This is a genomic window from Streptomyces sp. NPDC007157, assembly GCF_040634235.1.
Taxonomy (GTDB): domain Bacteria; phylum Actinomycetota; class Actinomycetes; order Streptomycetales; family Streptomycetaceae; genus Streptomyces.
This window is the reverse complement of record NZ_JBEYFE010000001.1, coordinates 402137-458007: the sequence shown is the minus strand read 5'-3', so window position 1 is coordinate 458007 and position 55871 is coordinate 402137. Positions and strand designations below refer to the sequence as shown.

Genomic DNA, 55871 nt, shown 5'->3' with positions numbered 1-55871 from the left:
ATCCCGGTGTTCCTGACGGTCGTGCTGATGCCCTTCACCTACACCATCACCACCGGTGTGGCCGCCGGCGTCATCTCCTACACCGCCATCAAGGCGGCTCAGGGCAAGGCCCGGGAAGTCGGGGCATTCATGTGGGGCCTGACAGTGATCTTCCTGGTCTATTTCGCCCTCCATCCCATAGAGAGTTGGCTCGGCGTCCATTAGCCCGGCTGCTCGCCAAGACCCTCTGCACCATCGCTGTCGTGTAAGGAGACCGAGAGATGCTGGACATCGCCGAGGAGCTGAACCGGTGGGTCGCGGAAGGCCGTGACTTCGCCGTGGCCACGGTGGTGGCGGTCGGCGGCAGCGCCCCGCGCCAGCCCGGCGCCGCCCTCGCGGTGGCCGCCGACGGCACCGCCGTGGGCTCGGTCTCCGGCGGCTGTGTGGAGGGTGCCGTGTACGAGCTGTGCCGGCAGGCGCTGGAGGACGGCGACACCGTCCTGGAACGCTTCGGCTACAGCGACGAGGACGCCTTCGCCGTCGGCCTGACCTGTGGCGGCGTCATCGACATCCTCGTCACCCCGGTACGGGCGGACGACCCCGCCCGGCCGGTGGTCGAGGCCGCGCTGGCCGCCGCCGTGCGGGGGGAGGCGGCGGCCGTCGCGCGGATCGTCACCGGACCGGCCGAACTCCTCGGCCGTGCCCTGCTCGTGGACGCCGACGGCGGCTACCGGGGCGGCTTCGGCGCCCACCCCGAGCTGGACCGCACGGTGGCCGCCGAGGCCGGTGCCTTCCTGGACGCGGGCCGCACCGGCACCCTGGAGATCGGAGAGCAGGGCTCCCGCTGCGGAGCGCCGCTCACCGTGCTGGTCGAGTCCTCGGTCCCGGCGCCCCGGATGATCGTCTTCGGGGCGATCGACTTCGCGTCGGCGCTGGTCCGCGTCGGCAAGTTCCTCGGCCACCACGTGACGGTGTGCGACGCGCGGCCCGTCTTCGCCACCAAGGCCCGCTTCCCGGAGGCCGACGAGATCGTCGTCGAGTGGCCGCACACGTACCTGGAGCGCACGCGGGTGGACGGCCGTACCGTCCTGTGCGTCCTCACCCACGACGCCAAGTTCGACATCCCGCTGCTCCGGCTCGCCCTGCGCCTGCCGGTGGCGTACGTCGGCGCGATGGGCTCCCGCCGCACCCACCTGGACCGCAACCAGCGGCTGCGCGAGGTCGGCGTCACCGAGCTGGAGCTGGCCCGCCTCAGGTCCCCGATCGGCCTGGACCTCGGCGCCCGTACGCCCGAGGAGACCGCCCTGTCGATCGCGGCCGAGATCGTCGCCAACCGCCGCGGCGGCAGCGGAATCTCCCTGACCGGCGCCCACACCCCGATCCACCACGACACGACGTCGACACCGGCGCGGCGGATCGGGTCGGTGGCCTGACTCCCCCCGGGCCAGGCCACCCCGCAGGGAGCGGAGCGCCCGGTCCGTTCCCCCGATCGCCGTACCGGTCCGGGCGCCAGGGGTCGATGGAAGCGCCTTCGGGGGCGTGGTACAGCGTCAAATGACGCATTCGGCGGGGGGAGTTCCGTTCCGATGCGTTCGCGGTGCACGTCTTCCGGCTTCGTGGCGCGAGCGGAGCGGATCACTCCGCTGCCCAGCGCCGTAACCCCGCCAGATCGAGTACGACGGTGCGGCCCCGCCGGGTGGCCACCAGGCCCTCCTGCTGCATCGCCCGCAGGCAGCGCACCACCGACTCCCTGGACGCCCCGGTGGCGGCGGCCAGTTCACGTTGGTTGACCTGGACGGAGACGGCGCCCGGCAGGGTCTCCGGCGCGGCCGAGCCGTACTGCACGGCGAGCTTCACCAGCAGCCCGGCGACCCGGGCCCGGGTGGTGCGGGCGCCCTGTTCGGCGCGCAGCCCGTCGGAGTCCCGTAACCGGCCCACGACGCTGCGCAGGACGGACAGACACAGTCCCGGGTCCCGTTCCAGCAGCCGCAGGAAGGCGTCCGCGGTGACCACCACCCCCTCCGAGCGGCGCATCGCGGTGACGGTCGCGCCCCGCGGGCCGCCGTCGACACAGGCGAGTTCGCCGAGGAGTTCACCGGGGCCGCGCAGGGCGAGCAGGCTGGTGTAGCCGTTGGCCGAGTCGACCGTCGCCTTCACCAGACCGGCCGTCAGCAGGACGACGAAGTCGGCCGCCTCGCCCTCCCGCATCAGCACCTCGCCGCGGATCCACCCGCGCGGGTGCCCGGCCTCCCGCAACAGCTTGATCTCCCCGGGTGAGAAGTACGCCACCTCCGACCTCCCGGCCGCATCGACCCACGGTGACCGTTCGGCACCGGAGGGCCACTGTCCATCGTGCGGCCCGGATCTGCCAAGGGGCAGCCACCGGGGCGGCGCCTACGCCTTCCTGAGCAGCGCGTTGACCGCCCGCCCGAACACCGCCCGGGAGGCCCCGCGCACCAGCGGGTCGAAGGCCGACGGCAGCCCCCGCACCCGCAGCTCCTCGTGCCAGACCACCCGGGTACGGCCGCCCGGCCCCGGGTGCACCTCCAGTTCGGCCCAGCCGAGCACCACCCGGCCGCGCTTGACCAGGCGGCAACGGCCGGCGCCGCCGTCCTCGGGGGGCTCCCAGACGGTCACCTCCATGGGGTCCTCGAAGGACAGCGGCCCGAGCCCGGAACGGGCCACGAAGACGGTGCCCTGGTGGGTCGGGGGATCGGTGAGCACGGTGACGCGGGTCAGGGGGACCGCGTCGGCGTGCGCTGACCACTCCGTGAGCCGGCGCCACGCCTCGTCGATCGGCAGCGGAGCCGTGCGGTGGAGAAGGAAGGTGACCACGGAACGATCGTAGGGAATCGGTCAGGCTCCGCGGAATGCGCACCGTCTGTTCACAGGACCGACAGAAGCGTCAAAGGCGGGCCGGAACCGGCCCCGGGCCCGTACGATTCCCGCCGTGGGCGGGCAAACCGCCCGCCCCCACGGGGAGTTGGCCGACACGCCGTTGAAGACCTGGGATGTGCCGATCCCCGGCCGTCGACGACCCCCGCGCCCGGCTGTACCTCTTCGGCGAGCGCCGGGGGCCCGGGATCGATCGTCAAGGACAAGATCCTCGGCTTCCCGACCGGATCTTCCTGGCCTTCCGGAAACCAGGTCCGGCCCACCGACGGCGTCACCGGCCGAAGCTTCTGGCCGGAGGCTTGCTCCGAAGTGGCACGTCGGGACTACGCGCGCAGTCGATAGAATGCGTGTGCGAATTCTCCGGGCGGACTCGGTCCTCGGCGCCTTCGGGTGTGACCATGGAGGAAGGGGGTCGACCCCGACCGGAGAGGACGAGCCGTGCGCTACCGGGACCGCGCCCAGGCCGGTCGCGAACTCGCCGCCGTACTACAGAAGTTGAGCGACGAGGGCGAGCTGCCGGACCCGATCGTGCTGGCGCTGCCGCGGGGCGGTGCGGCCGTCGCCGCGGAGGTCGCGCGGGAGCTGTCGGCCCCGCTCGACGTGCTCGTCGTACGCAAGATCGGAGCCCCGCACCACGAGGAGTTCGGCGTCGGCGCGATCGCCGGGGACGACCCGCCGCTCCTCGACCGGGCGACCCTGGCGCACCTGGGCATGAGTGAGGACACCCTGGCCCCCGTGGTGGAACGGGAGCGGCGGGAACTGCGCCGCCGCGAGCGCCGCTACCGGCACGGGCGGCCGGCGCCCGAACTGCGCGGCCGTACCGTGATCGTCGTCGACGACGGCCTGGCCACCGGCTCCACCGCCCGCGCCGCGCTGCGCCACGTACGGGGCCGGGGTCCCGCCCGGACCGTGCTCGCCGTCCCCGTCGGCGCGCCCGACTCCCTGGACACGCTCGCCGCCGAGGCCGACCTCGTCGTCTGCCCGTACCGTCCTGAGGTGTTCAACGCGGTCGGCCAGTGGTACGACGACTTCGCGCAACTGACCGACGCCGACGTGCTGGACGCGTTGGGCGACGCCTGACGGGGAGGCGACGCCGTGCCGGAACTGGTCGAGGGTGAGGCGCGGCGGCGGTTCGCCGGGGCGCGCGTGGCACGGCTCGCCACCGTCGACGAGAGCGGCCGTCCCCATCTGGTGCCGGTCGTCTTCGCGCGGTACGGGGCCGAGGGGATCGTCACCGCCGTGGACCACAAGCCCAAGACCACGCCCCGCCTCAAGCGGCTGCGCAATATCGCCGCACAGCCGGCCGTGAGCCTGCTCGTGGACGACTACGACGAGAACTGGGACCACTTGTGGTGGGTCCGGGCGGACGGTGTCGCGCGGGTGGTTCCCGCCGACGCGGCGGTCATCGAGCCGCTCCGGGAGAAATACCCGCAGTACCGGGAACGCCCGCCGGGCGGTCCGGTCATTCTCGTGACCGTGTCGCACTGGACCGGCTGGCAGGCGGCCGCTGCTTAGGACCGCCGGGGGTTCCCATGGCAAGTCCCGAGAGGACCGGGGTTTCCCGTGGCAAGTCCCGAGCTGTCGGAACGTGACCCCGCCGCGCGCGGCGGGCCTACTGGAAGGGGTGGACGGAGGTCTTCTCGGCCGGCGCCCACCGCCCATTCGCGTGCGTACCGCCGCCCAGGCGGGACGCCGCACCGCTGGTTTACGATTTGGACAGGTTTGACACGCTACGGGGTGGACATGCCATGGCGACGCGCATCGCGGGTTACGAGGTCGAGGGCGAGATCGGGCGAGGCGGGATGGCCGTCGTCTACCGTGCCACGGACCTGCGTCTGGACCGCACCGTCGCCCTGAAGCTGCTCGCCCCGGAGATGGCCCGCAACGACACCTTCCGGCGCCGCTTCACCTACGAGTCGCGGGTGGCGGCCGCCCTCGACCACCCTCACATCGTGCCGATCTTCGAGGCCGGCGAGACGGACGGCGTGCTGTACATCGCGATGCGCTACGTGTCGGGCCCGGATCTGCGCGCGCTGCTGGACAAGGAGGGCGTGCTGCCGGTGGCCGCGGCCCTGCGGATCGCCGCCCAGGTCGCCTCGGCGCTCGACGCGGCCCACGAGCACGATCTGGTGCACCGGGATGTGAAGCCCGGCAACGTGCTGGTGGCGGCGGGCACCGACAGCGACCACCCGGAGCACGTCTATCTCACGGATTTCGGGCTCACCAAGAAGTCGCTGTCGCTGACGGGGTTCACGACGGTCGGCGAGTTCGTCGGCACGCTGGACTACGTGGCGCCGGAACAGATCTCGGGTCGCCCGGTGGACGGCCGGTGCGATCTCTACAGCCTGGCCTGCGTGGTCTTCGAGATGCTCGCCGGTGGTCCGCCGTTCGTCCGGGACGAGGACATCGCCCTGCTCTGGGCGCACCAGTACGACCGGCCGCCCGCGCTGAGCGAGGTGCGGACCGGGCTGCCGCCCGGGCTGGACGAGGTGTTCGCCAAGGCGCTGGCCAAGGTCCCGGAGGACCGTTACGACTCCTGCCTGGAGTTCGTGGGCGCGCTGCGGCTCGCCGCGTACGGCGTCGTACTGGGGGAGCCGGCCCCGCCGGAGCGCCCCGCCGACCGGACCCCCACGGTCCGCCGGGGCACCGGACCGACCCCCGGCCCGCCCGCCTGGGCCCGCCCGATGTTCGGCCCCTAGCCCCTCCCGGTCCGCCGGAACGCTCAGCCCTCCGAATCCGCCGGAACGCTCAGTCCTCCGTGAGGAACTGTTCCGCCCAGACGGTCTTGCCGGTGGTGGCGTGGCGGGTGCCCCAGCGCTGGGTGAGCTGGCCGACGAGGAGCAGGCCGCGGCCGCCCTCGTCGTAGGTGTGGGCCCGCCGCATGTGCGGGGCCGTGTTGCTGGAGTCGAAGACCTCGCAGGTCAGGGTGTGGTCGTCGTGGATGAGCCGGAGCCGGACGGGCGGCCGGCCGTACCGGAACGCGTTGGTGACCATCTCGCTGACGATCAGCTCGGTGATGAACGCGGCCTCCTCCAGGTGCCAGGTGACCAGCTGGTCGGTGGCGTGTTTGCGGGCGTCGGCGACGGCGGCCAGGTCGAAGGGCAGCTCCCAGGAGGCGACCCGGTCGGCGTGCAGGGCCCGGGTGCGGGCGACCAGCAGGGCGATGTCGTCGTCGGGGCGGTGGGTGAGCATGGTCGTCAGGACCCGGTCGCAGACGGTGTCCAGGTTCTGCGCGGGGCGGGCGAGCGCGCCGAACATCTTGTCGAGGGCCTCGTCGATGTCATGGTCGCGGGGTTCGAGCAGACCGTTGGTGTAGAGGGCGATCAGGCTGCCCTCGGGCAGTTCCGTCTCGAAGGACTCGAAGGGCAGCCCGCCCAGGCCCAGCGGGGGTCCGGCCGGCACGTCGAGGAAGTGGACCGTGCCCGAGGTGACCACGGCGGGCGGCGGGTGTCCGGCCCGGGCGACGGCGAGCCGGCGGGTGACCGGGTCGTACACGCCGTACAGGCAGGTGGTGCCGACGCCGCCGGCGGTCTCCTCGGCGTTGTCGGCGCCGGCCTCCTCGGCGGAGAGGTGGACGACCAGGTCGTCCAGGTGGCTGAGGAGTTCGTCGGGCGGCAGGTCGACGTCGGCCAGGGTGCGGACGGCGGTGCGGACCCGGCCCATGGTGGCGGCGGCCCGCATGCCGTGGCCGACCACGTCGCCCACGACGAGCGCGACCCGGGTCCCGGACAGCGGGATCACGTCGAACCAGTCGCCGCCCACCCCGGCCTGGCTGACCGAGGGCAGATAGCGGGTGGCGATGTCCAGCGCCGCCTGTTCGGGCAGCGTCTGCGGGAGTAGGCTGCGCTGCAGGGTCATCGTGGTGGTGTGCTGGCGCTGGGTTCGTTCGGCGCCGTTGATGCTGGTGGCGGTGCGGGCCGCCAGCTGCTCGGCCACCCACAGATCCTCCGGGTCGAACGGCTCGCTGCGCAGGTTCCGCCCGAACAGGGCCACGCCGAACGTGGTGCCGGCCGCCCGGAGCGGCACCGCCATCAGCGAGTGCGCCCCGCTCTCCCGGATCCATGAGGCCGCCAGCGGATCCTCCCGCGTCCAGCGGGTCACGATCTCGTCGTCGCTCGCGTACACCGTGCCCCGCCCCTCCGCCAGGCACCGGCCCGACGGCGACCAGGGCGGGCAGCGCAGCACGTCGCCGGAGGGATGGGGGAGCGGTGGGCTCTGGGGCGCCGCTCGTACCGCCGCCCGTCGTAGCGCCTGGCCGTCGGCGGCCGGTGCGCCGGGCTTGGCCGCGTCCAGCAGGTCCACGGCGCAGGCGTCGGCGAAGGTGGGGACGACGACGTCGGCCAGCTCCCGCGCGGTGCGCTGCACGTCGGAGCTGGTGCCGATCCGCACCCCGGCGTCGCTCAGCAGCAGCATCCGCCGCCACACCAACTGCTCGGACGGATCGGCGTGGGCCGTCAGGGTCACCGCCCGCACCTGCCCGTCCAGGTCCGTCAGCGGGGCGAGCCGTCCGTGCCAGTCGTGGTCGGGGTCGGCCGGGTCCGGACGCAGGTGGACGTCCTCGGGGCCGCCGCCGGCCAGGATCCGCCGCATGGCGGCCTCGGCCTCGGCACCGCCCTCGTACGGCGCGATGTCGGTCAGCCGCAGCCCGCGCATCATGCCCTCGGCGAGGGACAGGCTGCGCTGCATCCCGACGCTGGCCAGCACCAGCCGCAGCCCCTCGTCGAAGACGGCGGCGACGCACGGGGACTGGCCGAACGCCCATTCCCCGAGCGTCCGGTCGGCAGTGGCCACCGGCGGTCCGGCGACGGCGGACACCACCCGCCACTCCGTGCCGCCCGGCCGGTCGCCGGAGGGCCGGCGGTGCACGAGCACGTCCCGGTCCAGCCGGTGCCCGTCCCGGTGGCGCAGGGCCGCGGTCCCGCTCCACCGCGGGCCGGCGGCCGCCTCGCGCCAGGTGACCCCGTCCGGCTCGGCGAGCAGCCGGGCGGCGTCCTGTCCCAGGATCTCGGCGGGCGGGTAGCCCAGCAGCAGCCTGGCCCCGTCGCTCCAGCCGGTCACGGCACCCCGCTCGTCCACCGTGACCGCGGCGGTGTAGGTCCCCTGCGGTACGGCGTGGGTCTGCGCCCGGTTGCTGGGAGGGGTGGGACGTCGTTCCATCGCCGCTCATCCTTCGCGGAACCTGCACGGCCGGCTCTTCTCCCAGGATGATCCCGGCCGACACGGAGCACCAGTCCGCGCCATTACCACCCGGCCGCTGCGGACATGCGCACCCGGGGTCCCTGTGACACGCCTGTGACGGACGGCGGACAGCGTCATGACGTCGGCTTGTCAGGGTTTTGTAAACGGACAAATCGCCACTATCGGTCAATCCGGCAAGGGAATCCTCATGAGCTTCACCGTTGTCACCCAGCACACCGAGACCGCCGCCGTCGCGCTGGCCCCGCGTGAGCGCGAGACGCTGAAGCACATCGCGGCGGGCTGCACATACCTGCAGGCCGCACGCCTGATGGGGCTCTCCCGGCACACCGTCGACGCCTACCTCCGCCGGATCCGGGCCAAGCTCGACATCAACACCACGGCCGAGCTCACCCGGCTGGCCATCTCTCTTGGCCTGTGAGATCCGCCCGGCCGTGACAGCGTGGGGGACAACGGCTGAGCACGGTGTCCTGGAGGCGGAGATGACGGTGAAGGGGCTCGGACTGGTGGTGCACGGGGGCCGGGCGGAGGCGGTGGACGCCGCCCGAAGCGTACGGGCGTGGGCGGCGGAGCACGACGTGCGGTGCACGGACATCGACGTCTGGCACGACGGTGGACGGCACAGTTCCGGGGAGGAGGTCGCGGCCGCGGGCGATCCCGACCTGATCGTCACCCTCGGCGGCGACGGCACGTTCCTGCGCGGCGCCCGGCTCGCCGCGCATCACGACGCCCTGGTCCTCGGTGTCGACCTGGGCCGGGTCGGCTTCCTGACCGAGGTGGCGGCCTGCTCGGTGCGGGAGGCGCTGGACGCGATCCGGGAGGACCGGTTCGCCGTCGACAGCCGGATGCTGCTCACCATGCGGGCGTCCCGCCGGCTGGAGGTGCCCTCCGACATGGAGGAGCTGATGCGCTACGGCCGCGGGCCGCTGCTGCCGGCCCCCGAGGTGCGCACCGACTGCGAGGAGGACGCCGACTGGGGTGTGCCCCTGCACATCACCGCGGTCAACGACGTCGTACTGGAGAAACTGTCCCGGGACCGCCAGGTCTCCGTCGGCGTATACGTCTCCGGGCGGCTGCTCGCCTCCTACTCCGCCGACGCGCTGCTGGTGGCGACCCCGACCGGCTCGACCGCCTACAGCTTCGCGGCCGGCGGCCCCGTCGTCTCACCCTGTGCGGACGCGCTCGTCTTCACGCCGGTCGCTCCGCACATGACGTTCAACCGGTCGGTCGTCACCGCCCCGGACGAGCCCGTCGGCCTGCGTGTCCTGGAACGCTCGGGGCAGGCCGCGGTCAGCGTCGACGGGCAGGTGCGGGGCGTCCTGGGACCGGGGGACTGGATCGGGGTGTACGCCGCCCCGGCCCGGCTGCGGGTGGTCCGGCTCGCGCCGATGGACTTCTACGGCCGGCTGCGCGAGCGCATGAACCTCACCGACGCCCCGGCCGCGGTCGCCGACGGCACCCCCGCGCCCCTGTGGTCGACGCGGACGCCCCCGCCCGGCGACATGGCCCACCTCTCCCTGCTGCCCGCCAGCCTGCAGGGCGCCGAGCCGGAAGAGCCGTGCGTCGAGGTGGAGGAGAAAGACGCCGCCCCGACACCCGGGCGCGGCTGACCTCCCCGGCCCTCGCGCCCCCCGCGGCTGACCTCCGCGGGTCCCGCGTCGCCCGCGGCTGACCCTCGCGCCGCCTCCCCCCGGCGCCTCGACCGTCGCCCGCTGTCCGGCGGGCGCCGTGTCGGTGCCGCCCTCCGGGGTCAGGCACACCAGGCCGTCCGATGCCGCCGAGGCGGCGGCACGCGTCGGCTAGAGGGATCGGGTCTGCCGGCGGGTGCTCGTCACGAAGCCCGTCACCGCCCGGGCGAAGGCCTCCGGTTCCTCGATGTGGCCGAAGTGCCCGCTGTTCTCCAGGATCAGCAGGTCCGAGCCGGGGATCAGCTCGTGCAGTTCCTCCGCCCACCGCACTCCGCAGATGAAGTCGTGGCGGCCGGCCAGCACCAGGGCGGGCACGGAGAGCCGGCCGAGGTCGGCGCGGTCGTCGACCACGATCGGGGAGAGGTCCTCGTCCAGGCCGGAGAGGTAGGTGGACGTCACGGCCGCCCGGAGCGGGGCGAACTCCGCCTCCCGGCCCCAGTAGTCGGCGAAGTACGCGGGGAACAGCCCCCGGGCGACCGCGGTGTGCGCGGTGTCGCCGTCGACGGACGCAATGGCCTGGAACGCCGCCAGCACCTCGGGGAGCCCGGGGTGGTCGGCGTTCCGGGCGGCGAACGCCTCCAACTGGCTCACGGTCTCCGCGACGTGCTCGGGGCCGGTCACCGGCAGGCTGTCGTAGAGGATCACCCCGGCGACTTGCTCGGGGCGGCGCAGGGCGTGGTACTGGGCGACGAAACCGCCGTGCGAGTGGCCCAGCAGGTGCACCTCGGTGACGCCGAGATGCTCGATCAGCGCGCCGAGGAACCGGCTGTAGCGGGCCCGGCTGTAGCCGTGCGGGTGGGAGGGCAGGCGGTCGGAGCCGCCGCTGCCGACCGGCTCCGGGTAGACGACCGTGAGATGCCGCTCCAGTTCGGGCATCCGCAGGTACTCCCAGGCGATGCCCGGCCCGCCGGAGTGCGCGACACACACCGGCCCGGTGCCGTGCACGTGATAGCGCTGCACGAGGCCGTCGATCTCGACCGTGTGCGTTCCGGTGGTGAGGGGATCGGTCAGGGGCTTGGTCATGGCTTCTTCTCCGTGTCCGGCGGTTCGTGGTGACAACGGCAGGACGCCGGGGACCAGGAGAAGTTCGAACCGCACGATGTGAGGGCGCTCACAGGCCGCCCCGGCCCCCGACCGGCGCCCGCGCACCGGACGGGTGGCTTCGCGCCGGTCAAGGATGGCGTCGCACCGGTCGGCGGTGGCTTCGCACCGGCCAAGGATGGCGTCGCACCGGCCAAGGATGGCGTCGCGCCGGTCAAGGATGGCGTCGCACCGGTCGGGGGTGGCTTCGTGTCGGTCGGGGCGGGCGCGGTGGCTCAGTAGCGGTCGCCCACCGTCTGTGCGGCCAGCCCGTCCAGCGTGGCGATCTCCTCGGCGGTCAGCTCGATGCCCGCGGCGGCCACGTTCTGCTCCAGCCACTTCACCCGCTTCGTCCCCGGGATCGGCACCACGGGCACGCCGAGCCGCGCGCCGCGCGCGTGCACCCAGGCCAGCGCCAGCTGCGCCGGGGCGACGTCCCGCGCCCGGGCCAGCGCGCGGACGGCGTCCGCGATCGCCTCGTTGGCCACCGTCTGGAAGCGCGGCAGCCGCCTTCGCGCGTCGCCCGCCGGCAGGGCGGTGACGTCGACCGTGCCGGTCAGGAAGCCCCGGCCCAGCGGCGAGTACGCCACCAGCGCCACGCCCAGCTCACGCAGGGCGTCCCCGACGGTGGCCTCCAGGTCACGGGACCAGATCGAGTACTCGCTCTGCACGGCCGCGATGGGGTGGACGGCACTGGCGCGGCGCAGCAGTTCGCCGTTCACCTCGGAGAGGCCGATGTGCCCGATCTTGCCCTCCTTCACCAGCTCCGCCATGGCGCCGACGGACTCCTCGATCTCGGCGGTCCGCGGCGGCCGGTGCAGGTAGTAGAGGTCGATATGGTCGACGCCCAGCCGCAGCAGGGAGGCGTCGCAGGCGCGCTTGATGTAGCTCGCCTCGCCGCGCAGCACCCAGGTGTCGCTGCCCATGCGGTCGATGCCGGTCTTCGTGGCGAGCCGGACCTGGTCCCGCCGGCCGGCGATGGCCCGGCCCACCAGCACCTCGTTGTGTCCGAAGGCGTAGGCGTCGGCGGTGTCGATGAGGGTGACGCCCAGGTCTAGGGCCCGGCGGAGGGTGGCGGTCGCGTCGTCCCAGCTGGTCGGGCCGTATCCCTCGCTCATGCCCATGCAGCCGAGTCCCTGGGCGGAGGTGGTGAGGCCACCGAGAGAAACCGTGTCCACGGCATGTCTCCGTTCGATGTTCGCGGTACGTACGATGACAGTTACCGGAGGATCCTCCGGTAATAATGACGCTAACGGAGGATCCTCCGGTAAGCAAGTGGGAAGAATGCCGGGTACGGTGACCGGCCTGGAGGGGAGCACCGCATGAACGGACAAGGACCCGCACGGCCCGTGCGCGCCCACGCCCGCCGCAACCGGGAGAAGCTCGTGGCGGCGGCCCTGGAGGAGTTCACGCGCACCGGCAAGGACGCGCCGCTCGACAGCATCGCCCGGGCGGCCGGGGTCGGCATCGGCACCCTCTACCGGCACTTCCCGACCCGGGAGTCCCTCGTCCTCGCCGCCTACGAGCACGAGGTGGACCAGCTGTGCGCCGTGGGGGACGAGCTGCTCGCGGCGCTGCCGCCGGACCGGGCGCTGCGCGAGTTCATGGGCCGGCTGGCGAGCCTGCTGGTGACGAAGCAGCACATGTCCGAGGCGCTGCGCAGCGCCGGACCCGACGGCGGGGAGTCGTACGCCAAGGTCTACGACACGATCGGCACCCTGTTCACGGCGGGCGTCGCCGCGGGGACGCTCCGGTCCGACATGGACACCGGTGACGTGGTGCGGGCCATGGGCGGCCTGCTGCGCCTGGACGTGGACGGGGACTGGAAGGGGCAGGCCGAGCGCCAGATCCGGCTCCTCATGGACGGCCTGCACACCGGCGCTCCGGCCCGCGCCGAGGGGCACGAGCCGGAGCGGTGAGGGGCGAGGGGGCCGGTCAGTCCGCGGAGCGTACCGCCGGCATGGCGAGCGCGACCGGCCCGCTCTTGCAGGAGTCGTGGCAGTCCTTCTCCAGGCTGCAGCACAGCGAGCAGATCGCCCCGGCGTGGAACGGGCAGTTGGCCACGTCCGGCCGCTCGAACTCGGTCGTGCACACCGTGCAGGTCAGCACGGCCGCCGACGGCAGCCCGTCCGCGCCCAGCAGCGGCTGTGCCAGGTCGTCGACGCGGGCGATGTAGTACTTCCCCTTGGTCAGCACCGCGAACAGCGGCGAGAGCACCATCGCCAGGAACAGCGCGATGAACGGCGAGTACGCCTTGCCGTACGCCCCGAAGGCGTTGAAGTAGGCGGAGATCGAGACCGCCGACGCGATCAGCATCGAACCGAAGCCGACCGGGTTGAAGTTGTGCAGATGGGCGCGCTTGAACTCGATGTACGACGGGCTCAGCCCGAGCGGCTTGTTGATGACCAGGTCGGCGACGACCGCGCCGATCCAGGCGATCGCCACGTTCGAGTAGAAGCCGAGCACGGTGTTCAGGAAGCCGAACACCCCGCCCTCCATCAGGGCCAGCGCGATGCCGACGTTGAGGAAGATGTAGACGACCCGGCCCGGGTGACGGTGGGTCAGCCGGGAGAAGAAGTTCGACCAGGACAGCGAACCGGAGTACGCGTTCGTCGAGTTGATCTTTATCTGGGAGAGGATCACGAAGAACGTGGCCAGGCCGAGCGCTACCGGCGCGGCGAACGTCCTGAACCCGTGCACGTACTGCTGGATCGGCTCGTTGGCCTTGGCCAGACCCACGCTGCCGGCGATGTAGAAGGCGAGGAAGGCGCCGCCGATCTGCTTGGCCGCGCCGAGCACCACCCAGCCCGGACCTGCGGAGAGCACGGCCGCCCACCATTTCCTGCCGTTCTCCGGCGTCTTGTCCGGCATGAACCGCAGATAGTCCACCTGCTCACCGATCTGCGCGATCAGCGACAGCGCGACGCCCGCACCCGCGCCGACCCCGAGCATGCTGATGCCGGACCCCGTCGGCGAGTTGCCCGCGAAGTGGGTGAACTCCGAGAACTTGCCCGGCTCCTGGATCGCGATCGACACGAACGGCGCGACCATCAGCACCAGCCACACCGGTTGCGTCCACACCTGCATCTTCGACAGCGCGGTCATGCCGTAGACGACCAGCGGCAGGATGATGACCGAGCAGATCAGATAGCCGACGGCGAGCGGGATGTGCAGGCCCAGCTCCAGGGCCTGCGCCATGATCGAGCCTTCGAGGGCGAAGAAGATGAAGGTGAAGCTGGCGTAGATGACCGAGGTGAGCGTCGAGCCGAGGTAGCCGAAGCCGGCGCCCCGGGTCAGCAGGTCCATGTCGATCGAGTACTTGGCCGAGTAGTACGAGATCGGGATGCCGGTGAGGAAGATGACCACCGCCGCGGTCAGGATCGCCACCATCGCGCTGGAGAACCCGTTGGAGATGGCGATCGAACCGCCGATGGCGAAGTCCGCGAGATAGGCGATACCGCCGAGCGCCGTGGTGGCCACCACATAGGGCGTCCAGCGGCGGAAGGACTTCGGCGCGTAGCGCAGCGAGTAGTCCTCCAGCGTGTCGTTCTTCGCCCAGTCGTTGTAGGTCCGTTTGCCGTCCGTGCCGTCGTCCGTGCCGCCGTCCACCACGGCCGGTGGCGCCTCTTTGCCGACGATTTCCGTCACGACTCTGCCCTCTCTCGTCCCCGGTCGTTTGCACGGAAGAGTCGCGGCGTGCTGTTTCCCGAACGTTTCACCTGCTTTAAAAGACAAAGCTTGATACTTCCTGCGGGAAGTATTGGGCGAGGTTGGGGAGTTGGGCTCGGAGTCGGGCTCAGAGCTGGGCCACGATATGGAAGTCGAAGACGTCCGCCCGCGCCAGGTACAGCCGTTGCGCGAGATGGTTGCCGCGCAGCCGTACGGCACCGCGCGGGCCCTCGTACGACACCGAGTCCCGCACCGCGCACATCGTCCGCACGTCCAGCGACCGGGCTCGTTCGGCTAGCGCCGCCAGCAGCCGTACCCCTTCGAAGCACGACTCGCCGAGGCTCCCCACGACGGGTGCGTGCACACCGAACCGGGCCGCGTACCGGGCACTGAAGTCGAGGCTCTCCGCGGTCGCGAGGGTCTCGAAGAAACCGGCCGTCGCCCACAGCCCCTCGGTGGCCTCCGCGCCCGTGGCCAGCAGGATGTTCTCGTCCATGTGGGTACTCAGTCTGAGACACCGCTGGTGCAGCCCGTAGTCGGCGAACGCCCGGTTGAAGCGGGCCGCGTCCGCCCCGACCAGCAGCATCAGCACGGCGTCCGCCTCGCACCGCTCGACCCGGCGCAGCACCGGCCCGAACTCGTCCGTGCCGAGCGGCACGAACACCTCGTCCCGCACCCGGCCGCCGCACTCCCGCGCGTACGCCCGGGCCGCGCGGGCGGTCACCCGGGGCCAGACGTAGTCGTTGCCCACCGTGCACCAGCGCCGTACCCCGGCGGCCTCTGTCAACAGTCGCATCGCCGGGAGCAGTTGGGCTGAGTCGGTCTCACCGGTCAGGAAGACGCCCGGAGTCCGCTCGCCGCCCTCGTACTGGGCGGTGTAGACGTACGGCACCCGGCCCGCGATCCGGGGCAGCAACGCCTGCCGTACCGCCGAGGTGTGCCAGCCGACCACCCCGTCCACGGCGCCCAGCGCGACCAGGGACCCGACCTCGGCCGCCACCCACCGGGGTGGCGCCCCGCCGTCCACCGTGAGCAGCCGGACCTCCCGGCCCAACACACCGCCCGAGGCGTTGAGTTCCTCCGCGGCGAGGTGCGCGGCCGCCTCGCACGACGGCCCGAAGACCCCCGCCGGTCCCTGTAACGGCACCACCAGGGCGACGACCAGGGGCGCACCCGAGGGGTCGCTCGGCGGCGCCCTGTGCATCAGGCCACCTCCGTGCGGGCATGGGGAGCGTGGATTTTGGTCCCGGGCCCCGGCGCCCTCGCGGAGGCTCGTATTCTGCGCGCACAGTAGACCTACCGGAAGGACACCGGCAATGTCGTCCGTACCCTCCTCGCCGGACCTCGCCCACCTCCTCAGCCATGCCGAGCGACGCATCGTGCAGCGGCTGGCCGCGGTGCTGGCCGAGGAGGACTGCGCGGTCGAGGAATGGCGTGTCCTTTCGATCGTCGGGGACGGCCAGGGGCATCCGATGTCCGAGATCGCCGAGTACGCGCTGATGCCGGCGCCGAGCCTGACCAAGCTCGTGGACCGCATGGTCGCCGGCACCCTGGTGTACCGCCGCCCCGATCCGCACGACCGCCGCCGCGTCCTGCTCCACCTCACTCCGCGCGGCGACGACCTGTACCGGCGCGCCGCCCGCCGGGTCCGTGCCGACCAGGCCCGGTTGCTCGCCGAGACAGCCGACGGGGGAGCGCTCGCCCGGCTGCTGCCCCGGCTCACGGCGGCGGCCGACGCGCGGACAGCCGACGCGCCGAGAGCCGACTCGCCGAGAGCCGACGCGCGGACAGCCGACGCTCCGACAGCCGATGCGCGGACGGTCGACGCGCTGACGGCCGAGGCCCTGACGGCGGCCGGCGCCCGGGCGTCAGGCGTACCGAGCGCGGCCCGGCCCGCCTGACGCCCGCGCGCGGGCTGTTCGGTCCTCGCGGACGTGTTTCGCCGCGGCGGGGCACAGCGCCGCCGCCTCCCGGACGGCCGGGCGGTGCACGGCGGTGTCCGGACGACGGCGATCGGCGGGAGACCGCCGGATTCTTCGGCGAAGGGTCACCACCCGGTGAACAGCAGATGGTTGAGCAGCAGCGCGAGCAGCGCCTGTGCCGCCAGCCAGGCGCGCGGCCGGGGCAGGAACGCACACGCCGGGAGCAGCCACATCGCGAACGGCAGCCAGATGCGCTCCGTCTCCGCCTTGCTCATCCCCGACAGATCGGCAACGAGCAGCGCGAGCAGCGCGACCGCCACCAGGAAGGCTAGGCGGACCGGTGCGGAGCCCGTCGTACGGCGGTGGACCAGGGCGGCACCCGCCCGCCGCAGCCCCGCCACCGTCGCCGGACCGGTGATGACGACCGTGCAGGCCAGGTTGGCCCACACCCAGTAGCCGTACGGGCGGGTGCCGCCGATGCCCTGGTAGTAGCGGGTGACCAGCAGCCGGTACCCCTCCCACCAGTCGAACCCGGCGAGCGTGAACACCACCGGGACCACCGCCGTCCCCGCCACCAGCAGCACGAGGACCACCGGCCGGGCCCGGACCCGGCGCCGGCCGAGCAGCAGCACCGCCGCCCCGATGAGCGCGAAGAGCGTCAGGCCGTACGACAGGTAGCAGGTCAGGCCGTACAGCAGTCCCGCGCCCGCCGCCCACCCCACGGACCGTCCGGTCACCGCCAGCGCCAGCAGGGCCACCGCCCAGGCGGCGACCGCCGCGAAGTACCCGTCGGCCGACGCGCCCACCCACACCGCGGCCGGGGCCATGACCAGGAAGGGCGCGGCCCGCCGGGCGAGCCGCTCGGCGGCCAGTGCCCGCACCGCGACCAGCACGGCGACACCGGCCGTGGACCCGACGGTGATGCACCAGGCGCCCGCCCAGCCCCCGCCGTGCAGCCCGACCCGGTCGAGGAGGACGAAGGTCAGGGTGGCCGCCGGCGGATGCCCGGCGATGTGGGCGGGCCAGGGGGACGGGGTGCCGCTCACGATGTGGTGGGTGAAGTCGCGCAGCGTCGCCGGGATGTCGTGGAAGCGGCCGATGACCGTGAGGTACTCGTTCGGGCTGGTGAGCCGGCCGGCCACGCCCCGCTGCCAGCCGTCGACCAGCGCCAGCGACCACGTCCAGGCCAGGCAGGTGCCCCAGGCCGCGGCGAGCAGACCGCGCCAGGGCAGCCGTACGGCGAGGTTCGGCCCGTACGCCACCACGGCGGCCGCGACCAGTACGGCGGCCGGGGTGCCCGGGCCCACGTGCGGGTCCCAGTCGGCGAACAGCGGCGGCCAGTGCACGAACAGGGTGCGGTAGGTGTCCTGGAGGTGCCGGCCGACCAGGACGGCGACGAGCACCAGCAGGGCGGCGGCGAGGACGGCGTACAGATCGGCGGGGCGATCACGGTGGGGAGCACGGGTCACACCGGAACGCTAGGTCGGCGACCGGGCGAAGGAGTGGATCAGGCGGCTGACGTCAGACTTTCGTCATGGGTCGCGCACCCGTTCCGGGGGTTTGCCCGGCCTACGGTCGGACCATGCGACACGACGACCCCCGGCTTCCCACCTCGCCCGGCTTCTGGCGCAGCCCGCTGCGCGGCACCTGGTTCACCTCCGTGCTCGGCCTCGTGCTGCTCGTCGGTATCACCGTGCTGTTCGTGACCGGTCTGGTGTCGTACGCCGCCTACAACCCGAACCTGGCCCCGGTGAACGACCAGACCCCGGACAAGGGCATCCTCGGCTTCTACCTCTTCCCGTGGCCGACGAACCCGTCCTGGCTCTACCGGGCCACCCAGGGCCTGCACGTCACCCTCGGCGTCACCCTGATCCCGGTGCTGCTCGCCAAGCTGTGGTCGGTGGTGCCGAAGCTGTTCACGCTGCCCCCGGCCCGCTCGCTCGCCCACGCGCTGGAGCGGATCTCCCTGCTGCTGCTGGTCGGCGGCGGCCTCTTCGAGTTCACCACCGGCGTCCTCAACGTCCAGCTCGACTACGTCTTCCCCGGCTCCTTCTACCCCCTGCACTTCTACGGCGCCTGGGTGTTCTTCGCCGCCTTCGTGGCCCACGCGGCACTCAAGACACCGGTGGCGCTCCGGGCGGTCCGGCAACGGCGCCGGGACGAGGGCGAGTTGGCGGCCGCCCGGCCGGACGCGCCGACCGTGTCCCGGCGCGGGGCGCTCTGGTTCGTCGGGGGCGCGTCCCTGCTGCTGCTCGTCACCACGGCCGGACAGAGCATCGGGGGCGCGCTGCGGCGCACCGCCCTGCTCGCCCCGCACGGCGGAGCCGACCCCGGCAGCGGGCCGAACGGCTTCCAGATCAACAAGACGGCCGCATACGCCGGGATCGACGCCAGGACGACCGGCGGCGAGGCCTGGCGGCTGGTCGTCACCGGACGCGACGGCCGGACGGTCCGTCTCAGCCGCACCGAACTGCTCCGACTGCCCCTGCACAGCGCCGCGTTGCCCATCGCCTGCGTCGAGGGCTGGTCCACCGCCGACCAGTGGTGGCGCGGGGTGCGGCTGCGCGACCTCGCGGCACTCGTCGGCTACGACGGCGACCCGCCGGACGTGCTCGTGGAGTCGATCCAGTTGCACGGCGCCTTCCGCCGCGCGGCCCTGCGTGCCAACCAGGTCGCCGACCCGCGCTCCCTGCTCGCCCTCCAGGTGAACGGCGAGGACCTGTCCCCCGACCACGGCTACCCGGCACGCGTGATCGTGCCCGCCGCGCCCGGTGTGCTCAACACCAAGTGGGTGGCCCGGATGACCTTCGGAGACCTGTGATGCGCTCGCCCCGGCCCGTCCGCGCCCTGCTGCGGCGGCTGCGCCTCCCGCTCGGCAGTCCTCTGCAACTCCTCCTGTTGGCCTGCTCGTTCGCGCTCGCCGCCTATGCCGGCGTACGGCTGCTGTCCGGCGACTGGCTCGGTGTGGTGCTGTGGGTGGTGGGCGCGGCCCTGCTGCACGACCTCGTGCTGCTGCCGCTGTACTCGCTGGCCGACCGGGCGGTGGTCCGCGGGCTGGGCGCCGCCGGGCGCCAGGTGGGGGCACCGCCCACGCCTTCGGGGCAGTGGGGCAAGACGATGTACATCCGGGTCCCGGCCGCGCTCTCCGCGCTGCTCCTGCTGGTGTGGTTCCCGCTGATCAGCGGGATGGTGGCCGGGCACTACCGGTCGGCCACCGGCCAGTCCTCGGACGGCTACCCGGCCCGCTGGCTGCTGATCACCGCCGTGCTCTTCGGCGGCTCGGCGCTGCTGCTGGCGTTCCGGCTGCGCAGGGCGACGAAGCGGCGCCCGCCGGCCGCCCACTGACCGCAGCGCTCCCAGTCCCCCGCGTACCGCAGCAGGGCCGCGGTGCCGAGCCGCGCCCAGAGGAAGGGGGCGCCGACCGCCTCCTGGGCGTCGGTGAGGTGGACGCGGGCGCGTTCGTCGACGTCCAGTGGGGCGGTCTCGGCGATCAACAGACCGCCGGGGGCGAGGAGTTGGGCCGCCCGGTCGAGCAGGTCGCGCGGGTCGCCGCCGATCCCGACGTTGCCGTCCATGAGCAGGACGGTGCCCCAGCGGCCCTCGCCGGGCAGCGGCTCGAAGACCGAGCGGCGCAGCGCCTGGCCGCCGAGCCGCACGGTGTGCTCGACGGCGGCCGTACTGACGTCGATACCGAGGACGGTACGGCCCCGGGCGGCGAGTTCGGCGACGAGCCGCCCGGGACCGCAGCCGACATCCAGGACGGCACCTTCGCAGCGGTCCAGGACCTCCCGGTCGACCGGATCGGCCCGCGCGCACCAGCGCTCGACGTCCAGGGGCAGCAGCCATCCGTCGGTGCGGCGCAGGAACAGCGGGCCGCGGCCGGTGCGCAGGGCGGTGGCGTAGGGGTCGGCGCCGGTCCAGGCGAGAGGCGGCGAGGTGGTCATCGGCGGCCGGTCCCGCTGTGCGCCGCGTACCGGGCCAGGCGGGCGGCGAAGCGGCCGTGCGGGGCGAGGGCGGCGACGGCGGCGGCGTCCGCGGCGGTGTCCACGTCCCGCAGTCGTGGGAGGTCCTCGACCCGCAGCCCGGCGGCGACGAGCCGCCGCCGCTGCACCGCGCCGGTCTCCGCCGTGGACATCGGCACCCCGCGCAGCAGCCCGGGGTCCGGGTCGGCCAGCCCCAGCGCCCAGAACCCGCCGTCCTCGGCGGGACCGAAGTACGCGTCGCGGTCCGCGAAGTCCACGGTGAGCAGGGCCGGGGTGACCTGGGGGGTGTCCATGCCGATGAGGAGGGCCGGGCCGGAGCAGCGGGCGAAGGCGTCGGCGAGACGTGCGTCGAGGCCGCCCGCGCACTGCGGTACGACGTCGAAGCCGGGTGGCAGCCAGGGGCCGGGGTTTCCGTCGAGTACCAGGACGCGGCGGGTGGCGGGGGTCCGGGCCACGGCGTGCAGGGTGTCGGCGAGGGACGCCTCGGCGAGCGCGGCGGCCTGCTCGGGCGAGAAGGGCGGGGTGAGCCGCGTCTTCACCTTGCCGGGCAGGGGTTCTTTCGCGATCACGAGAAGGGTGGTCATGTGGGGCTTCCTTGGCTGCTGCGGATGAGTGAGGGGCGGGGGATTCTGGAGGAACGACTGCCCGCGGCCGGGGAGCTGCGGCGTCCCCCGCGGCTGGTGGGACGCGGAGGGCGAAGCGCCCCGTAAGGGGCGCGGGGCCGTATCGAGGTGCGGCTCCGCCGCGTGGGCGCGCTCAGCTCCCGCCGACTCGCACCCGGGGCCGCTCCTTCAGCACCCGGCTCATGTCCCGCACCGCCTGCCACGTGCCGCGCCAGGTTCCGGTGACCTTGGACGTACCGGTACGCGGCAGGTACGGCACACCGTGCTCGGCGATCCGCCAGCCCGCGTCCGCCGCCCGCACCACCATCTGCAGCGGATAGCCGCTCCGCCGGTCGTCGAGGTCCAGCCCGAGCAGGGCCTCCCGACGCGCCGCCCGCAGCGGACCGAGGTCGTGCAGCCGCAGCCCGGTACGGCGCCGCAGCATCCGCGCCAGCGCCAGGTTCCCGGCCCGGGCATGCGCCGGCCAGGCCCCCCGGCCCTGCGGCCGCCGTCGGCCGAGCACCAAGTCCGCCTCGCCGTCGAGGACTTCCCGGACGAAGGGCACGAGGAGCCCCGGATCCAGCGAGGCGTCACAGTCGCAGAAGCAGACGATGTCGGCGGTCGCGGCGGTCAGCCCCGCGTGGCACGCCGCGCCGAAGCCGCGCCGCGCCTCGTGGACGACGGTCGCGCCGAGCGCCCGGGCGATGTCCGCCGAGCCGTCCGTGGAGCCGTTGTCCACCACGAGGGCCCGCCAGCCCGCCGGGATCCGGCCGAGCACCCAGGGAAGGGCCTCGGCCTCGTTCAGACAGGGGAGGACGACGTCCACGTCCGTTGTCGGGGAGGTTGGTGAGGTGGTCACGGTGTCACCCTACGAACGCGAACCTGACATAACGGGCGTCGGCTCCTTACGAAACGCGGACGTCGGAACCGGCGGCCCGGCTCCCCGGTTTCTTACGGAACGCGGACGTCGCGCCCCGTCCCCACCCTCGGGCGCGACACCCGCGACGGCCCGGTGCGAGGGTGGAGGCATGCAGCAGCCGTACGAGCTCACCGAGGACCGGGCCGCCCCCGCCGCCACCCGGGTCCTGGTCGTCGACGACGATCCGACCGTCGCCGAGGTCGTCACCGGGTATCTCGACCGTGCCGGGTACCTGGTCGACCACGCCGAGGACGGCCCCACCGCCCTGACCCGGGCCGCCGCCCACTGGCCGGACCTGGTGGTGCTGGACCTGATGCTGCCCGGCATGGACGGCCTGGAGGTCTGCCGGCGGCTGCGCGGCCACGCCCCCGTCCCGGTCATCATGCTCACCGCACGCGGCGACGAGGACGACCGGATCCTGGGCCTGGAGGTCGGTGCCGACGACTACGTCACCAAGCCGTTCAGCCCCCGCGAACTGGTCCTGCGGGTGGAGTCGGTGCTGCGCCGCGCCCGCCCCGCGCCCGCCGCGCACTCCTTCTCCACCGCCGGCGTCACCCTCGATCCGGGCGCCCGCCGCGCCACCCGGAACGGCGTCGAACTCGCCCTCACCCTGCGCGAGTTCGACCTCCTCGCCTTCTTCCTGCGGCACCCGGGGCGGGCATTCGGCAGGGAGGACCTGATGCGCGCGGTGTGGGGCTGGGACTTCGGTGACCTGTCCACCGTGACCGTCCATGTCCGCCGGCTGCGCGCCAAGGTCGAGGACGACCCGGCCCGCCCACGCCTGATCCAGACGGTGTGGGGCGTCGGCTACCGCTTCGATCCCGAGGCCGTCGAGCAGGAGGTGGACTGACATGCGCGACACCCTGCTGATCGCCCTGTACGCCCTGGCCGGCGCCGCCCTCACCGGGCTCGCCGGAGCGGCCGCGCTGCGCCTGCTCCGGCGCCGCTCGCTCACCGCGTCCATCGCCGTGGTCGCCGCCGTCGGCGTGGTCGCGATGCTCGCCGGCACCCTGGCCGTGGCCTGGGCGATGTTCCTGTCCTCGCACGACCTGTCGGTGGTGACGACGGTGGTCGCGATGGCGGCCGTGGTCTCGCTCGTCAGCGCGCTGATACTGGGCCGCTGGGTCGGCGCCCGCAGCCGTGAACTCGCCCTCGCAGCACGCTCGTTCGGCGAGGACGGCGACTTTGCCGCGCCCGCCGTCCCGGCCACCGCGGAACTGGCCGAGGTGAGCCGCGAGCTGGCGGCCACCAGCGCCAGGCTCGCCGAGTCCCGGGAGCGGGAACGCGCGTTGGAGACCTCGCGCCGGGAGCTGGTCGCCTGGATCTCGCACGACCTGCGCACCCCGCTGGCCGGCCTGCGCGCCATGTCGGAGGCGCTGGAGGACGGGGTCGCCACCGAACCGGACCGATATCTGAAGCAGATCCGCACCGAGGTCGAGCGCCTCAACGACATGGTCGGCGACCTCTTCGAACTCTCCCGCATCCACGCCGGGACGCTGGCGCTGAGCCCGAGCCGGATGTCGCTGTACGACCTCGTCGGCGACGCCCTCGCGGGCGCCGACCCGCTGGCGCGCGAGCAGGGCGTACGGCTGGTCGGCGGCCGGGTGGAGCCGGTGCCCGTCGAGGTGGACGGCAAGGAGATGAGCCGGGTGCTGGGCAATCTGCTGGTGAACGCCATCCGCCGGACGCCGCCCGACGGCACGGTCGCGGTCGCCGCCGAGCGCGGTCCCGAGGGTGTTGTGCTGTCCGTCACGGACGGCTGCGGCGGCATCCCCGAAGAGGACCTGCCGCGCGTCTTCGACACCGGCTGGCGCGGCAGCCACGCCCGGACGCCCCCTGCCGGAGCGGGACTCGGTCTCGCCATCGTGCGCGGGATCGTGGAGGCGCACCAGGGGCGGACCACCGTGCACAACATCCCCGGCGGCTGCTGCTTCGAGGTGGTGCTGCCCACCGCCGCTTCCTGATCGTGGGCAGCACCACCGGTCCGTCCGGGGCCTATGCGCCCCGCATCCCGTCCCGCGCGAACTCCCGCATCCCCGCCGCGAACCCGACCTCGGCCTTCCAGCCCAGGTCGGCCCGCAGCCGCGAGGAGTCGGCCGTGATGTGCCGGACGTCCCCGAGCCGGAACTCCCCGGTGACCACCGGCCTCGGCCCGCCGTGGGCCTCGGCCAGCGCGCGGGCCATATCGTCGACGGTGTGCGGCTCGCCGCTGCCGGTGTTGTACGCGGTCAGCGCACCCGGCTCCGGCCGCGCCTCCAGGGCCACCGCGTTGGCGGCGGCCACGTCCCGGACGTGCACGAAGTCCCGGCGCTGCCGCCCGTCCTCGAACACCCGGGGCGCCTCCCCCCGGGCGAGCGCGGAACGGAAGAAGGAGGCCACGCCGGCGTAGGGGGTGTCACGGGGCATCCGGGGTCCGTACACGTTGTGGTAGCGCAGCGACACCGCCGTCCCGCCCGTCGACCGGGCCCAGGCGGCGGCCAGGTGCTCCTGGGCCAGCTTGGTCGTGGCGTAGACGTTGCGCGGATCGGCCGGCGCGTCCTCGGCGACCAGCCCCGGGGCCAGCTCCGCCCCGCACACCGGGCACGTCGGCTCGAACCGCCCGGCCTCCAGGTCGGCGACCGCGCGCGGTCCGGGCCGTACCACGCCGTGGCGCGGACACTCGTACCGGCCTTCCCCGTACACGACCATCGACCCGGCCAGCACGAGGTGCCGTACCCCCGCCTCGGCCATCGCGGCCAGCAGCACGGCCGTACCGAGATCATTGCGGGAGACGTACTCCGCCGCGTCCCCGAACCCCACGCCCAGCCCGACCATCGCGGCCTGGTGGCAGACCGCGTCCACGCCCGTGAGCGCCCGCCCGACCGCCGCCGGATTGCGTACGTCGGCGCCCGGATCGTCGCGCACGTCGAACACGACAGCCTCGTGCCCGTGCGCCGTCAGCGCCTCGACGACATGGGACCCGATGAACCCGGCACCGCCGGTGACCAGTACACGCATACGGCCACGCTAGGCCCGCGCGGGCGCCGGACCACGCGCCCGCGCCCGCACGTCACGACTCCGTAAGAACGGCCGTGGTCACCCTGCCTTGGGGGGCTTGACGGCGATGTCGAGGTAGAAGGCGTCGATGCTGCGCACCGCCGTCTCGAACTCCTCCAGGTTGACGGGCTTGGTGACATAGGCGTTGGCGTGGTGGTGGTACGCGCCGTTGACGTCGTCGGGCGCGACGGACGTGGTCAGCACGACGACCGGGATGGTCCGCAGGTCCGCGTCCTCCTTCACCACGGCGAGGAACTCGCGCCCGTTCATCCGGGGCATGTTGAGGTCGAGCACGATGAGGTCGGGACGCTCGTTGTCCGGGTCGCGCAGGTAGTCCAGGGCCTCGATGCCGTCGGAGACCTTGGTGAGATTGCGCGTACCGCGTTCGGTGAGGGCGTCCTGGATGAGCATCGCGTCGGCGACGTCGTCCTCGACCAGCAGCACGTCGTACGGGCGGGATGCGGCGGCAGCCATGATTCAGGAGCTCCGGGGTGTGGGGCGGGTCGAGTGGTCTGTGCTGTTGGTGATCAGCCCGGGCCAGCGGCGCCGAGCCCCTTGGCGGCTCATGCTCACGGCCCGGCCGATCTCCGGGTAGCCGGCGCCGCTCTCCGCGGCGGCGTGGGCGGCCTGGTCCTCCAGGTGTCTGACGGTCTGCTTGACGCCTGCGAGTACCCGCAACCGCAGCAGAGCATGCCACCGGGCCTCGCCCGCCGTGTCGACGGGGTCCGCCGGGGGGCCGGCGGTCGCCTGCGTGAGCAGCCGGGTGAGCTCGTCCACCACCTGGGTCACCAGCACGTCCGTATCCCCACTCGCGGGACCGGGAGGGGGAGAGGGAACGGGCATGACATCACCCTAGGGGGTTGATCCAGGAAGGGACAACATGCGTTGTCGGGCCCCGAGTACAGTGTGCTTGCCGCGCGCCGAGGTGCGGCCAGCCCGGCCGGCCGAGGGAGCAGTCCACCGCGATGACAAGCAAGCCGTCAGGCGCCGTTGGCGCGTTCGCCGGCTGGACGACCCGGCGCTGGCTACGGGTGGGCGTGGCCGGCACCCTGGTCGTCCTGGCGGTGCTGGGGTCGCTGGGTGGCTGGGCCATGTGGCGGACCTCGCAGATCACGACCGCGCTGGTGGACCGGCGGTCCCCGGCCCTGATCGAGTCGATGCGGGTCGAGGAGGCGCTGGTCGACCAGGAGACCGGCATCCGCGGCTACGGCCTGTCCGGCCGACGTGACTTCCTGCAGCCCTACGCGCAAGGCGTGACCGACGAGCAGGCGGCGCTGAAGCGGCTGCGGCCGCTGCTCAGTGACGACGGCCGGGCCCGCGGCGACCTCGCCGAGGTCGAGAGACTCGCCGGGACCTGGCAGGAGCGCATCGCCCGGCCCGTCTCGGCGGCCTCCCCCGCCCAGGCCGCGAAGATCACCACGGCCCGGGCCGACGAGGGCAAGACCGCGTTCGACTCCCTGCGGCGCGCGATGACACGGCAGCAGGCCCACCTGGAACAGGAACGGGCGGTGGCCACCCGCCAGCTGCGGCAGGCCGTGACCCTGCGGAACTGGATGTTCGCCGTCATCGCGGGCGTCATCGCCGTGGTGGCCGGACTCGTCTTCGAAGGCCTGCGACGCGGTGTCACCGGCCCGCTCAGCCGGCTCGGCTCGGCCGCCCGTGACGTGGCGCAGGGCCGGTTCGACCGCTCCCTCGACGGCACCGGCCCCGCGGACCTGCGCCGGCTCGCCTCCGACCTGGAGTCGATGCGTCTGCGCCTGGTGGCGGAGCTGCGGTTCAGCGAGGAGGCCCGCGGGCTGCTGGACGAGCAGGCGGAGGACCTGAAGCGGTCGAACGCGGAGCTGGAGCAGTTCGCCTACGTAGCCTCGCACGACCTCCAGGAACCGCTGCGCAAGGTGTCCAGCTTCACCCAGCTCCTGCAACGGCGCTACGGCGGACAGCTGGACGAGAAGGCCGACCAGTACATCGCCTTCGCCGTCGACGGTGCCAACCGCATGCAGAGCCTCATCAACGACCTGCTGGTCTTCTCCCGGGTCGGCCGCGTCCACAACGAGCAGCGGACCGTGGACCTGGAGGAGGTGCTGAGCACGACGGTGGACGACCTCAGCGTGCGCGTCGAGGAGACCGGCGCCGAGATCACCCACGACCCGCTGCCCACCGTCCTCGGGGACGCGACCCAGCTCGGCATGCTGCTGCAGAACCTGCTGTCCAACGCGATCAAGTTCCATCACCCCGACCGGCCGCCGCGCATCCACATCGGCGCGACGCAGGCCGAGGGGAGCTGGGAGTTCGAGGTCCGCGACAACGGCATCGGGATCGCGCCGGAGTTCCGGGAGAAGGTCTTCGTCATCTTCCAGCGGCTGCACACCAGGGACGTCTATCCGGGCACCGGCATCGGTCTGGCGATGTGCAAGAAGGTCGTGGAGTTCCACGGCGGCACCATCTCGATCGACCCGGACCACCGGACCGGCACCCGCATCGTGTTCACCCTTCCCGCCCTACCCGCCCCCGCGGCCGCGACGGCCGTCCCGGACAGAGAGAGACAGTCGTGACCGGTCCATCCGCAGGCCGCGGCGAGCAGTTGGCCGAGCAGTACGACGTCCTGCTGGTGGAGGACGACGACGGTGACGCCCTCCTGGTCGAGGAACTGCTCCACGACACCGACCTGCCGCACACCCTGACGCGGTGCCACACCGCCGCCGAGGCACACCGGGCACTCGCGGCCCTTCCCGTCGACTGCGTGCTGCTCGACCTGCACCTGCCCGACGCCTCCGGGGTGGAGACCATCCAGACCATCCAGGCCGACACCCACGCCGCGATCATCGTCCTGACCGGCCTGGACGAACCCCGCGCCGGAGTCGAGTCCCTCGCCGTCGGCGCCCAGGACTATCTCGTCAAGGGCAAGGTCGAACCCGACCTGATGCAGCGCGCCGTCCGCTACGCCGTCCAGCGCAAGCAGGCCGAACTCGCCAACGCCGCCCTCCAGATCGGACGGCTGCGGGCCGAGGAGAACGCCCGCCTGGAACGCGGGCTGCTGCCCGAACCCCTGCTCTCCTCGACGGCCGTCACCGCCTCCAGCCGCTACTACCCCGGACGGGCCCAGGCCCTGCTGGGCGGTGACTTCCTCGACGTCGTCCAGACCGACGACGGCCAGGTCCACGCGATCATCGGAGACGTCAGCGGGCACGGCCCGGACGCCGCCGCGCTCGGGGTCTGCCTGCGCATCGCCTGGCGCGCGCTCACCCTCGGCGGACACCGCGCCCAGCACCTGCTGCACCTGCTGGAACAGATACACATCGCCGAACGCGCGGGCAGCGACCTGTTCACCACCTGCTCCCTCATCACCCTGGACCCGCGGGCCGCCACCCTCACCCTGCACCTGGCCGGCCACCACGAACCCCTGATCGTCACCCCCGACGGCACCCGGCAGGTCACCGCCGCCCACGGAATCGCGCTGGGCATCGCCCCCGGAGTGGGCGACTGGCCGGCCACCACGCTGGCGCTGCCCGCCGACGGAGCGCTCATCGCCTACACCGACGGACTCATCGAGGGCTTCGCGGACGGGTCCGGCGCCCGGCTCGGAGTCGACGGCCTGCTGCGCATCATCGACACGCTGCGCACGCCCGACCCCGGCACCCACCTGGACCGGCTCATCGCCCGCACCCGCGCCCTCAACGCGGACCGCCACACCGACGACCTCGCCGTGCTGCGCCTGGACTGGAACACCAGCGGGTCCGCGGGCCCGGCTCACTCCTCCTGAGCGGTCCTGGCCAGCTCCGCGTTGAACTGGGCGCCGACCAGCAGGGCCAGGTTGGACAGCCACAGCCAGATCAGGAAGACCACGACGCCGCCCAGCGAACCGTACAGCCGGTGGTAGCTGCTGACATGGGAGGTGTAGACGGTGCAGCCCAGCGAGACGACCAGCAGGAGAACCACCGCCAGCACACCGCCCGGCGCCATCTTCCCGACCGGGCGGGAGGACTCGGGGCCCGAGTGGTACAGGACGAGCACCGTGACGACGGCGACCGCGACCACCAGCGGCCACCGGAGCGCGTTCCAGGCGGCCTGCGGCCCGGTGCCGAGATCCAGCGCCCGCCCCAGGAAACCGGCCAGGCTGCCGGTGAGGAACAACGCCAGCACGGAGGTGAGCAGCAGCAGGATCAGGACCAGGGCCGTGGTGATGATCCGGGGCGCGGTGCGCCACAGCGGCCGCTGCGAGCTGATCCGGTACATGGCGTGCAGCGCCCGTCGGAAGACGCTCAGATAGCTGGATCCCGACCACAGCGCTCCCGCCCCGCCCAGGAAGATCAGCGTCCAGGCCGCCGACGACTGGCCGGCCATCTGCCGCAGGGTGCCGCGCAGCAGGGCACGGGACGCGAGCGGGGCGGCCTGCGCGATGCGCTCGATGACCTCCGGCCTGGCCGTGGGGATGGTCAGCCCCAGGACCGAGAGGATCACCAGCAGCACGGGGAAAAGGGCCAGGACCGCGTAGTAGGTCAGCGCGGCGGCCCAGTCCGTGACGTCGTCGTTCCAGACGGACACCGGGGTCCGGCGCAGCGCCGCCCACCACCCAGCCGTACGACCGCCCGCATCATCCATGAGACGGATGCTCTCACCTCCCGGTGCCCGGGACGGGCAGCAGCCGGGCTCAGTGTCGGCGGGCGGCCCGGACATGGAGATGGTTCAGGGCGTCGACCACCACGGTGTTGTCGTGCCAGAGCAGCCAGCGGCCCACCTCGCCGCCGAGCTGCTCCAGAGCGGCCAGCTGGGCCGGTGCGAGCTCGTGCAGCGGGTGCTCGTGGTGCGCGGAGATCATGCCGATCACGGCGCCTTTCGGGCTGACCAGGGGCACGCTGTGGCAGGCGCGGCTGCCGGCCTGGAGGATCGTCCGCCGGGAGCCCTCGTCGAAGGTGTCGCAGGAGCGGACGTCCTTCACGGTGACCTGCCGTACCTCCTCGGCCGCCTGCGCGCACGAGGTGGTCCCGCTGTCGACGAAGGTGAAGTAGTCGGTGAAGCGCCGGTTAAGCCCGGTGTGCCGCACCATGCGCAGCAGCCGGTTCTCCACCAGCTGCACGTTGCCCATCCGGGTATCCGTGATGCGCAGGGTGCGCCGCAGCGCGGCATCGAGGACCGCCCCCTGGCTCTCCGGGCGCGTTCCGTCCGTGCGCAGGGCGGGCAGCGGGGGCGGACCCCCGTGCGGGCGGCCCGTGACCCACCGGGGGGCCGTCGCCTCGGGGACCGGAAGCCGGACGACGGCGGCGGCGAGGGTGTGCAGTTTGAGGTTGAACCGCTGGGAGGTGTCGCGCAGCAGCTCGAACGACTCCTCGCGCGAGGAGAGCTGGTAGTACGTCAGCAACAGCTCTTCGGCGCGGGCCACACCGGCACGCGCCAGCCGCCTGTTGCGCTCGTCCAAGATCCGCTGCTCCTCGGCTTCGGCCGCGTCGGTCGGCGGCGGAGCAGGGGTGTTCGGGTACTCGGCCACAGGCAGACCTCCTCGTACGGCAACGGGATCGCGGCGCCGGGTGGCCGCTCGCGCCGGAACACCCTGCCTGGATGTCCGCGGCCCGAGGCGCGCCGATCGGCCCTCACCGTACGCATGCCCGCTGAACGCTCCGACAGGCCACCTGCTCCCACCACACCCTCGACGGTGTGCCGGAGCCTCCGCGGCGATGAGTTCCGGCCGGGCCGGGAGTCTGTTCCGGTGACCGCCGTAGGCCGTCGGCCGTACGACGGTGCCCGATACCAGAGACCACGGAGGACACCATGACCGCCACACCGGACGAACCGACCACCGCGCTGCCCGGGCGCCCGCCCGTGGTCGACCTCGCCGCCTGGCAGGCCGCCCGGGACGAGCTGCTGGTCCGCGAGAAGGCCCACACCCGTGAGGGCGACGCGATCGCCGCGGCCCGTCGCCGGCTGCCGATGGTGGAGTTCGACGGCACGGTCGAGGTGGTCGGGGCCGACGGCCCGGTCCCCTTCCTGGACCTGTTCCAGGGCCGCGACGAGCTCGTGGTCTACAAGCACATGTGGCACGACGGCGCGCCGCACCAGGGGCAGTGCGAGGGCTGCACCACCACGGCCTGGCACCTGAAGGACGCCGTGTACCTCAACGCCCGCGGTGTCTCGTACGCCGTCCTGACCACGGGCCGGTGGGACGAGGTGGCCCCCTACGTCGAGTTCATGGGCTACACCCAGCCCTGGTACTCGGTGCGCGACGTGGAAGGCCCGGCCGGCGGCCCCATGGGTTACCTCGCCAGCTACCTGCGGGACGGCGACCGCGTCTTCCTCACCTACTCCACCACGGGCCGTGGCAACGAGCGGGTCAGCGGCTCCCTCGGCCTGCTCGACATGACGCCCTACGGCCGCGGCGAGGCATGGGAGGAGAACCCGGAGGGCTGGCCGAAGGGGGACAGCCCGTGCTGGTCCTGGCGCTCGGACGCGGACGGGAACGCCACCTGGGGCCCGACCAGCCGCCCGGTGCCGCAGTGGTCGCGGCCCGGCGCGACCCCCGTGCAGACCCTGGGCCGGCACGGCCACCACCACTGACACCGGCCGGATCCACGTCACGGTGTCGGCACGGTCAGGCGGGCTGCCACAGCTCGATGCGGTTGCCCTCGGGGTCGGTGACCCAGCCGAACCGGCCGACACCGTCCATGTCCTGCGTCTCCTCGGCCACGTCCGCTCCCGCGGCGCGGAGCTGGGCGAGCATGGCGTCCAGGTCGCCGACCCGGAAGTTCAGCATGGTCTGCTGGGCGGGGGAGCCGAAGTAGTCGGTCCCGGACTCGAAGGCCGCGAAGACCGTGGGGCCGGCCTGCTGGTGCCACAGCCCGTGGTCGTCGATGTCCAGGCCCAGACAGTCGCGGTACCACGCGGTCAGGGCCGCCGGGTCTGCGGCCCGCAGGAAATGTCCACCGATTCCAAGCACACGTTCCATGCCGTCATCCTGCCAGTACGGCGGTGTGCGGGCATCGGCAGCGGTCAGTCGTGCGCGCCGTGGTTCCGCGCGGCCGGGGTGCGGAGGTCCGTCGGCTCCGGTCCGCGCCGTACCCGAACGGGCATGATCATCGTGCCCCGGAGCAGGTCGGCGGCGGAATTCTGACCACCGGCCGGGATCCGGGGCAGGAGTAGCCTGCCACGCCGTCCCCAAGGAGAGCCGCCACGTGCGTTCCATCCTCCCTCTCGCGCTCGACTGTGTCGTCGGAGCCCTGGAGAAGACCCCCGGACCGGCCGGGATCACCCTGCACCGGGCTCCCGGCCCCGGACGCGCCCAACTCGCGGACACCGGCTACGAGATCGTCAGCACCATGCCCTCCGGGGTACGGCTGGAGATGCTCACGGACGCCACCGAGATCGAAGTGGACGCCCGGCTCACCCAGGTCGTGATGGCGGGATCCGAGCCGTCCGACGCCGTCTTCGACCTGGTCGTCGACGGCGAACTGCGGGCGCCCGTCACCACCTCCGACCAGACGCTCGTCCTCGTCGACCCCGCCACCATGGCCCTGGACGACCACCCGGCCCCACCGGCCACCGTACGGTTCACGCCCGGCGCCGAACCCCGGGAGCGCCGCGTCGAGATCTGGCTGTCCAACGCGCGGGCGACCCAGCTCGTCGACGTACGGGTCCCGGAGGGCGCGTCGGTGCGCCCGGCCCCGGCGAGCGGCCCGGTGTGGGTGCACCACGGCAGCTCGATCAGCCAGTGCTCGGAGGCGGACCGTCCGACCGGCACCTGGCCGGCGATCGTCGCCCGGCGCGCGGGCCGCTCCCTCGTCAACCTCGGTCTCGGCGGCGAGTGCCACCTCGACCCCTTCATGGCCCGGGCCATCCGCGACCTGCCCGCCGACGCGATCAGCCTCGAACTGGGCATCAACATCGTGAACGGCGACACCCTGCGGGAGCGCACCTTCGTGCCGGCGTTCCACGGCTTCCTCGACACCGTCCGCGACGGCCACCCGGACACACCGGTCCTCGTCATCAGCCCCATCGTCTGCCCGGCCGTCGAAACCAGCCCCGGCCCCACGCTGCCGGGCACCGACGGCAAGGTGCACACCCGCGACCGCCCCACCGAACTGGCGGTGGGAGCGCTGACGTTGACGCGCGTCCGTGAGCTGCTGACCGAGCACGTGGAGCGCCGCCGGAAGGCCGGTGACCACCGCCTCCACGTCATCGACGGCACCACGCTCTTCGGCCCCGAGGACATCGCCGACCTCCCCGACGGGCTGCACCCGAACCCGGCCGGCTATGCCCGCATGGCCGAACGCTTCCTGCCCCGGGCGTTCGGCGAGGCGGGGCTGTTGCGGTAGGACGGGAGGCCGCACGGACCGCTCCCGTGCCCGGCGTGCACAGTCCGACTGGACCCGCAGATTTAACCGCGTACCCCTTGTTGCGTCATTTCTACGCGCGTAACCTCAGCCGGTCGCATGGATCGCACCGGTCGAAAGCACGTCATGTGCCCTTTCTCCGGCGGACGTTGAAGGAGTCATCCTCGTGCAGATTCACAGACCCAGCGCATCGCGGGTAGCCGGCGCCGCGTTCGTGGCCGCGATGGCCACGGCTGCCGTCATCGTGGCGCCGCTGCCCGCCGCGTTCGCCACCCCGTCGGCGAGCGCGGTCATCTCGGAGGCGTACGGCGGCGGAGGCAACTCCGGGGCGACGCTCACCAACGACTTCGTGGAGCTGGCCAACCGCTCCACGGCGCCCTACTCCCTGGACGGCTACAGCGTCCAGTACCTCCCGGCCGCCGCCTCCGCGAGCTCGCCGTGGCAGGTCACCCCGCTCACCGGCGCGCTCCCCGCCGGCGGCGACTACCTGGTCGGCGAGGGCGCGGGCGCCGGCGGCACGACCGCGCTGCCGACCGCCGACGCGACCGGCAACATCGCGATGTCCGCCACCGCCGGCACCGTGGCCCTGGTCAAGGGCACCACCGCGCTGACCTGCAAGACGGCCGCCGACTGCACCGGCGACGCCAATGTCGTGGACCTCCTCGGCTACGGCACCGCCGTCGTCCGCGAGGGCGGCGACGCACCGGCGACGAGCAACACCACCTCCGTGTCCCGGGCCGCCTCGCTCGCCGACACCGACGACAACTCGGCCGACTTCACGGCCGGTACGCCCACCCCGACCAACAGCGCGGGCGACACCGCGAGCGGCGGCAGCGGCGGTGGCACCGGCGGCCCGACCGCGCCCGGCGCCTTCCGCATCCACGACATCCAGGGCACCACCCGAATCTCGCCCCTCAAGGGCCAGAGCGTGGTGGGCGTCCCCGGCATCGTCACCGCCGTCCGCACCACCGGCAGCAGGGGCTACTGGATCCAGGACCCCACCCCGGACGCCGACCCCGCCACCAGCGAGGGCCTGTTCGTCTACACCGGTTCCGCCACGCCCACCGTCTCGGTCGGCGACTCGGTCCTGGTCAGCGGCAAGGTCACGGAGTACTACCCGGCCTCCGCCGCCCAGTCGGTCACCGAGCTGGGCAGCCCGGTCTCCACCACCCTCTCCACCGGCAACGCCCTGCCGGACGCGGTCGCGCTCAACGCCGCCACCATCCCCGGCGCGTACACGCCGACCGACAACGGCGGCAGCATCGAGGGCCTGACCCTCCAGCCGACCGTCTACTCCCAGGACTTCTACGAGTCCATCGAGGGCATGCGCGCCTCGGTCTCGGACGCCCGCGTGGTCGGCGCGACGAACACCTACGGCGAGATGTTCGTGACGGCCAAGCCGCACGAGAACCCCACCAAGCGTGGCGGCACCCTCTACGGCGGTTACGACCGGCAGAACACCGGCCGCATCGAGATCGTCTCGGCCGACGGAACGACCCCCGTCCTCAACGTCGGCGACAAGCTGGCCGGCACCACCACCGGCCCGGTGGACTACTCCGACTTCGGCGGCTACCTGCTCGCCCCCTCGGCCGCCTCCACCGGCACGGCCGTCGACAACGGTCTCCAGCAGGAGGTGACGCGCAAGCAGACCCACGACGAGCTGGCGCTCGCCACCTACAACGTCGAGAACCTCGACCCGACCGACAGCGACGACAAGTTCGCCCGGCTCGCCAAGGGCGTCGTCAAGAACCTCTCCTCGCCCGACATCGTCACCCTGGAGGAGATCCAGGACGACAACGGCGCCACCGACGACGGCACCGTCTCCGCCGAGGCGACCCTGGGGAAGTTCACCGCCGCCATCGTCGCGGCCGGCGGCCCGAAGTACTCCTGGCGGTACGTCAACCCGGTCGACGACAAGGACGGCGGCGAGCCCGGCGGCAACATCCGCCAGGTGTTCCTCTTCAACACCAAGCGGGTCTCCTTCGTGGACCGCGCCTCCTCGGGTGACGCCTCCACCACGGCCGTCTCGGTGGTCAAGGACCGCAGGGGCCAGGCCCACCTGTCCGCCTCCCCGGGCCGGATCGACCCGGCCAGTGCCGCCTGGACGGACAGTCGCAAGCCGCTCGTCGGCGAGTTCGTGTTCCAGGGGCAGACGGTCTTCGTCATCGCCAACCACTTCATCTCCAAGGGCGGCGACGACCCGATCCACGGCCGCTACCAGGAGCCGACCCGCTCCTCGGAGACACAGCGGGGGCTCCAGGCGAAGGAGGAGAACGCCTTCGTCGAGTCGCTGCTCGCCGCCGACCCCCGGGCCCGGATCGTGGCCGCCGGTGACCTGAACGACTTCGAGTTCTCCGATGCCGTCAAGACCCTCACCGACGACGGCAACGACCTCACCGACCTCATCAACACCCTCCCGGTGTCCCAGCGTTACAGCTACGTCTACGACGGCAACAGCCAGACCCTGGACCACATCCTGACCAGCCCCTCCATCACCCGCTACGACTACGACGTCGTCCACATCAACTCCGAGTTCGCCGACCAGGCGAGCGACCACGACCCCCAGGTCGTCCGGATCGACGTGAAGAAGTGCGGCAAGAAGTCCCACCACCCGAAGCCGCACCAGAAGTGACGAGAACGGGCCGGGGCACCGAGGGCGCCCCGGCCCGGCTGGTCCGGTGCCGTCAGGAGCCGGGCAGCTCCTCACGGACCGTGCGGGCCGCGCTGACCAGGTTCTCCAGGGCGGCGCGGGTCTCGGGCCAGGCGCGGGTCTTCAGGCCGCAGTCGGGGTTGACCCACAGCCGCTCGGCGGGGATCGCCCTCAGGCCGGTGCGGAGCAGCCCGGCGGCCTCCTCCGCGCTCGGCACGCGCGGCGAGTGGATGTCGTAGACACCGGGTCCGGCCTCGCGCGGGTAGCCGTGCGCGGCGAGTTCGCGGGCGACCTGCATGTGCGAGCGGGCCGCCTCCAGGCTGATGACGTCCGCGTCCAGGTCGTCGATGGCCTGGACGATGTCGCCGAACTCGGCGTAGCACATGTGCGTGTGGATCTGGGTCCGAGGACGCACCCCGGCGGTGCTCAGCCGGAACGACTCGGTCGCCCACGCCAGGTAGTCCGGGCGGTCGGCGGCGCGCAGCGGCAGGGTCTCGCGCAGCGCCGGCTCGTCCACCTGGATCACCGAAGTCCCGGCCGCCTCCAGGTCGTTCACCTCGTCGCGCAGGGCGAGGGCGACCTGGCGGGCGGTGTCGCCGAGCGGCTGGTCGTCCCGGACGAAGGACCAGGCCAGCATGGTGACCGGACCGGTCAGCATGCCCTTGACCGGGCGGTCCGTGAGCGACTGGGCGTACGTCGTCCAGCGCACGGTCATCGGCTCGGGACGGGAGATGTCACCGGCCAGGATCGGCGGCCGCACGTACCGGGTGCCGTACGACTGGACCCAGCCGTGCCGCGTGGCCAGATACCCCGTCAGCCGCTCGGCGAAGTACTGGACCATGTCGTTGCGCTCGGGCTCACCGTGCACCAGGACGTCGATCCCGGACTTCTCCTGGAAGGAGATGACCTCCTGGATCTCGGCCCTGATCCGCTCCTCGTAGCCGGCCGTGTCGATCCGGCCCGTGCGCAGGTCGGCGCGCGCGGTGCGCAGTTCGCCGGTCTGCGGGAAGGAGCCGATGGTCGTGGTCGGCAGCAGCGGCAGCCCGAGGTGGGCACGCTGGGCGGTGGTCCGCTCGGTGTACGGCTGGGAGCGGCGGCCGTCGGCGTCGGTGATCGCGGCGGTGCGGGCGCGCACCGCCGGGTCCCGGGTGACGGCCGAGTTCTCGCGGGAGGCGAGGTCGGCCCGGTTCGCCGAGAGCCCGGCGGCGATGGTGTCGGTGCCCTGGGCCAGGCCCTTGGCGAGGGTGACGATCTCGGCGGTCTTCTGCTTCGCGAAGGCCAGCCAGCGCAGGATCTGCGGCTCGATGTCCCGCTCGGCCGCCGCGTCGAGGGGCACGTGGAGGAGGGAGCAGGAGGCGGCGACGTCGACCCGGTCGGCCAGGCCCAGCAAGGTGCCGAGTGTGGACAGCGACCCGGCGAGGTCGTTGACCCAGATGTTGCGGCCGTTGACGACACCCGCGACCAGCCGTTTGCCGGGCAGTCCGCCGACGGCGGCCAGCGCGTCCAGGTTGGCGGCGGCGGCCCCGGTGAAGTCCAGTGCCAGCCCCTCGACCGGGGCCTTGGCCAGCACCGGGAGTGCCTCGCCGAGGCGGTCGAAGTAGGAGGCGACCAGCAGTTTCGGGCGGTCGGGCAGGGCCCCCAGGTCGCGGTAGGCTCGCTCGGCGGCGTTCAGCTCGGCCGGGGTGCGGTCCTGGACCAGGGCGGGCTCGTCGAGCTGCACCCACTCCGCGCCGGCGGCGCGCAGGTCGGCGAGGACCTCGGCGTACACCGGGAGCAGCCGGTCGAGCAGGGTGAGCGGGTCGAAGCCGGCGGCCACGCCCGGGGCCGGCTTGGCGAGCAGCAGGTAGGTGACCGGGCCGACGAGCACCGGCCGGGCGGTGAGGCCGAGCGCGAGGGCCTCCCTCAGCTCGCCGACCTGCTTGCCGGAGTCGGCGGTGAAGACGGTGTCGGGGCCCAACTCCGGCACCAGGTAGTGGTAGTTGGTGTCGAACCACTTGGTCATCTCCAGCGGCGCCACGTCCTGGGTGCCGCGGGCCATGGCGAAGTAGCCGTCCAGCGCATCGGCGTCCACGGCGGCCCGGTGGCGGGCGGGGATCGCGCCGACCATCACGGTGGTGTCCAGGACGTGGTCGTAGTACGAGAAGTCGCCGGTGGGTACCTCGTGGATGCCGGCGCCGGCGAGCTGCCGCCAGTTGCTCCGGCGCAGGCCGGCGGCGGTGGCGCGGAGGGCGTCGGCGTCGACCCGGCCCTTCCAGTAGCCCTCGATCGCCTTCTTCAGTTCCCGGTTCGGTCCCTGGCGGGGGTAGCCGTACACGGTGGCCCGTGCTGCCGCGGCTGCGGACTTGGATGTCACGGAGATCTCCTTCGCGAGATGAATCCCTGAGATCCCGGAGACGGGACGAGAGCGCGAAGGGGCGACGAACCGGACGGAAACGACCCTGCACGGCACGGTCATCCGCCTGGTGTGTACGCCGACCCGCCCTCGAGGTCACCGGGATGTCCGCGCACGAGTGGTTCGCGCGCGGGCAGTTGGCAGGTCTTCGGACTCGCGGGCACGCCCTCCTGACGGAGGACACCTACCGGCCGTCGCTTCCCAGGTCCGTACGTCGGGCCCAGTGCGTATGACGGCGTTCGTTCCCACTCACCGCTGCGGGGCAGTCCCGGATTCCCACCGGGTTCCCTCTTGCGACGCATCCCGCCTGGCGGACGGGGCGAACCAGCTGCACCGGCCAGCCTAAGGGGTACCACCGCGGACAGCGGCGACAGGTGCGTCATCCGGATGGTGTGAGCCGCCCCACCGGCTCCGCCGCCCGCGCCGTACCTCGGTTGCTCCCGGCGGGCCGCGCTCACCCCGGCGGATGCGAGCGGGGGCGTGGTCTCACACCAGTGGATGCGCCGATGCGAAGGATCCGTTGTGGTGGACGAGGGCCGGGGCCTCTTCGACCACCGCGCCCGCGTCGATCTCGCCGACGACCAGCAGGTGGTCACCGATGGTCTGACGCAGGGTGATGCGGGCCGACAGCCAGCCGGTGACGTCGTCGAGGATGGGCAGCCCGTCCGGCTGCGCCCGCCAGCGCACCCCGGCGAACCGGTCGACCCCGCTGCGCGCGAACTGCCTCGCCAGAGCGGCGTTCGCGGTGCCGAGGACATGGACGGCGAAGCGGTCCGCGAGGCGCGCGGCGGGGGTGCTGGACGCGTCGAGGCCGATGCAGAACGAGACCAGGGCCGGCCGCAGGGAGACGGAGGTGAAGGAGGTGGCGGTGAAGCCGACGGGGCCCGCGAAGGTGATCACCGTGACTCCGGCGGCGTGCCGGCGCAGGGTGTCGCGCAGGAGGTCCGCGCCGTCGGGGGCGGTGGCCGTGGGCGACGGGCTTCGATGGAGCGGGGCGCTCATGCCCTTTCCTTTCGGTACGCAGCGGGAGGGGTGAGAGAGGGACCTGCGACGGCGGCCGTCACCAGGCGCTCGACTCCACCGCGATCGCGGGCACCAGCCCGGTGCGCAATGCCTCCAGGAAGGTCACGACCTCGGCCGCGACCGAGCGGTGCTGGAGGTCGTTGAGGACGTCGTGGTGGGCGTCGCGGACCACCGCCAGCCGGGAGCGGGACAGCGTCTTCGCGGTACGGGCCAGGGCGTCGCGGTCCGCGAGCGGGTCCGCGTCGCCGACGAGGAGCAGGGCGGGGACGGCGAGGTCCGCGTGGTAGGCCGCGTCGAGCAGGGCACCGGGCAACGGGGCGTCGAGCGTGCCCCGTTGCGCGTCCGGGTCGTTGCTGAGCACACCTCGGTGGGTCGGGCAGGACGTGCGGACATCGAGTTCGTCGTCCCAGCCGCCGCCGGTCCCGGCGGTACGGCCCGGGAGGCCCGCCAGTACGACTGCCCCCGGCCGCATGGCGGCGGCCGAGGAGCCGCCGAGGCCGAGCAGTGCCGCGACGGCCGCGGCACCGGAGTCGGCGCCCACCAGCACGAGTGGACCGGTCACTCCGCCTTCGGCGGCCGCCGTACCCGCCACGGCGGCGGCGAGCCGGTCGCCGAACCGGGCCAGCGAACCGTTCAGGTCGTCGGCGTCGATCTCGGGGCCGTCCACGACCCGGACGCGGTAGGCGTCGGCCGCGAGCCGCCTGCCGAGACGGTCGTAGGCGGCACGGCTCTCTCCCCGGCCGGGCACCACGACGACGGTGCCGCGGGTCAGGAGGCCCTCGGGGGCGTGGTAGTCGCTGTACTCGGTCATCTCGGGCTCCTGTGCGTGCGGGTGCGGGTGCGGGTTGCGGTGCGGGCGCGGTCGGGCCCGGATCGCGTCTTCGGGTGAGTGCTTCTCACGAGGCTCGGTCAGCCGTTCCCGAGCCGGCGCTCGTCGGTGTGCCGGTTGACCGGGATCGGCAGGCCGAGGTTGCCGCGCAGGGTGTCGGCCTCGTACTCGGTGCGGAACAGCCCGCGCTTCTGGAGGATCGGGACGACACCGTCCACGAAGAGCTCCAGGTCGTCGTTGGTGCGGAAGGCGAGGTTGATGCCGTCGAAGGTGCCGGCGTCGAACCACTGCTCGATGGTGTCGGCCACGGTCTTCGGCGCCCCGACGAACGGCGACTGCCGGAACTCGCTGACCAGGTTGGCGACCTGCCGAAGAGTCAAGCCCTCTGCTGCGGCCCGCTCGATGAGCTTGGCCGCTCCGGTGCGGCCGCCCTTCTCGGCGAGGTGCGCGACGTCCGGGAACGGGCCGTCCAGGTCGTGCACGCTGAAGTCGTAGGCGCCGAAGGAACGGCCGAGCAGCGCGAGGTTGCGCTCGAAGTCGTTGTCCTCCTCGAAGATCTCCCGCTCCCGGAGCCGGGCCGCCTCGTCGGTGAGGCCGACGACCGGGCCGCCGTGGATGAAGATCTTGATGTGTTCGGGGTCGCGGCCGTAGGACGCCGTGCGCTTCTTGATGTCGGCGTAGTACTCCTGCGCCTGCTGGAGCGAGCCGCCCGGCGCGTAGATGCCCTCGGCGACCTGCGCGGCGAGGTCACGGCCCTCCTCGGAGACGCCGGCCTGGAAGATCACCGGCTGGCCCTGCGGCGAGCGGGAGAGGTTGAGCGGACCCGCGATCCTGAAGTGCTCGCCCTCGTGGTTGAGTTCGTGCAGCTTCGCGGTGTCCAGGAAGACGCCTCGCACCACGTCCGCGGGGAACGCGTCGTCCTCGTAGGAGTCCCACAGGCCGCGGGCGACCTGGACGAATTCCAGCGCACGGCCGTACCGGGTGGTGTAGTCGAGGTGTTCGTCGAGCCCGAAGTTCCTGGAGGTGCCGGTGTCGAAGCTGGTCACCACGTTCCACCCGGCGCGGCCGCCGCTGATGTGGTCGAGGGAGGCGAACCGGCGGGCCAGGTTGAACGGCGAGTTGTACGTCGAACTCGCCGTGCCCACCAGGCCGACGTGCCGGGTGTGGGTGGCGACGGCCGACAACAGGGTGAGCGGTTCGAGGCGGTTGAGGTAGTGGGCCGGGTAGGTGGCGTTGATGAACTGGCTGTCGACGATGAACAGGGCGTCGAACAGGGCGTGTTCGGCCGCCTGGGCCTGCGCTATGTAGTAGTTGATGTCGATGCTGGCGTTCTTCGCGACCCGCGGGTCCTTCCAGAGACCGTGCTGGCCGGGGCCGCCGACGCCGTAGGGGTGCAGGGCGAGGTGGATCTTGCGAGACATCGGTGAGTCCGTTCTGTAGGACGGGAGCGGATGGGAGTCGAGGGGGTTCAGGCGTGCAGCAGGGTGCGCAGGGCCTCGCGTTCGGCCCGGTCGGCCGAGGCCGTCCGCAGGGTGGGCGCGGAGCTGACGAGCAGCCGGGTGTAGACGTGCCGGGGTGTGGTGATCACGTCCCGGGCGGCGCCGGTCTCGACCAGCTCGCCCTGGTACAGGACCGCGATCCGGTCGGCGATCCCGGCGACCGACCCGAGGTCGTGCGAGATGAAGACCAGGGCCGTGCCGGAGTCGCGGAGTTCCTTGAGGATCTGCAGGATCTGGACCCGGTTGGCGGAGTCCAGGGCGCTGACCGGCTCGTCGAGGATGACCAGCTTCGGCTCGGTGACCAGCGCCCGGGCCACCGCGACCCGCTGCCGCTGACCGCCCGACAGCTCTCCGGGCAGCCGGTCGAGCAGCTCCTCGGAGAGCCGGACGCGGGCGAGGAACGTCCGGGCCCGGTCGGCCGCCTCCTTGCGCGGCACGCCCTGTACGAGCAGCGGCTCGATCAGCGACTCCTCGACGGTGAGGTCCGGGTCGAGGCTGCGCAGCGGGTCCTGGAAGACGTACTGGAGCACACCGCGCCGGCGTAGACTCCGCCACTGGCGCCTGCCGTACGCGCCGACGTCCTCGCCGCCGATGACGATCCGGCCCGCCGAGGGGGCCACCAGCCCGAGCACGGCGCGGGCGAAGGTGGACTTGCCCGAACCGGTCTCGCCGATGATCCCGACGGTCTCGCCGGGCGCCACGCTCAGCGAGACGTCGTGCAGGGCTCGGCGGCGCTGCCGGCGCGCGCCGTAGTGCACCTCCAGGCCGGTGACTTCGAGGACGGCGGGCGGCGTGGTCACGATGCCTCCTGAGGTGCGCGGAACTTCTCCAGGCCGTACTCCTCGTGCTCGGCGATGAGGAGCCGGGTGTACGCGTGCCGCGGGTGGTGCAGCACCTCGCCGGTCGGGCCGTGCTCCACCACGTCGCCCTCGCGCATCACGAGGACCTCGTCGCAGAGCTGGGACACGACGGCCAGGTCGTGCGAGACGACCACCAGGGCCAGCCCGGTCCGCTCGCGCAACTCGGCGAGCAGGTCGAGGATCTCGGCCTGGACCGTGACGTCGAGGGCGGTCGTGGCCTCGTCGGCGATGAGGATCCTCGGGTCGGCGGCGATGGCGGCCGCGATCAGGACCCGCTGGAGCATGCCGCCGGACAACTCGTACGGGTACTGGCCGTAGACCAGTTCCGGGTCGCGCAGCTGTACGGCGTGGAGCAGCTCGATCGCCCGCTGCCGGGCCTCGCGCCGCTTCAGGCCCTTCTTGACCCGGACGACCTCGGCGATCTGGGCGCCCACCCGGATCGACGGATTGAGGTACGACGCGGGGTCCTGGAACACCGCGCTGATCGTCGCGCCCCGCAGCTTTGTCCACTCGCGGGGCGTCAGCGTGGCGATGTCCGTGCCGGCGATCTCGATGGAGCCGGCCGTGACCTCGAAGTGCGGGGGCAGGATGCCCAGGGTGGCCCGGCAGGTGAGGGTCTTGCCGCTGCCGGACTCTCCGACGATGCCGACGGTTTTCCCGGGGGTGAGTTCGAAGCTCACCCCGTGCACGATCTCGCGGTCCCCGACCCGGTCGCCGATGTGTACGTCACGGACGGCGAGCACCGGGGCCGTGCCGGTGGGTGTCTGGGTCTTCTCGGGAGCGGGGCTCTGGGACAGGGTGGTCATCACGCACCTCCGGCGGGAACGGCATCGGACGTGCCGCGCTTGCCCTGCCCGTCCGGGCGGTTGGCGCGGGCCGTGCGGTTGTTGACGAAGGCCCGGCCGGCCTCGCCGGAGACGTCACGGATCGCGTCGGCGAGCTGGTTGCTGGCCCAGACCGTGACCATGATCAGCAGGGCGGGGACGACCGGTGCCCACGGCTGGTAGTCGAGATAGCCGAGGTCGGAGGCGAGCAGGCCGCCCCAGGTGGGCGCGGGCGGCTGTACGCCGATGCCGAGGAACGTCAGGCTCGACACGATGACGAAGCCGGTGCCGATGGTCTGGGCGAGCGCGACCGCGATCGGCGGGAGCACCTTGACCCAGACGTGCCGCCGGACGATCCAGCCGGTCGAGGCGCCGGAGACGATCGCCGCCTCCACGTACTGCGAGCGGGCCACGGACAGGGTGGCGGCCCGGCCCACCCGGTAGAAGAGCGGGGAGACCAGCACCCCGGTGACCAGCATCGCCTGGCCGATGCCGTTGCCGAGCAGCGCGATCACCGCGACCGCGAACAGCAGGAACGGCAGCGCGACCAGGGTGTCGGCCAGCCGCAGGGTCAGCCACTCGAAGATCCGCCCGAGATACACCGACAGGATGCCGGGGACCGCACCCACGACCAGGGCGACCAGGGCGACTTCGAGGGCGCCGAGCACGCTGACGCGGGAGCCGTCGAGGAGCCGGCTGAACACGTCACGGCCGAGGTAGTCCGTGCCGAGCCAGTGGGCGCCCGAGGCCGGCGCGAGCGTGTCGGTGCTGGTGGCCAGGGGGTTCTGCGGGGCGAGCAGCGGACCGAGGATCGCCAGGAGGGCGATCACGGCGAGGATGCCGAGGGCGATCCGGCCGGAGGTGAGGGAGAGAACGCGGCGCACCATGGTCAGACCCCCCGCTGGGATGCGGGCGTCACACGCGCCAGCACCAGGTTGACGATCAGGTTGAAGAGGACGACCAGGACGATCGACACCACCAGCACGCCCTGCACGGCCGGTACGTCACCGGCCTGCGCCGAGTCGTTGGCGAATCGGCCGAAGCCCTGCAGCCCGAAGATCCACTCGGTCACGACGGAGGCGCCGACCAGGGCCGGGAACTTCAGGCCGAGGGTGGCGAGCGCGGGACCGATGCCGTTGCGCAGCACATGGGTGAGGAAGATCCGCCGTGGGCTCAGTCCCCTCACCACCGCGCCCGTCACGTAGTTCTCGCGATAGGCCGCGACAAGACTGCCGCGGAGCTGGCGGGCTACGTCGGCGACGACGTCGAAGCTCAGCGCGATCGCCGGGAGCGTGATGTGCGCGAGCCACGGGCCGAACCCCTGCGCCGCCGGGATGTATCCGGCGGACGGGAACACATGGAGTCCGACCGCGAAGACCGCCACGAGCACGATCCCGACGACGAACGCCGGCATCACCGAGATCACCGTGACGAACCCGGTGATCGCCCGGTCCACCCAGGTGGTGCGGCGCAGCGCCGCCACCGTGCCGAGGACGAAGCCGAGGAGTACGCCGATGATCAGAGCGAACGTCGCGATGGAGAGGCTGACTCCCAGACCCAGGCCGATGAGGGTGGAGATGTCGGCACCGTTGGTCCAGCTGGTGCCCAGCTGTCCGTGCAGGACGCCGGTGAACCAGTCCCAGTACTGGACCAGGAAGGGCCGGTCCAGCCCCCACTGGGACTCGACCCGGTGGACGGCCTCGGGAGTCGCCTCCTCGCCCAGCTGGATCCGCGCCGGGCTGAGTCCGCTCAGCGACCGGAGCGCGAACGTCACGAACGTCGCGACCACGAAGACGGGCACGATGATCGCGATCGACCGGGCGAGGGTGACCAGGACACGGCCCAGCGTGTGCCGCGCCCTGGCCACGGCGACCCCGCGACGGCGGGCAGGCCCGGCCGGTACCGCGGAAGTCGTCGTCATGGGGTTGCCCCCTCTCTGCTGGTGGAGTGGGTGAGGGGTGTCAGTTGCTGCCGGAGATGGTCACGCCGGTCCAGTCGATGTGGGCCGGGTTCTTCGGCAGGTCGGAGATCGACTTGCTCTTGGCGATGAGGTTCGGCGCGGAGTAGGTGAAGACCAGCGCCTTGCTCAGCAACCCGGCGCGGGTGGCCGCCTGGAGGACCTTGGTGTAGTCCGGCGAGTCCAGCGGGGTCTCCCGCACCTTGGCGACGGCCGCCTCGAAGCCGGCCGGCTCGTACGGGGTGCTCAGGTTCAGCGGGCCGTTCGGGCCGAAGTGGGCGGTGAGGGTCTGCAGGGCGGAGTCCCGGCCGGTGGTCCCGTACAGCGAGAACGTCAGGTCCTTGGCGAAGAACGGGGTGGCCCAGTTCTTGTCGATCTTGATGGTCACGGTGATCCCGACCTTGGCCAGCTGCGACTGGACCAGCTCGGCCTGGGGGTCCTCGGCCGGGATGACCAGGTTGAGCTTGATGTCACCGGCCTGGTAACCCGCCTCCGCGAGCAGCTTCTTGGACTTCGCCGGGTCGTAGGGGTAGTCGTTCGCCGACTTCGGGTCGTAGGCGACGTACCCCTTCGGGAACGGCTGGTTGGTCACCGAGCCGTAGCCGAACGTCAGCTTGTCCACGAACTCCTGACGGTTGATCGCATAGCGGACGGCGTCCACGACCTTGTCGTTGTCGAACGGCGCCTTGTTGATGTTGAGGCTGATGTTGTTGGCGTTGAAGCCCGGCTGCGAGAAGACGTCCAGACCGGCCTTCTTGGCGGCGGCCGCCTGGCTCGGGGCGAGGTCGGCGAAGTTGTAGACGCCGGTGCGCAGACCGGAGACGACCGTCGAGGCATCGGGCGCCGAGGTCAGTTCGACGTTGTCGATGTGGATGTTCTTGGCGTCCCAGTAGTCCGGGTTCTTCTTCAGGACCGCCTTGGTGCCCGGGACCAGTTGGGTGACGATGAACGGTCCCGCGCCGACCGGGTTCTGGTCGAGCTTGGTCGGGTTCGCCGCCGCCTTGGGGCTGGCGATCTGCAGCACTCGCTCACCGAGCAACTGGGGTATCTGGTAGTCGACCTGGGTGAGGTGAAGAACCGCGTCCAGCCCCTTGGCGTCCACCGACCTGATGGAGGTCAGATCGCCGAAGAGCGCCGAGTTCTTCTGCTTCTGGGCCCGCTCGATGGCCGCCTTGACGGCGGCGCCGTTTACCGGCCGGCCGTCGCTGAACTTCAGGCCGGGCCGCAGGTGGAAGGTGATCTCGTCACCCTTCTTGTTGTACTCCCAGCTCCTGGCGAGATCCGGCACGGCCTTGCCGGTCTCGTCGGTGCGGGTCAACGACGCGTAGGTGAGGGCGAGTTCGCGGAACTGGGCGCCACTTCCGCTGACCACCGGGTCCCAGTGGGCCGGGAAGTAGGAGGAGGTCCACTTGAGCGTGGCGCCGCTGCCGGCGGAGGCGGTGCCGGAGCCGCACGCGGTGAGCGCGGGGACGAGCAGGGCGGCGAGGGCGCCGGCGACGGCTGCGGTGCGCGGGCCGGACCGGGCGGGGCCGAGTCCGGGGCGATGGGCGGTGTGGTGTGCGGGCATCTCGATCTTCCTGTGGTCGGCCCGGTCTGGGTCGGGGCGGAGGGAGCAGGGCGCAGGGCCGGCCGGACAACCGCGCGGACCGTCGACCGGGACCGGACGGGCATGCCGGGGCGAGCGCCGGCATGCAGTCGGAGCGTGCGGCGCTCAGGGCAAGGGGAGTTGACGGCCTCGCGGGAGCGGGCCCTTGGTCTGGGAAGGAGGCGACGGGGAACGCGGGCGCGGAGCGCGGCGGGACGCGGTCGAGCCGGACGGCCGGCGGCCGGGGCCGCACCACCAGGGTGCGGAGGTCAGGCGGCTGCGGGCCGGAGGCGGCGGACGGCTGAGGGCCGGGGACGGCGGAAGGTCAGCGACAGAGTGCGCTGCAGGTGCGCCGCAGGTCCACGTAGCGGCACACCACACCGGGGTGCGTCGTGAGCATGCTGCACATCCTGGGGGCAGCCGCGACCGGCTGTCAATGGACACCAATTGGTGTCTCATTCGGCGGACGGCCTCTGTCCGCAGATCAGAGGCCCGCCGACGGTCAGCCGGCGGTGCTCCGGCGTGCTGACGCCTCGTCAGGGTGCAGCCACAGCGCGCCGTTTCCGGTCTCCACCCGGACGGCGTGCGGCGGCGGCCACGCACCCTCGGTCAGCAACAGCCGCTCCGGTTCCGTCATGCTCCCGTAACGTTGCAGGGCCTCCGCCGGGCAGAGGGCGGCCGGGACGTTCAACAGCCCCGGACAGAGCTCCTCGACGGCGGACGCGTACTCCTCGAAGGGCCGCCAGCCGGGCACCGCCCGGTGGCCGCCGGGCGCACGCACCAGCAGGGTCGGCAGCGCGTACCGGTATCCGCCGTCGGCGGTCTCCTTGGCCGCGCCCGGATGCGGCGAGCCGCTCGACACCGAGCGCACCTCGGAGACCGGCCGGCGCGCCTCGGCACGGTCGGCCCGCACCCGCTCCAGGACCCCGTCGGACGCGGCGTCGGAGGCCAGCCGCTCCATGTCCAGTCCCGGCGTGCCCCGGACCGTTGCCAGTGCCGACGCGGCGGTGTCCGCCGGTTCGCCGAGCACGAAGACGGTCTCCCGCAGCCGCCGCAGCGCTCTCCCGGCGACCTCGTCGCCCTGGAGCTCGGCGGCCTTGGCGACCAGCGAGGCGGGCCAGGAACTGGCGGGCATCCGGCTCAGCCGTACCGCCCGAGGGGCCCCGCTGTGCGCGCTGATCTCCTCGACGTAGCGCGCGTACCAGGCGGTCTCCGCCGCCGGATCCGGCGGCGGGTCGTCGTCGTGGTCGAAGAGGATCGCGTAGGCCCGCCGCCAGCGGACCCGGCCGGTCAGCGCTGCCCGCAGCCTTCGGAAGGCCGGTTCCGAGCCCCAGGCCCAGGGGCAGAGCGGGTCGGTGTACTCCACCACCTCGACGGGCGGCGGCAGTTCGGCCGCGCCCGTCACGCGGCGCCCGTCCGGGCCAGCCTTTCGGCCGGTTCCCCGGGCAGCAGCGACTTCAGGGTCACCCCGCCCAGGACCGCCGCCGCCCCCGCCTCGACCTCACGCCACACCCCGGGCAGCCCCGCGGCGGGACCGGGGTAGTCGAGCCCGGCCAGTGACTCGCCGCGCAGGGTGATCAACTCGCCGTCGACCGCCCGCGTGACGTCCAGCAGACTGATCTCGTCGGCGGGTCTGCCCAGCCAGTAACCGCCCTCGCAGCCGCGCTGGCTGCGCACCAGGCCCGCTCTGCGCAGCTCGCCCACCACGGACTTCAGAAACCGGAACGGAATCTCCTGCGAGGAGGCGATCGCCTCACAGGTCAGCGGACGAGCAGGCTCACGGGCGAGCTCCAGCAGCGCCCGGATGCCGTAGTCCGCCTTCGCGGAAATATGCATGCGCACATCATGCCCGAGGAGTCGGCGCGGGGAGCCGTTCCAGGCGGCTCGCTCGTTCTGTTGCGGGAACATTGCCGCAGGTGAAAGGCAATGGACACCTCTTGACATCCTTTTTCGGATCGCCCTAGCGTCCATGCCATGAGCGAGCCGCTGACGACCCCCGGTGAAGGCTTCCACCCGCACCTCCACGAAACCCCGGACCACTCCGCGGCGCCGCTGAGCACCCGTCTGCACCACATCCGCGCCGACTCCCTGGACGGCGACACCGCCCAGACCGGCGGCATGCGCAGGTTCGCGGCCGTCAGCGGGAAGACGGTCGGTTCCGAGAAGCTGTGGATGGGCCAGACCCATGTGGCGCCCGCCACCGCGTCGTCCGACCACCATCACGGCGAGTCCGAGACCGCGATCTATGTGGTCAGCGGACACCCGGAGTTCGTCTTCCTGGACGACTCGGGCCCGGAGCCGGAGGAGGTACGGCTGCGTACCTCGCCCGGCGACTACATCTTCGTCCCGCCCTTCGTGCCGCACCGGGAGGAGAACCCGGATCCCGGCGACGAGGCGGTGGTCGTCATCGCGCGCAGCACCCAGGAGGCGATCGTGGTCAACCTGCCCGGTCTGTACGCGCTTCCGGCCGACGGGGGATGACGGCCCCGGCCGCCCGGCCCCCGCAGCCGTGACTCAGGTGCGCGGACCGGCTTCCAGGAACTGGTGGAGGGAGGCGGTCATGCGGGTGACGAAGGCGTCGCGGGCCCGGTCGGTGACCAGGTCGAGGGAGAGATAGGGATTGAGGTCCTCCAACTCGACCAGGAGCAGGGCGCCGTCCTGAGTGCGGCAGGCGTCCACGCGCTGGATGCCGTGGTCGAGCGTGTTCCAGTCGATGAAACGCCGGGCGAAGACAAGATCGGCTTCGGAGGGCTCGTACGGTTCGAGGACCCAGCGGCGGTCGGGGTCGGGGGCGTACAGCGCGTACTGGAAGGCGTCGTCGACGTAGTAGAAGGACACCTCGTAGCGGAAGTCGACGCGTGGCTGGACCAGGATGTCGCCGTAGGCCAGGTCGGCCAGCCGGTCCCGGGCCACGAAGGTCAGGCCTATGGAGTCCGCTCCCGCCCGGGGCTTGACCGCGTACTGGTCGCTCTCGGGCAGTCGGTCCAGATGCTCGGGCCGGTCGACGGTGGGGATGACCGGGTGTCCGGCCGCGGTCAGGGCAGGCAGATACCCCTTGCCGGCCATGTCGGCCCGGCCGTGCAGCGGGTTGTAGACCCGGGTGCCGCACGCCGTGGCCCGGTCGCGGAAGGCGTCGAACTCCCGCTGGTAGTGGAGTACCGGACCGCTGTTGCGGACCACGACCGCGTCGAAGCGGTCCATCAGGGCCGCGGCGTCCAGCGGATGGCACAGGGCGATGTCGAAGTCCGCGCGGAGCCGGGCGGTCAGGAACACGTCCTCGTCGCCGTACCGGCGCCCGCGTGCCGGGTAGGCGAGGTCGGTCACGTACAGGAGGCTCGGGCGGGCGGGCATGGTGCTTCTCCTCGGCCGGTGGTCACGTGTGCGGTCAGCCGATGGTGGCACGCCCCCGGCGGTGAGCCCTGCCGCCCCCCGGTCCGCCCGGCGGGACACCGGTGGGTCGTCCGGCCGCTCCGGACCACGCCCGGTGCCCGGCCCGGACCCGTGACCCGCGGGCCGACGGCCTACGACCGGGGGCGGGCTCCCGGGCCCAGCCGGGCCGTGACCTCCCCGGGGGCGAGGGCGGCGTGGTCCTCGGAGCACTGGACGACGACGCGGACCGGGGCCTCGCAGCCGGTGTGGCGGATGTCCAGCGGGGGGTTCTCCCCGGGGCCCAGGGCGTATGTCTCGCCCCACTGGGTCAGCGCCATGAGGACGGGCCACAGGTCCCAGCCCTTGCGGGTCAGCCGGTACTCGTTGCGGGCGCGGCTGCCGGGCTCCTGGTAGGGGACCGTCTTCAGGACGCCGGCCGAGATCAGCTTCCTCAGGCGGTCGCTGAGGACCGCCTCCGACAGGCCGATATGCCGGTGGAAGTCGTCGAAGCGGCGGACCCCGTTGACGGCGTCACGCAGGATCAGCAGCGTCCATTTCTCTCCGACCACGTCGAGCGTGCGCTGGACGGGGCAGTTCTCCGTGCTCGCCTCAAGCCACTCCATGAAGCCATCGTAGGGGCCTGGCTTCGTCATTGACAGTCAGGTGAACGAGAAGCTAGCTTCGTTTGGAAAAGTCAGAGGAAAGGGCACAGCGCTGTGGGACGGACACGTACGTATCAGTGGGACGATCCCGCAATCCTGGCGGACGCCGCCGGACGCATGGCCGGTATCGACTTCCTGCGCGAGCTGCAGGCGGGCCGGCTGCCGAGCTCGCCCATCAACCACACCGTCGACTTCGCCCTGGACGAGGTGGAGCCGGGGCGGGCGGTCTTCTCCCTGACGCCGGGTGAGGAGCACTACAACCCGATCGGCAGCGTGCACGGCGGCATCTTCGCCGTCCTGCTGGACTCGGCCGCCGGATGCGCCGTGCAGTCCACCCTCCCGCAGGGGATGGCGTACACCTCGCTCGACCTGACCGTGAAGTTCCTGCGCCGCATCACGGTGGAGACCGGCACGGTGCGCGCCATCGGCACGGTGGTCAACAAGGGCCGTCAAACCGCCCTCGCGCAGGCGCAGTTGGTCGACGGGAAGGACCGGCTGCTGGCCCATGCCACCAGCAGCTGCATGCTCTTCCCGGTGCCGCCCCAGCGCTGAGCGGCGTGCCGGAAGCCCCGGCGTGCCGGTTCGCGGCATCCGGGGCCGAGTGTGCCCCGGGGTGACCCCGGGGCACGCGACACCGTTCCTTCGACTCCTCGGCCGACCGGCCTCAGCGGCCTGGCGCCCCCTCGGGCGCGCTGTACGCCGGCTTCTCCTCGGCCGTGCCGGTGTCCGCGTCGGCCCGGCTGCGGCTCGGTGTCCACAGGAGGGCGCCGGATGCCAGGCCGAGCGCGGCGAGGAGCCACCAGACCCGGTGGAAGGAGTCGACGGCGGTGGCCGCGGTGGGAGTGCCGAGGACGGCGACGAAGAGGCTGATGCCGAGGACCGCGCCGAGCTGGCGCAGGCTCGCGTTGATCGCCGAGCCGAGCGCGAACCGTCCCGGCGGCAGCGCCTGGACGGCGGCTCCGGACTGGACGGGCAGGGTGAGCCCGACGCCGAGTCCGGTGAGCAGCGCCGCCGGCAGCCAGTGGGTGGTCCAGTGCGGGGTGGCACCGGCGAAGAACGCGGTGAGGGTGAGGCCGGCTGTCCAGAAGAGGGCGCCGAAGGTCAGCACACGGCGTGCCCCGTAGGTGTGGGAGAGGCGGCTGGCGGTGCGGGCCACGGCGGTCACCACCAGCGGGCTCGGCGCGGTGGCGAGGGCGGCGCGCAGCACCGAGTAGTGCCACACCGTCTGCAGGAAGATGATGTTGCTCAGCAACATGCCGTAGAAGGCGGCCGCGAACACCAGCGTCGCCGCGTTGACCAGCCGGAACTGCCGGACCCGGAAGAGTGCGAAGTCCATCACGGGCCGTGCGGTGGCGCGGTCGCGCAGGACGAAGGCCGGGAGCAGCAGTGCGGCGAGCACGAAGGCGCCGATCACCCGCGGGTCGGCCCAGCCCCAGTTCGGTCCCTCGATGATGCCGAGGCTCAGCGCGGCGGGCGTCGCGGCGATCAGCAGGATGCCGAGCGGGTCGGGCAGGCCGTGGGCGTGCGGGTCGCGGGCCTCGCGCAGCAGCCGCAGGCCGAAGAAGGCGATCACCGCGCAGATCGGCACGTTGACCAGGAAGATCCAGCGCCAGGAGGCGTACTGGGTCAGGAGTGCGCCCAGGGTGGGGCCGAGCGCGGCGGCCGCGGCGCCCATGGAGCCCCAGGTGCCTATCGCGACCGGCCGTCGGGCCGCCGGGAACTCCGGGAGGATCAGGGACAGCGAGGTCGGAGTGACCAGGGCGGCGAACGCCGCCTGCAGGGCCCGTCCCGCGATGAGCATTCCGGCGTTCGGCGCCAGCCCGCACAGGGCGCTCATCGCCGCGAAGCCGGTGATGCCGATGAGGAAGACCCGCTTGCGCCCGTAGCGGTCGGCGAGGCGGCCGGCCGGGATGAGAACGGCGGCGAAGACCAGGCTGTAGGCATTGAGCACCCACGCCAGGTGGCCGGCCGTGGCGTGGAAACTGCGGCCGATGGTCTCGAAGGCGACATTGACGATCGTGGTGTCGAGGAACACCACGAACGCGCCGAGGCTGCTCAGCGCCAGCACCCGCAGCGCGTGCCGGCGGGCGGCCGCGTCCTGGACCGGTTCCTCCGTCGTCGCCGGCCCGGCAGGCGTGGCGGTGGCGGCCCCCTCGGGTCCGGGCATGTCGTCCTCACAGGTGAGTTTGATTGTCCTACCAACCCTCGCGACGCTACCCCGAGTGAGTCGTGAAACACAACCAACCGGGGGTAACGTGGGCCCATGGACGTACAACCGCAGCAGACCGGGGAGTCGCGGACAGGCAGCACCGGGGCCGTCGCCAAGCCACTGGCCGCGGTGATGGCAGGCGTGCCGGTGGGCGTGCGGCCCTGCTCGATGGCCGCCGCACTGCAGATCGTCGGCGAGCGGTGGTCGCTGCTCGCGCTGCGGGAGATGGCCTACGGCGTGCACCGCTTCGCGAAGATCGCCGGCTACACGGGCGCACCGCGCGACATCCTCGCCGACCGGCTGCGCAAGCTCGAGGCGGCGGGCGTGATCGAGCGGCGCCAGTACAGCGAGCACCCGCCCCGCCACGAGTACCACCTGACGCAGGCGGGGCGGGAGCTCTTCCCCGTCATGATCGGCCTGCTGCAATGGGGCGACAGGTGGGCGGTGGACGCCCCTGCCGTCGCCTTCCGGCACGAGTGCGGTCACCCCCTGCGAATGGAGTCCGGGTGCCGGCACTGCGAGGGGGAGATCACCCCGGAGTCGCTCTTCCCGCAGTCGCCCGACGCGCACTCCTGACCCCGGCGCCCCGGCTCGTCGCTCGGACGCGACGGCGGCCCGCCCGGGTGGCCCACCGCTCGCGTCCTCGCCCACCGGTGCTCGCGGCAATGCCCCCACCTGTCACCGCTGGGCCGACGGCGCGGCCCGAGTGTCACCGGCGGGTCAGCGGCGCAGCCCGAGCGCCTCTCGGCCCGCGTAGCGTGCCTGCGTGCCCAGTTCCTCCTCGATGCGGAAGAGCTGGTTGTACTTGGCGGTGCGGTCCGAGCGGGACAGTGAGCCGGTCTTGATCTGGCCGCAGCCCGTGGCGACGGCGAGGTCGGCGATCGTCGTGTCCTCGGTCTCCCCGGAGCGGTGGGACATGACGACCGTGTACCCGGCGCGGTGGGCGGTGGCGACCGTGCCGAGGGTCTCGGTGAGGGTGCCGATCTGGTTGACCTTCACCAGGACGGAGTTGGCGATGCCGTCGCGGATACCGGCGCGCAGCAGCGTCTCGTTGGTGCAGAAGACATCGTCGCCGGTGAGCTGGCAGCGGTCGCCGAGCCGGGCGGTCAGGTCACGCCAGCCGGCGTGGTCGTCCTCGGCCATCGGGTCCTCGACGGAGGCCACGGGGTAGCGGTCGACGAGGGCGGCGAGGTAGTCGGCGTGTTCGGCGGGGGTGCGGCGGACGCCCTCGCCCGTGTAGTCGTAGACGCCGTCGCGGAAGAACTCCGAGCTGGCCGGGTCCATGACGAGCGTGATGTCGGCGCCGGGCTTGTAGCCGGTCTGCTCGATGGCGCGGACGACGAAGTCCAGGGCCTCGTCGGCGGTGCGCAGGTCGGGGGCGAAGCCGCCCTCGTCGCCGACGTTGACGCTGTGGCCGGCGGCGAGCAGGTTGCCGCGCAGGGTGTGGAAGACCTCCGAGCCCATACGGACCGCCTCGGCGAAGGTGGCCGCACCGATGGGCGCGATCATGAACTCCTGGAAGTCCAGCGGATTGTCGGCGTGGGCGCCGCCGTTGACGATGTTCATCATCGGCACCGGCAGCAGCCGGGCGTCGACTCCGCCGACGTAGCGGTACAGCGGCTGCCGGTGCGAAGCCGCGGCGGCCTTGGCGGTGGCCAGGGAGACGCCGAGCAGGGCGTTGGCGCCGAGCCGCGACTTGGTCTCCGTGCCGTCCAGTTCGATCATCGTACGGTCGACGGTCGCCTGGTCCTCGGCGTCGAGCCCGGTCACGGCGTCCGCGATGGTCTCGTTCACGGCGTCGACGGCCCGCCGAACCCCCTTGCCGTGGAAGCGGGTCGGGTCGCCGTCGCGCAGCTCCACCGCTTCGCGGGCGCCGGTGGAGGCGCCGGAGGGAACGGCGGCGCGGCCCAGTGAGCCGTCCTTGAGTTCCACGTCGACCTCGACGGTGGGGTTGCCCCGGCTGTCGATGATCTCGCGTGCGACGACCCGGCTGATGGCGGTCACGATGCACTCCTCACGCTGGGCCCGTACGCTGACGGGCAGTAAGTTCCATCAAGAAACAAAGTGAGTCCCGAAAAGGAACTTACTATGGGCGCATGAGGATGCACAACGCTGACGCGACCTGCGGGACCGCCCAGGCCGCCATGGTCCTGGGGGACTGGTGGAACGTTCTGGTGCTGCGCGAGGTGGCCCGCGGCCATGTCCGCTTCGACGCGCTGGCCGCCGAGATCGGCCTGTCCCGCAAGGTGCTCACCGAGCGCCTGGGCAGGCTCGTCGCCCACGGCGTCCTGCACCGCAGCCTCTACCAACGGCGACCGGTGCGTTACGAGTACCTGCTCACCGACGCCGGTGCCGGGCTGCTGCCGCTGCTCGTCGCGATGCAGGACTGGGGCGACCGCTGGGTGCTGGGCGACGGCAGCCTCACCGCGACGGCGGCGGAGGACGGCGCGGAACACGCCCGTGTCCACGCGCTGGTCGGCACCCGCCTGCCCGACGGCCTCGAACTGCCCGCCACCCGGGGCGCCGAGGTGCCCCTGGTCTCCCCGGACGCCCCGGCGACCGTGCTGTTCACCTACCCCGGCACCGGAGTCGAATGGGGTGATCCGCCGATCCCGGGCGCCGTCGGCTGCACGCTGGAGAACCGGCTCTTCCGGGACGCCTGGCCCGACTTCCGGAAGGCGGGCGTGGAGGTACGCGGGATCAGCACCCAACTCGTGCACGAGCA

Annotated in this window: 54 protein-coding genes and 1 riboswitch (2 of these 55 running past the window's edge); of the genes, 22 read left to right on the top strand and 32 right to left on the bottom strand. The window is 72.5% G+C overall.

Features of this window, described 5'->3' with window-relative positions; genetic code table 11:
* On the top strand, window positions 1-204 hold the 3' end of the coding sequence (locus ABZ642_RS02050; protein WP_360475556.1) for an NCS2 family permease. 1254 nt of this gene lie to the left of the window's left edge; only the last 204 of its 1458 coding nucleotides appear in the window; its start codon lies off the left edge, out of view; its stop codon occupies window positions 202-204.
* Window positions 205-260: 56 nt separating this feature from the next.
* Entirely contained in the window at window positions 261-1412 is a 1152-nt protein-coding gene (locus ABZ642_RS02045) for an XdhC/CoxI family protein (RefSeq protein WP_360475553.1), read from the top strand.
* A 202-nt stretch (window positions 1413-1614) separates the two neighbouring features.
* Here ABZ642_RS02045 and ABZ642_RS02040 read toward each other — a convergent pair whose 3' ends face one another.
* Window positions 1615-2268: a Crp/Fnr family transcriptional regulator gene (locus ABZ642_RS02040; protein WP_360475550.1), complete on the bottom strand. Its 654-nt coding sequence runs from the start codon at window positions 2266-2268 to the stop codon at window positions 1615-1617.
* Between the two features lie 105 nt (window positions 2269-2373).
* Window positions 2374-2814, bottom strand: coding sequence for an SRPBCC family protein (locus ABZ642_RS02035; protein ID WP_360475547.1), 441 nt, complete (start codon window positions 2812-2814; stop codon window positions 2374-2376).
* Window positions 2815-3312: 498 nt separating this feature from the next.
* On the opposite strand from ABZ642_RS02035, the gene ABZ642_RS02030 reads away from it, so the two are divergent.
* The 3 genes from ABZ642_RS02030 to ABZ642_RS02020 all read left to right on the top strand — a co-directional run bounded on the left by ABZ642_RS02030 (window position 3313) and on the right by ABZ642_RS02020 (window position 5573).
* Window positions 3313-3954: a phosphoribosyltransferase family protein gene (locus tag ABZ642_RS02030; RefSeq protein WP_360475544.1), complete on the top strand. Its 642-nt coding sequence runs from the start codon at window positions 3313-3315 to the stop codon at window positions 3952-3954.
* A 15-nt stretch (window positions 3955-3969) separates the two neighbouring features.
* A complete protein-coding gene (locus ABZ642_RS02025; protein WP_360475541.1) occupies window positions 3970-4389 on the top strand; it encodes a TIGR03668 family PPOX class F420-dependent oxidoreductase in 420 nt (139 codons plus the stop codon).
* A 233-nt stretch (window positions 4390-4622) separates the two neighbouring features.
* Window positions 4623-5573, top strand: a complete 951-nt coding sequence (locus ABZ642_RS02020) for a serine/threonine-protein kinase (protein ID WP_360475538.1) — start codon at window positions 4623-4625, stop codon at window positions 5571-5573.
* A 49-nt stretch (window positions 5574-5622) separates the two neighbouring features.
* Here the strand turns inward: ABZ642_RS02020 and ABZ642_RS02015 are convergent, their stop codons facing one another.
* The gene (locus ABZ642_RS02015) at window positions 5623-8031 is read right to left on the bottom strand and encodes a SpoIIE family protein phosphatase (RefSeq protein WP_360475535.1); all 2409 of its coding nucleotides are present in this window, start codon (window positions 8029-8031) and stop codon (window positions 5623-5625) included.
* 229 nt (window positions 8032-8260) lie between these two features.
* Between ABZ642_RS02015 and ABZ642_RS02010 the strand changes: the two genes are divergently transcribed.
* Window positions 8261-8491 carry a helix-turn-helix transcriptional regulator gene (locus tag ABZ642_RS02010; RefSeq protein ID WP_360475531.1) on the top strand — a complete coding sequence of 77 codons (231 nt, stop codon included), beginning with the start codon at window positions 8261-8263 and terminating at the stop codon, window positions 8489-8491.
* 61 nt (window positions 8492-8552) lie between these two features.
* Entirely contained in the window at window positions 8553-9680 is a 1128-nt protein-coding gene (locus ABZ642_RS02005; protein ID WP_360475528.1) for an NAD(+)/NADH kinase, read from the top strand.
* Between the two features lie 189 nt (window positions 9681-9869).
* Here the strand turns inward: ABZ642_RS02005 and ABZ642_RS02000 are convergent, their stop codons facing one another.
* Entirely contained in the window at window positions 9870-10781 is a 912-nt protein-coding gene (locus ABZ642_RS02000) for an alpha/beta hydrolase (protein ID WP_360475525.1), read from the bottom strand.
* A 293-nt stretch (window positions 10782-11074) separates the two neighbouring features.
* Window positions 11075-12016 carry an aldo/keto reductase gene (locus ABZ642_RS01995; RefSeq protein WP_360475522.1) on the bottom strand — a complete coding sequence of 314 codons (942 nt, stop codon included), beginning with the start codon at window positions 12014-12016 and terminating at the stop codon, window positions 11075-11077.
* A gap of 144 nt (window positions 12017-12160) precedes the next feature.
* Here ABZ642_RS01995 and ABZ642_RS01990 point away from each other — a divergent pair, with 144 nt between their 5' ends.
* Entirely contained in the window at window positions 12161-12757 is a 597-nt protein-coding gene (locus ABZ642_RS01990; protein ID WP_360475519.1) for a TetR/AcrR family transcriptional regulator, read from the top strand.
* A 16-nt stretch (window positions 12758-12773) separates the two neighbouring features.
* Here ABZ642_RS01990 and ABZ642_RS01985 read toward each other — a convergent pair whose 3' ends face one another.
* Both ABZ642_RS01985 and ABZ642_RS01980 read right to left on the bottom strand, forming a co-directional pair.
* The gene (locus ABZ642_RS01985) at window positions 12774-14450 is read right to left on the bottom strand and encodes a hypothetical protein (RefSeq protein ID WP_360476065.1); all 1677 of its coding nucleotides are present in this window, start codon (window positions 14448-14450) and stop codon (window positions 12774-12776) included.
* A 184-nt stretch (window positions 14451-14634) separates the two neighbouring features.
* Window positions 14635-15711 (bottom strand): substrate-binding domain-containing protein, encoded by a 1077-nt coding sequence (locus ABZ642_RS01980; protein ID WP_360475516.1) that lies wholly within the window; start codon window positions 15709-15711, stop codon window positions 14635-14637.
* Between the two features lie 112 nt (window positions 15712-15823).
* Between ABZ642_RS01980 and ABZ642_RS01975 the strand changes: the two genes are divergently transcribed.
* The gene (locus ABZ642_RS01975) at window positions 15824-16408 is read left to right on the top strand and encodes a MarR family winged helix-turn-helix transcriptional regulator (RefSeq protein WP_360475513.1); all 585 of its coding nucleotides are present in this window, start codon (window positions 15824-15826) and stop codon (window positions 16406-16408) included.
* 146 nt (window positions 16409-16554) lie between these two features.
* Here ABZ642_RS01975 and ABZ642_RS01970 read toward each other — a convergent pair whose 3' ends face one another.
* A complete protein-coding gene (locus ABZ642_RS01970; protein ID WP_360475511.1) occupies window positions 16555-17898 on the bottom strand; it encodes a hypothetical protein in 1344 nt (447 codons plus the stop codon).
* Between the two features lie 113 nt (window positions 17899-18011).
* Between ABZ642_RS01970 and ABZ642_RS01965 the strand changes: the two genes are divergently transcribed.
* Both ABZ642_RS01965 and ABZ642_RS01960 read left to right on the top strand, forming a co-directional pair.
* Complete coding sequence (locus tag ABZ642_RS01965) at window positions 18012-19250, top strand: molybdopterin-dependent oxidoreductase (RefSeq protein ID WP_360475508.1); 1239 nt, start codon at window positions 18012-18014, stop codon at window positions 19248-19250.
* Complete coding sequence (locus ABZ642_RS01960) at window positions 19250-19774, top strand: hypothetical protein (RefSeq protein WP_360475506.1); 525 nt, start codon at window positions 19250-19252, stop codon at window positions 19772-19774. The genes ABZ642_RS01965 and ABZ642_RS01960 overlap by 1 nt, the downstream gene beginning before the upstream one ends.
* Here the strand turns inward: ABZ642_RS01960 and ABZ642_RS01955 are convergent.
* The 3 genes from ABZ642_RS01955 to ABZ642_RS01945 all read right to left on the bottom strand — a co-directional run bounded on the left by ABZ642_RS01955 (window position 19663) and on the right by ABZ642_RS01945 (window position 21873).
* Window positions 19663-20373: a methyltransferase domain-containing protein gene (locus ABZ642_RS01955; RefSeq protein ID WP_360475502.1), complete on the bottom strand. Its 711-nt coding sequence runs from the start codon at window positions 20371-20373 to the stop codon at window positions 19663-19665. The genes ABZ642_RS01960 and ABZ642_RS01955 overlap by 112 nt on opposite strands.
* A complete protein-coding gene (locus ABZ642_RS01950) occupies window positions 20370-20996 on the bottom strand; it encodes a DUF2064 domain-containing protein (protein ID WP_360475499.1) in 627 nt (208 codons plus the stop codon). The genes ABZ642_RS01955 and ABZ642_RS01950 overlap by 4 nt, the downstream gene beginning before the upstream one ends.
* A 172-nt stretch (window positions 20997-21168) precedes the next feature.
* Window positions 21169-21873: a glycosyltransferase family 2 protein gene (locus tag ABZ642_RS01945; RefSeq protein WP_360475496.1), complete on the bottom strand. Its 705-nt coding sequence runs from the start codon at window positions 21871-21873 to the stop codon at window positions 21169-21171.
* Between the two features lie 169 nt (window positions 21874-22042).
* Between ABZ642_RS01945 and ABZ642_RS01940 the strand changes: the two genes are divergently transcribed.
* Window positions 22043-22783: a response regulator transcription factor gene (locus ABZ642_RS01940; RefSeq protein ID WP_360475493.1), complete on the top strand. Its 741-nt coding sequence runs from the start codon at window positions 22043-22045 to the stop codon at window positions 22781-22783.
* A 1-nt stretch (window position 22784) separates the two neighbouring features.
* Window positions 22785-23897, top strand: coding sequence for a HAMP domain-containing sensor histidine kinase (locus tag ABZ642_RS01935; protein WP_360475490.1), 1113 nt, complete (start codon window positions 22785-22787; stop codon window positions 23895-23897).
* A 31-nt stretch (window positions 23898-23928) separates the two neighbouring features.
* On the opposite strand, the gene ABZ642_RS01930 is transcribed toward ABZ642_RS01935, so the two are convergent.
* The 3 genes from ABZ642_RS01930 to ABZ642_RS01920 form a co-directional block, all read right to left on the bottom strand.
* Window positions 23929-24930, bottom strand: coding sequence for an NAD-dependent epimerase/dehydratase family protein (locus tag ABZ642_RS01930; RefSeq protein WP_360475487.1), 1002 nt, complete (start codon window positions 24928-24930; stop codon window positions 23929-23931).
* A 78-nt stretch (window positions 24931-25008) separates the two neighbouring features.
* Window positions 25009-25443: a response regulator gene (locus tag ABZ642_RS01925; RefSeq protein WP_360475484.1), complete on the bottom strand. Its 435-nt coding sequence runs from the start codon at window positions 25441-25443 to the stop codon at window positions 25009-25011.
* A 3-nt stretch (window positions 25444-25446) separates the two neighbouring features.
* Window positions 25447-25764, bottom strand: a complete 318-nt coding sequence (locus tag ABZ642_RS01920) for a hypothetical protein (RefSeq protein WP_360475481.1) — start codon at window positions 25762-25764, stop codon at window positions 25447-25449.
* A 170-nt stretch (window positions 25765-25934) separates the two neighbouring features.
* On the opposite strand from ABZ642_RS01920, the gene ABZ642_RS01915 reads away from it, so the two are divergent.
* Window positions 25935-27521, top strand: a complete 1587-nt coding sequence (locus tag ABZ642_RS01915) for an ATP-binding protein (protein ID WP_360475478.1) — start codon at window positions 25935-25937, stop codon at window positions 27519-27521.
* The gene (locus ABZ642_RS01910; protein WP_360475475.1) at window positions 27518-28729 is read left to right on the top strand and encodes a fused response regulator/phosphatase; all 1212 of its coding nucleotides are present in this window, start codon (window positions 27518-27520) and stop codon (window positions 28727-28729) included. The genes ABZ642_RS01915 and ABZ642_RS01910 overlap by 4 nt, the downstream gene beginning before the upstream one ends.
* Here the strand turns inward: ABZ642_RS01910 and ABZ642_RS01905 are convergent.
* Window positions 28717-29568: a YihY/virulence factor BrkB family protein gene (locus tag ABZ642_RS01905; protein WP_360475472.1), complete on the bottom strand. Its 852-nt coding sequence runs from the start codon at window positions 29566-29568 to the stop codon at window positions 28717-28719. The two genes, ABZ642_RS01910 and ABZ642_RS01905, sit on opposite strands and share 13 nt — an antisense overlap.
* 49 nt (window positions 29569-29617) lie before the next feature.
* Window positions 29618-30451, bottom strand: a complete 834-nt coding sequence (locus ABZ642_RS01900; RefSeq protein WP_360475469.1) for a GAF domain-containing protein — start codon at window positions 30449-30451, stop codon at window positions 29618-29620.
* Between the two features lie 281 nt (window positions 30452-30732).
* Here ABZ642_RS01900 and ABZ642_RS01895 point away from each other — a divergent pair, with 281 nt between their 5' ends.
* On the top strand, window positions 30733-31515 hold the full coding sequence (locus tag ABZ642_RS01895; protein WP_360475466.1) for a DUF899 family protein: 783 nt from the start codon (window positions 30733-30735) through the stop codon (window positions 31513-31515).
* A gap of 34 nt (window positions 31516-31549) precedes the next feature.
* On the opposite strand, the gene ABZ642_RS01890 is transcribed toward ABZ642_RS01895, so the two are convergent.
* On the bottom strand, window positions 31550-31903 hold the full coding sequence (locus tag ABZ642_RS01890) for a VOC family protein (protein ID WP_360475463.1): 354 nt from the start codon (window positions 31901-31903) through the stop codon (window positions 31550-31552).
* A 226-nt stretch (window positions 31904-32129) separates the two neighbouring features.
* Between ABZ642_RS01890 and ABZ642_RS01885 the strand changes: the two genes are divergently transcribed.
* Window positions 32130-33269 (top strand): SGNH/GDSL hydrolase family protein, encoded by a 1140-nt coding sequence (locus ABZ642_RS01885; protein ID WP_360475460.1) that lies wholly within the window; start codon window positions 32130-32132, stop codon window positions 33267-33269.
* A 241-nt stretch (window positions 33270-33510) separates the two neighbouring features.
* Window positions 33511-35919 carry an endonuclease/exonuclease/phosphatase family protein gene (locus ABZ642_RS01880; protein WP_360476062.1) on the top strand — a complete coding sequence of 803 codons (2409 nt, stop codon included), beginning with the start codon at window positions 33511-33513 and terminating at the stop codon, window positions 35917-35919.
* A gap of 52 nt (window positions 35920-35971) precedes the next feature.
* Here ABZ642_RS01880 and metE read toward each other — a convergent pair whose 3' ends face one another.
* The 11 genes from metE to ABZ642_RS01825 all read right to left on the bottom strand — a co-directional run bounded on the left by metE (window position 35972) and on the right by ABZ642_RS01825 (window position 48742).
* On the bottom strand, window positions 35972-38290 hold the full coding sequence (metE, locus tag ABZ642_RS01875; RefSeq protein ID WP_360475457.1) for a 5-methyltetrahydropteroyltriglutamate--homocysteine S-methyltransferase: 2319 nt from the start codon (window positions 38288-38290) through the stop codon (window positions 35972-35974).
* A gap of 174 nt (window positions 38291-38464) precedes the next feature.
* Window positions 38465-38658, bottom strand: a riboswitch (cobalamin riboswitch).
* A gap of 157 nt (window positions 38659-38815) precedes the next feature.
* Window positions 38816-39331: a flavin reductase family protein gene (locus tag ABZ642_RS01870; protein WP_360475454.1), complete on the bottom strand. Its 516-nt coding sequence runs from the start codon at window positions 39329-39331 to the stop codon at window positions 38816-38818.
* Window positions 39332-39389: 58 nt separating this feature from the next.
* Window positions 39390-40163: an alpha/beta hydrolase gene (locus tag ABZ642_RS01865; RefSeq protein ID WP_360475451.1), complete on the bottom strand. Its 774-nt coding sequence runs from the start codon at window positions 40161-40163 to the stop codon at window positions 39390-39392.
* Between the two features lie 98 nt (window positions 40164-40261).
* Window positions 40262-41602 carry an LLM class flavin-dependent oxidoreductase gene (locus tag ABZ642_RS01860; RefSeq protein WP_360475448.1) on the bottom strand — a complete coding sequence of 447 codons (1341 nt, stop codon included), beginning with the start codon at window positions 41600-41602 and terminating at the stop codon, window positions 40262-40264.
* A gap of 47 nt (window positions 41603-41649) precedes the next feature.
* Window positions 41650-42480 (bottom strand): ABC transporter ATP-binding protein, encoded by an 831-nt coding sequence (locus ABZ642_RS01855; RefSeq protein WP_360475445.1) that lies wholly within the window; start codon window positions 42478-42480, stop codon window positions 41650-41652.
* Window positions 42477-43346 carry an ABC transporter ATP-binding protein gene (locus ABZ642_RS01850; RefSeq protein WP_360475442.1) on the bottom strand — a complete coding sequence of 290 codons (870 nt, stop codon included), beginning with the start codon at window positions 43344-43346 and terminating at the stop codon, window positions 42477-42479. The genes ABZ642_RS01855 and ABZ642_RS01850 overlap by 4 nt, the downstream gene beginning before the upstream one ends.
* Window positions 43346-44251: an ABC transporter permease gene (locus ABZ642_RS01845; RefSeq protein ID WP_360475439.1), complete on the bottom strand. Its 906-nt coding sequence runs from the start codon at window positions 44249-44251 to the stop codon at window positions 43346-43348. The genes ABZ642_RS01850 and ABZ642_RS01845 overlap by 1 nt, the downstream gene beginning before the upstream one ends.
* Before the next feature lie 2 nt (window positions 44252-44253).
* Window positions 44254-45285, bottom strand: a complete 1032-nt coding sequence (locus tag ABZ642_RS01840) for an ABC transporter permease (RefSeq protein WP_360475436.1) — start codon at window positions 45283-45285, stop codon at window positions 44254-44256.
* 40 nt (window positions 45286-45325) lie between these two features.
* Window positions 45326-46888 (bottom strand): ABC transporter substrate-binding protein, encoded by a 1563-nt coding sequence (locus tag ABZ642_RS01835; RefSeq protein WP_360475433.1) that lies wholly within the window; start codon window positions 46886-46888, stop codon window positions 45326-45328.
* A gap of 520 nt (window positions 46889-47408) precedes the next feature.
* A complete protein-coding gene (locus ABZ642_RS01830; protein ID WP_360475430.1) occupies window positions 47409-48311 on the bottom strand; it encodes a DsbA family protein in 903 nt (300 codons plus the stop codon).
* Window positions 48308-48742 carry an Rrf2 family transcriptional regulator gene (locus tag ABZ642_RS01825; RefSeq protein ID WP_360475427.1) on the bottom strand — a complete coding sequence of 145 codons (435 nt, stop codon included), beginning with the start codon at window positions 48740-48742 and terminating at the stop codon, window positions 48308-48310. The genes ABZ642_RS01830 and ABZ642_RS01825 overlap by 4 nt, the downstream gene beginning before the upstream one ends.
* 138 nt (window positions 48743-48880) lie before the next feature.
* Here ABZ642_RS01825 and ABZ642_RS01820 point away from each other — a divergent pair, with 138 nt between their 5' ends.
* On the top strand, window positions 48881-49387 hold the full coding sequence (locus ABZ642_RS01820; protein WP_360475425.1) for a cupin domain-containing protein: 507 nt from the start codon (window positions 48881-48883) through the stop codon (window positions 49385-49387).
* Window positions 49388-49420: 33 nt separating this feature from the next.
* On the opposite strand, the gene ABZ642_RS01815 is transcribed toward ABZ642_RS01820, so the two are convergent.
* Window positions 49421-50257 (bottom strand): hypothetical protein, encoded by an 837-nt coding sequence (locus ABZ642_RS01815; protein WP_360475422.1) that lies wholly within the window; start codon window positions 50255-50257, stop codon window positions 49421-49423.
* A gap of 170 nt (window positions 50258-50427) precedes the next feature.
* Window positions 50428-50898, bottom strand: a complete 471-nt coding sequence (locus ABZ642_RS01810) for a helix-turn-helix domain-containing protein (protein WP_360475419.1) — start codon at window positions 50896-50898, stop codon at window positions 50428-50430.
* A gap of 93 nt (window positions 50899-50991) precedes the next feature.
* Here ABZ642_RS01810 and ABZ642_RS01805 point away from each other — a divergent pair, with 93 nt between their 5' ends.
* On the top strand, window positions 50992-51489 hold the full coding sequence (locus ABZ642_RS01805; RefSeq protein ID WP_360475416.1) for a PaaI family thioesterase: 498 nt from the start codon (window positions 50992-50994) through the stop codon (window positions 51487-51489).
* A 112-nt stretch (window positions 51490-51601) separates the two neighbouring features.
* Here ABZ642_RS01805 and ABZ642_RS01800 read toward each other — a convergent pair whose 3' ends face one another.
* On the bottom strand, window positions 51602-53104 hold the full coding sequence (locus tag ABZ642_RS01800) for an MFS transporter (RefSeq protein ID WP_360475413.1): 1503 nt from the start codon (window positions 53102-53104) through the stop codon (window positions 51602-51604).
* Window positions 53105-53200: 96 nt separating this feature from the next.
* Between ABZ642_RS01800 and ABZ642_RS01795 the strand changes: the two genes are divergently transcribed.
* A complete protein-coding gene (locus ABZ642_RS01795; protein WP_360475410.1) occupies window positions 53201-53722 on the top strand; it encodes a helix-turn-helix domain-containing protein in 522 nt (173 codons plus the stop codon).
* 144 nt (window positions 53723-53866) lie between these two features.
* Here ABZ642_RS01795 and eno read toward each other — a convergent pair whose 3' ends face one another.
* On the bottom strand, window positions 53867-55150 hold the full coding sequence (gene eno / locus ABZ642_RS01790) for a phosphopyruvate hydratase (RefSeq protein ID WP_360475407.1): 1284 nt from the start codon (window positions 55148-55150) through the stop codon (window positions 53867-53869).
* Between the two features lie 92 nt (window positions 55151-55242).
* On the opposite strand from eno, the gene ABZ642_RS01785 reads away from it, so the two are divergent.
* Window positions 55243-55871: the 5' portion of a winged helix-turn-helix transcriptional regulator gene (locus ABZ642_RS01785; protein ID WP_360475404.1), read on the top strand. The gene runs 241 nt beyond the window's last position; 629 of the gene's 870 nt are visible here — the first part of the coding sequence; it begins with the start codon at window positions 55243-55245; its stop codon lies beyond the right edge, outside the window.

Excerpts from the sequence above, each read along its gene's own strand:
- ABZ642_RS01860 (WP_360475448.1), bottom strand. The coding sequence starts at position 41,602 with ATGTCTCGCAAGATCCACCTCGCCCTGCACCCCTACGGCGTCGGCGGC.
- ABZ642_RS01955 (WP_360475502.1), bottom strand. The coding sequence starts at position 20,373 with ATGACCACCTCGCCGCCTCTCGCCTGGACCGGCGCCGACCCCTACGCC.
- ABZ642_RS01930 (WP_360475487.1), bottom strand. The coding sequence starts at position 24,930 with ATGCGTGTACTGGTCACCGGCGGTGCCGGGTTCATCGGGTCCCATGTC.
- ABZ642_RS01895 (WP_360475466.1), top strand. The coding sequence starts at position 30,733 with ATGACCGCCACACCGGACGAACCGACCACCGCGCTGCCCGGGCGCCCG.
- ABZ642_RS01870 (WP_360475454.1), bottom strand. The coding sequence starts at position 39,331 with ATGAGCGCCCCGCTCCATCGAAGCCCGTCGCCCACGGCCACCGCCCCC.
- ABZ642_RS01850 (WP_360475442.1), bottom strand. The coding sequence starts at position 43,346 with ATGACCACCCTGTCCCAGAGCCCCGCTCCCGAGAAGACCCAGACACCC.
- ABZ642_RS01940 (WP_360475493.1), top strand. The coding sequence starts at position 22,043 with ATGCAGCAGCCGTACGAGCTCACCGAGGACCGGGCCGCCCCCGCCGCC.
- ABZ642_RS01795 (WP_360475410.1), top strand. The coding sequence starts at position 53,201 with ATGGACGTACAACCGCAGCAGACCGGGGAGTCGCGGACAGGCAGCACC.
- ABZ642_RS01840 (WP_360475436.1), bottom strand. The coding sequence starts at position 45,285 with ATGACGACGACTTCCGCGGTACCGGCCGGGCCTGCCCGCCGTCGCGGG.
- ABZ642_RS01800 (WP_360475413.1), bottom strand. The coding sequence starts at position 53,104 with ATGCCCGGACCCGAGGGGGCCGCCACCGCCACGCCTGCCGGGCCGGCG.
- ABZ642_RS01935 (WP_360475490.1), top strand. The coding sequence starts at position 22,785 with ATGCGCGACACCCTGCTGATCGCCCTGTACGCCCTGGCCGGCGCCGCC.
- ABZ642_RS01810 (WP_360475419.1), bottom strand. The coding sequence starts at position 50,898 with ATGGAGTGGCTTGAGGCGAGCACGGAGAACTGCCCCGTCCAGCGCACG.
- ABZ642_RS01980 (WP_360475516.1), bottom strand. The coding sequence starts at position 15,711 with ATGCACAGGGCGCCGCCGAGCGACCCCTCGGGTGCGCCCCTGGTCGTC.
- ABZ642_RS01815 (WP_360475422.1), bottom strand. The coding sequence starts at position 50,257 with ATGCCCGCCCGCCCGAGCCTCCTGTACGTGACCGACCTCGCCTACCCG.
- ABZ642_RS01835 (WP_360475433.1), bottom strand. The coding sequence starts at position 46,888 with ATGCCCGCACACCACACCGCCCATCGCCCCGGACTCGGCCCCGCCCGG.
- ABZ642_RS01825 (WP_360475427.1), bottom strand. The coding sequence starts at position 48,742 with ATGCATATTTCCGCGAAGGCGGACTACGGCATCCGGGCGCTGCTGGAG.
- ABZ642_RS01990 (WP_360475519.1), top strand. The coding sequence starts at position 12,161 with ATGAACGGACAAGGACCCGCACGGCCCGTGCGCGCCCACGCCCGCCGC.
- ABZ642_RS01925 (WP_360475484.1), bottom strand. The coding sequence starts at position 25,443 with ATGGCTGCCGCCGCATCCCGCCCGTACGACGTGCTGCTGGTCGAGGAC.
- ABZ642_RS02020 (WP_360475538.1), top strand. The coding sequence starts at position 4,623 with ATGGCGACGCGCATCGCGGGTTACGAGGTCGAGGGCGAGATCGGGCGA.
- ABZ642_RS02045 (WP_360475553.1), top strand. The coding sequence starts at position 261 with ATGCTGGACATCGCCGAGGAGCTGAACCGGTGGGTCGCGGAAGGCCGT.
- ABZ642_RS01905 (WP_360475472.1), bottom strand. The coding sequence starts at position 29,568 with ATGGATGATGCGGGCGGTCGTACGGCTGGGTGGTGGGCGGCGCTGCGC.
- ABZ642_RS01965 (WP_360475508.1), top strand. The coding sequence starts at position 18,012 with ATGCGACACGACGACCCCCGGCTTCCCACCTCGCCCGGCTTCTGGCGC.
- ABZ642_RS01960 (WP_360475506.1), top strand. The coding sequence starts at position 19,250 with ATGCGCTCGCCCCGGCCCGTCCGCGCCCTGCTGCGGCGGCTGCGCCTC.
- ABZ642_RS01865 (WP_360475451.1), bottom strand. The coding sequence starts at position 40,163 with ATGACCGAGTACAGCGACTACCACGCCCCCGAGGGCCTCCTGACCCGC.
- ABZ642_RS01975 (WP_360475513.1), top strand. The coding sequence starts at position 15,824 with ATGTCGTCCGTACCCTCCTCGCCGGACCTCGCCCACCTCCTCAGCCAT.
- ABZ642_RS01950 (WP_360475499.1), bottom strand. The coding sequence starts at position 20,996 with ATGACCACCCTTCTCGTGATCGCGAAAGAACCCCTGCCCGGCAAGGTG.
- ABZ642_RS02000 (WP_360475525.1), bottom strand. The coding sequence starts at position 10,781 with ATGACCAAGCCCCTGACCGATCCCCTCACCACCGGAACGCACACGGTC.
- ABZ642_RS01820 (WP_360475425.1), top strand. The coding sequence starts at position 48,881 with ATGAGCGAGCCGCTGACGACCCCCGGTGAAGGCTTCCACCCGCACCTC.
- ABZ642_RS01890 (WP_360475463.1), bottom strand. The coding sequence starts at position 31,903 with ATGGAACGTGTGCTTGGAATCGGTGGACATTTCCTGCGGGCCGCAGAC.
- ABZ642_RS02015 (WP_360475535.1), bottom strand. The coding sequence starts at position 8,031 with ATGGAACGACGTCCCACCCCTCCCAGCAACCGGGCGCAGACCCACGCC.
- ABZ642_RS01915 (WP_360475478.1), top strand. The coding sequence starts at position 25,935 with ATGACAAGCAAGCCGTCAGGCGCCGTTGGCGCGTTCGCCGGCTGGACG.
- ABZ642_RS02010 (WP_360475531.1), top strand. The coding sequence starts at position 8,261 with ATGAGCTTCACCGTTGTCACCCAGCACACCGAGACCGCCGCCGTCGCG.
- ABZ642_RS01880 (WP_360476062.1), top strand. The coding sequence starts at position 33,511 with ATGGCCACGGCTGCCGTCATCGTGGCGCCGCTGCCCGCCGCGTTCGCC.
- ABZ642_RS01845 (WP_360475439.1), bottom strand. The coding sequence starts at position 44,251 with ATGGTGCGCCGCGTTCTCTCCCTCACCTCCGGCCGGATCGCCCTCGGC.
- ABZ642_RS02005 (WP_360475528.1), top strand. The coding sequence starts at position 8,553 with ATGACGGTGAAGGGGCTCGGACTGGTGGTGCACGGGGGCCGGGCGGAG.